This window comes from Streptomyces sp. NPDC031474 (assembly GCF_055581185.1).
Genome location: NZ_JBVIJX010000041.1, coordinates 1 through 43,232 on the forward strand (window position 1 = coordinate 1; position 43,232 = coordinate 43,232).

Here is a 43,232-nt window from a genome sequence, read left to right on the forward strand (position 1 = left end):
AACGGGACTATCCAGGACGGCTCCGACGCCGTGATCACACCAGCCACAGCAAGATCATCTCATCTGTGACCGGCAGTTACGGGACAACCCTTAGGGGGCGCAGAGCCACGCCCGGTTCAGTAGCCGCGGCCGGTCACAGCGATCGTCACCGTCGCATCGTCCGCCGGCGGCACGATCTGATCCGTCTCCAGGCAGACACACACGGTGGAGCAGTCGAGTTCGGGCCACGTCGGCGGAGCACCATCGCGTCCCCACACGCTCGTGCTCGTCTCGCACCCGCCGCCGCACTCGACGGTGGCGCGGCCGGTCTGTCCGTCGAGGACGAGCGTGCCGCCGGCCGGAACGAACGCGACCTCGAAGGCGGCGAGCGGCTCGCATCGGTTCGCGTCGGCGATCTCCTCGCACGTCAGACCCGCATCCTCGTCTGTGCGCTCGAAGAACGAGATCGTGAGCCGCCGCAGATCCTCACTTCCCGCGAACACGGTGATCATCGGCACGTCGGACGACCACGCCGGGCGGTCGGTCAGGTCAAGGTCGTAACACTCCCGGTTCGTCGCCATGGCCTGGCAGAAGCAGCTGTCGGGCGAGGCCGGCTGCGGGGGCATTGGCGGCGAGCACGCCGGATCAGCGCATGCCGCCTGCGGGTCGACGCACTCTGCGAGGCGGCACTCGCCGCCGCACTGCGAAACCGGCGCTCCTGCCGAGTGAAGGCACCACTCGACGCAGTCCGTGCCGTCGTCGGCTGGCGGGCTGACGCTGAGCAGCGGCGTCTCGTCGGTCCACGCCCACGGGGTCGCCGCGGTCAGCACGAACTCCACGGTGATGATGTCGGCGCCGGAGGCGCATTGCCCGGCCGCGCACGAGCCGTCGCCGTTGCGGGCGGTCACGGTCGGCCCCTGCACCAGCGCGACGCGCCGGTAGGTGCGCCGGTGCCGGGCGAGGAACTCCGCGGGCTCCTGGTCCTCGCCGGGGCAGCAGTTGAACATCTCCACGCAGTCACCGCCGCACGCCGACCCCGTGCAGCCCTGCAACGCCTCGGCAAGCCAGTGCAGTCCGTATTCGACGGCGCAGCACGTCGCGCCGAGGAGGATGCCGGTGACGGTGATGGTGCGAGGCAGGACGCGCGCCGGGCCGAGCGCGCCGCCGCCGATCACCGCGTTCGTCACGGTGCGGCGGACGGGATAGTCATCGATGCCTTCGAACGACAGCGGCAGGAACCCGGCGAACTGCGCCGACTCAGGAACGTCCGGGTCGTACCACGGCGCCGGCGAGTCCGGATCGTCGGGCGTGGTGTAACGGGCGTCATCGAACGTCTCGTTCGTGAGGCTGTCGCAGGCGCAGATCGCCGACCCGGAGTCCAGCGGCGACCCCACGGTTTCGAGGTATGCCCGCAGGCGGGCAGTGTTGACGATCTCGATTCCGCCTACCGAGAGGAAGTCGGAGAGCACGCGCGAACCCCCATGACGGAGTGCGCCCGGCCCACAACCAGCGGCGCCGTTCAGCTTACGGTCGCGATCAGCCCATGCTGTACGCCATGGCCATGCGATGCATGATGCGCTTCGCGGTCATCTCCCCGTCGCCGACCTCGGTGACGTGGAAGACGGGTGCGATCGTCACGCCGCCGCCGCTGCTGTCGCTCGTCGTGCCGTCGCCGATGACGCCCATCAGCCCAGACTGCTCGACGAGCTGCCGCGCGCGCCTCGGCCGCGTCAGCGGGATGACGACCTCCGGTCCTGCCTCGCCGATAAGGGCATGGACGGGACCAGTGACGATGCCGCCGTTGGCGAAGGGGAGCAGACTGCGGACGCTGCTTGGCAGCCCGCTCTTGATCGAGGAGACGATCCGGCTGCCGATGTTCCCGAGGGAGCCGACGATCCGGCCCGGCAGGCTGGAGAACAGGCCGGCGATTCCGGAGATCAGGCTGGACACTGCGCCGCGGGCCGCGCCGGCCGCCGAGTTGAACGCGCCGGCGAGCCGGGAGCTGAGACCCCCAAGTGCAGACACGATGCGTCCCGGCAGGCTGGTGAAGAAGCCGACGACTGATGAGCCGAAGGAGCGGGCTGCGCCGAGCGCGCTGGATCCGGCGGACCGGAACGCTGACGACAGCAGTCCGGTCAGGGAGGAGACGGCGGAGGAGATGCGGCCCGGGAGGCTCGCGAAGAACGAGGTGACCGTATTGACCAGCAGGGTGACGGTCGATACGACGGCGTTCTTGAGCTGTATGAAGCCGCTCGTCACATCCTGCACGAATGCTGTCACCCGGACCAGGACCGCGTTGACGGCCGTGATGATCCCCGTGATCACAGAGATCAGCTGCTGAATGATCGGCACCACGATCTGGATCGCCGTCCACTTGATGATCTCTGCTGCGAACTGGATGATCGGCGCGAGCACCTGCACCAGCGTGGTCAGCAGCGGTGCCAGCGCGACCACCAGCGACGCCACGGCCGGGATGATCGGCGTCAGCGCGGTCAGGATCGCGGTGAACGCGTCGACGAGCGGCGGAAGTGCGGGAAGCAGCGCTGCGATGATCGCCTGCACAAGCGGAATCAAAGCTGCCGTTATGGCGGTCAGAGCAGGCGTCAAAGTGGCCAGAATCGGGACCAGCGCCTCACCTATTTGCGCGATGAGCGGTGCAAAGGCTACGGCTGTCTGAGCGACCAGATTGGCCAGGACAGACAACAGCGGCGACACCGCTGTCAGCGCTGCGCCCAAGGTAGTACCCAAGGTGACCGCCAGCGGAGTCAAGGCTGACGACAGTGTGTTTACGGCGGCGACGAGCGGCGGCAGGATCGGAGTCAATGCACCTGCAAACGCTTCGATGACGGGCTGCAAAGCTGTCGCCAGGGTCGACAGGATCGGCGCGAGCGCGCTGCCAAGCGCGCCGACGAGCTGCCCCACCACCGGCAGCAATGGCGTGATGGCGGTCAGGATCTGCCCGAATGCGCTGCCAACGGCCCCGAGAGCGCCGCTGTCGCCGATCGCGCCGATGGCCTCCGCGAGACCGCCCACCACTGCCTGCACCCCTGGGACGATTCCTTGCAGCGCTGGACCGATCGCGTTGACCAAGTTCAGGATGGTCGGGCCGATCGTCTGGAACAGCGGCGACAGGGCCGGTGCGATCGCCCCGAGCTGCTGTACCAGCGCCCCGAGGATCGGTGCGAGGTTCGCCGCGATCACAGAGATCGTCCTGAAGACGTTCCCGATCGCTTCCTGACCCTGCGCCGACTGGACGAACGCCTTGAACCCGCCAGTGATCTGGCCCAGGTTGTTGAGCAGGCCGCCGCCCGCCGCGTTGGCCGCCTTGAACACCCCGCCGATGACCGCGCCCACGTTCGATGCGATCGTCCCGAGCTGCTTGAAGACGGTGAGCGCGCCTTCGACCAGTGAGGTGGCGCGGCCGGACGCGGCCAGCGTTGACAGGAAAGTCCCGAGTTGCGCGCCGGTCTGGCCGATAGCTGTGCTGAGGCGGGCCCCGAACGCCTTGGACACGGCCGCGGCGACGTCGGTGAAACCCTTGAGCACCGGCTGCACGGCGGGGGCCAACCCGTCGACGGCCCGCTTGGTCCCGCCCACGATGGCGTTGAGCCCGTTGATCGCGTCCTTCGACGCGACGAACTTCAGCGCTTCGCTCGTCGCCCGGCCGAAAGACCCGGCGATCCGGGACAGGCCGTTGCCCAAGGGTGCGAGGTTGGTGACCGCGCCCTTGATCTGGTCGCCGAACTGCCTGAAAAAATTCTGCTGTATGCCCTGCTGGACAGCCCTCAGCCGGGGCGCCAGGTCGCCGATCGACTTGACCGCCGCCTGCGCGGCAGGCGACAGGTTTTTCAGCGCCTTCTCAAGCGCCTTCGCGTCGCCTTTCGCCAGGGCCGCGAACGCGTCGCTCACACCGGCCGTGGCGAGCTTCAGCGCACCCATGGCGATCTGCGCGCCCGCAGCCACGGCCGGTATTGCCGCAACGGCACCGGCGGCCGGTGCGAGTGCGGCACTCAGCGCGACCACACCCTTCGCGGCACCGGCCGCGGCCACACCGATCGCACCGAAGCGCAGCGTCGACGACAGGATGCCGCCGGTACGCCCCGCGATACCGGCGAGCCCGGCCAGCGCGCGGCCGAAGCGGTCCCGGTCGACATCCACCTCGGCCCGGACATGGACGGTCGGCGTGTTGTGCGCCCGGATGCGGGCGTCGAGCTCGTCGAGGTCGGGAACGACCCGGATGGAGACTTCTTCGTTGGTGAGCGCGGCGCGCAGCCGCGCCATGAACTGATCCAGATCCGGGGCGACCGGGATGTTCAGCGAGTTGATACCGCGCAGACCGGCGAGGAGCTGCGCGTCGAACCTCCGCAGGTCCGCGTCTACCCGGACAGTGACCGCGGCCGCGTCCAGGCCGCGCCGGATGTTGCGGCGGATCTGGTCGCCGGCGTTGCGCGTCGCGCGATCCAGGGCCCGCTGGATGCGTATGCCGAGGTCGCGGGCGTCCGCGACGATCCCCCGGTCGTCCAGGGTGATCGTGATCCGCGCGGACCCATAGTCCTCGTCCTCGCCGGCCATCGGGCAACCCCGCTTTCGCGTGTGGTTGCCCGGCCCAGAACCAGCGGCTACGGCAGCACCTACGGGCCTGCCGTGATCTCTAGATTATCCGTCTACCTGCGGCCCTGGGCTCGTGCGTCGTCGGCCGCCGCCTGCGACATCAACGCCCGCGCCTGACTCGCGTCCATGCGTGCCGCGGTACGGGGACGCGCCCCTCCGGCCGGCTGCTTGCGCATCCCCTTCGGCGGGGCGTACAGCTGGGCCCTGTCCCGGGCACGCGTGGCGTCGTCCTCCGCCGCCGCGTCCATGGCCACCTCGGCGGCGTTCAGGAGGCGTCTCAGCGGCCACGTGTGGGGGTCGACGCCTTGGAGGGCGAGACTCCCGTCCCACGCCTCCCAGCCTGCTGCGATCGAGTCGCAGAGCCGGAAGACGGCATAGTAGGGCGGTCGCCACCCCCGAACAGCTCGACGACCCACTCCAGGAGTTCGACGACGACGCGGGTGGGAAGGCGCAGCTCGTCGACCACGCGTGCACCTTCATGCTGGGCCGCGAACTCCTCGGCCTGGTCGAAGTCCTGGAAGGACTCCAGCGTCTCGCCGTCCTTGACGACGTTCAGCCGCAGGAAGAGGGCCGCCGACTCTTCGAGCATCTGCCGGGCAAGGAAGACCCTCAGAGCCCGCGTCGTCCTGCGGACGTCTGCCGGGTCGGCTTCGGCGAGGTTGTCGAGGTCGACGCCCTTCGCCTTCTGCGCCTCCAGCAGCTCGGTGTAGCTGTCGAGGAACGCGTCTCCGTAGATCTCAGCCTGGAAACTGAGTGCGGTATCGCCGATCTCGGCGACGTGCGGTTCGGTGTTCAGCGCGAACTTGCGAGTGGCCACGGATCTGCCCTTGTCTCCCGCTCCTCGCCCGGCCCTCAACCAGTCGGCGCCGTTCGAAGAGTAGCCCGCGCACGCGGAACGGCCCCGCTCCCCATGGAACGGGTGAAACGGCGGAGGTTCACCCGACCCGGGGTCAGCGGCCCAGGCGCAGCGCCCGCGCCATGAAGTTGTTGGGCCGTGTGCCGGGGTGTCGTACGAGGCGGGTGAAGACCACCTGGCCGTCGACTTCGAACCGGAGTACGCCGTTCTTGCGCCTCGGGCGAATCAGGTGAGGCCTCGTACCGTCCAAGACCAGCCTGACCTTGGGGTGGTCGCACACGATGACGCCTTCCAGGCCGCGGGGCCCCTCCACGACCTTCCAGCTCACATACCGGCCCATGCTGCCGGGCGCCTCCTGCTCGGCGATCCGGGCGACGCGCTCGGTGCGCTGACTGATCCGCCGGTGAGCGATGCTGCCCCGGGCGCGCAGGAGTCGGGCGATCCGGCCGGGTTCGATCCGCACCTCAACACTCACAGTCGACCTCCGGGCACTTGCAGCCGGGCAGCGCGATCGTGACGCGCTGCTCGACGCCGACGCATCCGCCTTGCGGGCCGAGGGTCTGCTGGCGGCCGACGATGTACGGCCGGCCGCGCCGCCGTCCTGGTCGTCCGGTGGCGGCGAGGCAGCAGGTGAGCGCGTTGAAGACGCCGACGGCATCGATGTGGGTGATGCGGGCCGCCGCTTCGAGGTCCTCGCAGGACGGCGGGCAGCCGTCTTCGGTCGGGCCGGGCGCGCACCGCAGCACCGTGACGACGAGCTCGACGGCCGTGGACAGCGGCGGCGTGCAGCCGCGCACGTTCTGCGCCGTCTGGTCCTCGGCGGGGAAGTTCGTCGACGCGTACATGCGGCTCAGGTTCACCGTGAGCTGGCCGCCGACGTCGCCGGTGCACGGGTTCTCGCATTCGTCCCAGGCGGGCAGGCCGGGGACGAGGCAGCGCCGACAGGTCGGGCAGCCCGGGTAGTCCTCGACCTGCTGAGCGAGTTCGTCGAGGGTGGCGCACACGCAGGCCAGGAGGTCCGAGGCGGCCTCGTGGATGGCGAGCGGCAGGAGCGGCACAGCGGTCCCTTCTACGGCCAGGTCTGCATGCGTGGGCGTTTGAGGTCGGGGCTGTAGACCCGGCTCGGTGACGCCTGCCGGTAGGGGTTGACGGCGTTCAGCCACAGGTCGACGGCCGGGAGGCCGGTCCGCATCTCCGAGTAGATGAGCGTCGGGTCCGCGAACTCGAGGTCGACGCCCTGCCGGGACAGCCGGCTCAGGTTGCGGTTCGTCGACACCTTGCAGCCGCAGCCGTCGGCGCAGTCCTTGACGAGGTGGCAGACGAGCGCGCTGTACGCGTCGATCGCCGCCTCGTCGAGGGGCAGGCCGATCCGGTACGTGACGCAGAAGGTGTCGGGGGTGCCGCATGGTGCGGCCATGTCCTGGCAGTCAGGCCAGCAGCCGCCGTCTGTGCGGACCAGGAGCCCGGCGGCGTCGACGCGGTAGGCGTCCGGCGGGAGGGTCTCGCCGTCGACCTCGACGGCCAGGACGTCGTGCACCGGCCCTTCGAGCCGCACCTCGCACAGCTCGCCGCACGAGCAGTCGGACTGGCAGCCGCACACGCTGGCGTTGCGCCAGGCCCCGTCCCGGCCCAGATAGGGGATCCACGGGCCGGCCGTCTGCCAGCGCACGGTCAGCCCGCCGGAGTCGAGGCAGGACTTCCGGCACGGCCGCACCGTGTACGGGCACGACGGGCCCAGTCGGCGGCCGGACAGCGCCCACAGGATGAACGTCGCCGCCGCACGCTTCCGGTCGATGACCTCCTGGTCGACGCCGTCCGGCAGCTTGCAGCAGCCGGGTTCGAACGGCCACGGCTCACACGGGCCTATCCGCAGTGGCATCAGCGTCTCCTCCGCCCCTCGTACGGGCACGGCTCCGGGAACGCGCCGCGGATGTGCCGGCCGACCGCGCCGTTGTGGAAGGAGTCGGGCATCGTCGAAAGGAACGGCGAGGCGGCGTCGAACTGGGGGCCACGCCGGGCGATCTTGACGTCCCGCATCTGGATGCCGGTGACTCCGTTGACGGCCCCGTACACGGTGCGCTTGTGGACGTCGTGGCCCTCACCGATCTTCAGGGCGTGCAGCATGCCGTCCTTGTGGACGGGCAGTGGCACGTGCAGCTCGAACGACGTCGGGTTCTCATGTCCGAGGCCGACGAGGAAGGCGTGCGTTTCCCGCATCGCCGCCACGTAGGCGCTGGAGCGGGTCGCGTACTGGGCGAACACCTCCCTCACAGGGCCGCGGTGGAACACGGGGAACGGTGTCGGCTGCGGGGCCATGACGAAGAAGTCGTCGTTGGCCCACAGGAACGGGTCGGATACCTCCGGGTGTTCGCACGCGGCGCGCATCGCGGTCGTGGTGTTGACGTATGCCGGAGTGGTGCGTTGGTCGGTGGGGATGTGGCCGACGCCGACCGCCCACCACGGCCGGTAGCCGACCACCCACACCCGCCGGTGCGGGAGGTTGGCCGCCCACGAGCGCAGCGCATACCGCAGCTGCTCGTTGTGGGACCCCTCCCGCACCGGAACCACCAGGTCGGGCAACTCCATTACGAGGCGAGAGACATGGAGTCGCAGGTCACCGGCGTGTAGTCACAGGCCGGCTCCGGCGGGGCGATCGTCGTGAGGAACGTGCGGCGGTGGCACGACGAGCTGAGCGGCGCGAGCATCGGCCCCGGCGTGGCGGCCGCGTCGATCGGCTGCACGTCGTACGGGCCGACACCCCACGATCCGCCGGCGCGGGTGGAGCCGGTGATCTGGAGCGTGACCGCCTCGGATCCGATCTCCAGGTCGCCGATGATGCCGTTGGTGACCCACGGCATCAGCCAGTACAGCCACTGGCCTTGGGCGCCGTCGGCGCATTCCTCGCCGAGGACTTCCGCCCACAGCTCCAGTGCGAAGCCGGTGTTGCACTCGATGGAGCAGGTGTCGAAGCCGATCGGGGTGCCGTCGTAGCCGAGGTACACCGGGTTGCCGGTGAGGATCTCGATCATCTCCGGGGACACGGAGAATACGTTGAGCTCCAGGTCCAGCCCGTTGAACGTCGGGCAGCCGCGCTTGGTCCCGCAGACCTTGCCGTTCGCGGCCTTGTAGGTGATGTCGTCGCCATCGTCCGAGTTGACGTTCATGGCGAGGCTGCTGAAGCACTCGAAAACGAACCCGTTGTCGTCGCCGCAGACAGGGTTGCCGCACTGGTCGACGCGCGTTATGCGCATCACGTCCGCGTTCGCGATGAGGGGACAGGACATGCCCAAGGACTCCTGACATCTCGCAGAAGTCCGGCCCACAACCAGCGACGACCATCAGTCTAGCGATCGGGCTACAAGCAAAGGACGCATCGCCAGGCGGAGAGGCGCATGCACGGTGACCCCGGCCGCCGGGGTGCCGGGGCGCTGGCCGCGCCCATCAGTCACCTGCCAGGGTCTGCACGGCTTCCACCCACTGCTTGAGCTCCGCGTTCATCTGGTCGGCGAGGAACGCACTCCGGGACAGGGCCGCTCGCCTCGCCTCGGCACGGCGGCCGCCGTCGGCGTACAGGGCCATGACGGCTTCCGTCCACGCCCGGTGGTCGTCCCGGTCCACGAACGTCGCGCCGTCCCCCAGGGCCTCACGCAGCCCGGCGGTGGGGTGCGCGATGACCGGGATGCCGCTCGCGAGAGCCTCGACAGCCGCCATGCCGTACGACTCGTACACGCTGGGCACGAGCAGCACCCGCGTTCGCGCCCACACCTCGCGGCGCATGTCCGAGGTCTGCGGCATCACGTGCATGTTCGGCAGGGCCGGTGCCGTGACCTGCTGGCCGTGTGCGCCGCGCACGCCGAGGAACGGCAGCTTCGGCAGCGCATGAGCGACAGCCCGCCACGTGTAGACACCCTTATCGGAGTTGAGGTTGACGAGCGTCACCTGGTCCCCTGCCGCTTCCGCACGGTGCTCCTCGGGAACGACGGGCGGGCGCACGACGAGGGACGGCGTCCAGTCGACCTCCAGGTAGCGGGCTGCGAGCGACGCTCGCACCCACTCCGTGTTGTAGACGATCATGTCGGGCCTGGCCTGCATCGAGCGGGCCGAGAAGTCGTGGTCGGAGTGCATGAGGAGCACCGACCGCGCCCCGATCTCCCGCGCCAGGCCGGTGGCTCGCGCCGCGTAGTTGTGGTGGGTCACCATCACCTGCGGCCGCATCGACCGGAACAGCAGCTCGGCCGCGTGCGGCCCAAGGTGCATGTAGGGGACGCCGTCCACCTCCCACGACGGCGATGCCTCCGGCATCGACGAGCACACGACGAGCACGCCCATGCCCGCATTGCGGAGGGCGCGCATCATCGTCTGGAGCATCGTCTCCGAGCCCGCGCGCCGGTACGGCACCCCGTAGTGGATCCACGCCACCACCTTGGTCCGCTCCCCCGTGAGCGGGTCACCCGGCACCGTGACGCGGGCCTCCGCCCGCCGGTGGACAGGCAGCCGCCGGATGCACGCCTCCTCGAACTCGCCGAAGTCGGCATCGGCGTGGGGCAGCACGAGCCACGGAACGCGCCGCAGGTTGGGCACGAGGCGCTCAGCCTGCCTGTCGCCGGCGACCGTCACGAGGACATCGGGCCGGGACGTCTGCTTGGCCCGCCACCAGTAGCCGAGCGGCCACACCCGCACGCCGTCCACCTCGCGCGGCCCCTCACGGCCGCGCAGGGTGGTGACGACGTGTACCTCATGCCCGGCCGCCGCCATAGCGCGCAGGTATGCGGGGGGCTCGGGCGTCGGCAGGAGGACAAGAACCCGCATTCAGAAGACCTCGTTTCAGAACCGCACTCGGACCCAGGAGGCGCGCGTGTAGCCGTCGCCGTTGGTGGTGACCTGCGCCGATACCCCGGCGACTGTGGTGTTGCCACGCGCGGCAGAAACCATCGACAAGACGTCCCCGGCGGTGAGGAACACCAGGAAGTTGACGCCGCCCGTCTGGTTGCTTCCCTGGGCGGACAGGGGGTCAGCGATGACCTGATTGGCCAGATGCTCGCTGCCTGCAATGGGCGTGCCGTTTCGGGCAACTGCGCCGACGACCCACACGTTGCTGCCTGGCGGGCAGGAGATCGCGGCCCGGGTGTCAGCCGTGACGAGGTACAGGCCGCTCTCTGTGATCGTGTGGTCGGACGCCGCGCTTGACGTGGGGGTGAGCGGCGTCCACGCGCTCGAACTCGGGAGGGTCACTGTGCCCGCGAAGACGTACTGCCCGGCGACGGGCGGCAGGTGGACGCTGGCAGCGGTTCCAGTCACTGCTCACTCTCCTTATCAGGCAACCCGCTGGTACCGCAGCGTCGTACGCCCGTTGCCATCAGAGACCACCGATGCGCCGTCGGTGATGCCGGTCTGAGTTATCCGGGCGGCTTCCAGCCGGATCGTGCGGGCGCCCGGGACCGTGTATCGAACCTGAATCGGGGCTGTCTCGTTCCATGCGAGGAGCGTTGGCGAAGTGCCAGCCCCGACGTTGATCTGAAGCGCGAGCACCTCACTGTTGGGGACGACGGCCCCGGCGGTCACGTCGAACAGGCGGGCAACGATGAACGCGCCCTCGCCGGTCGTCATGGTGCCCAGGAATGTTCGAACGGTGGCGTCGAGGTGGTAGGTGCCGGCGCTCGGCAGAGACAGCGCCAGGGCGGTAGCGACGAACGTCCCCGACGCGACCGTGTTGAGGTCGACGTTCGCGGCAAGGACGGCGGAGCCCTCCGCATCGATTCGGATACTGCTTGAGGTGCCCATCAGTCCGTGTCCGTGTAGATCTGCTCGGTCCAGTGGACGAGGTAATCGGCGCCCGCGGTCGTGCCAACGAAAAGGAGGCTGCCGTCCAGGGCGAGGTCATAGGAGTCGCCGTCCACGGCCCAGGTGAGGGTGACCCCGGCCGGCACGGTGACGTCGTCGGTGAACGTGGTCGGGCCGCTGGTGCTTGTCGCCCCGGAGCCCACCGCGCGCACGCGGACCGCGCCGGCGAGGACAGTGAGGGTGATGGACTGGACGTCGCTGCCGAAGTCCTCCAGGTTCGGCACGCTGGCGGTGCCGGTGTACCGGGCAACCCGGGGTCGTACCCGTTGAGTCGGGGTGACCTGGGCGCCTGGGGTGACCTGGACGGTGCACTCCACGATCTGGGCCGGGTCGGGAGCCGCGACGGTGGCCCCGGCGTCGTTGACCCACCGCGTCGTGGACTGCCCGGCGCAGTCCACTTCCGTGATCCGCCGGTAGAACACATCGGGGACCACTGTGTCGACCGGGGTGAAGGTGATGGTCTCCCCTGTGTCGATGTCCACAGCCGTCAGGACGCCGTACTTCGTACCCGTGGGCGGCAGCGCACGGGAGCGCAGGAAGTAGGCGCACGTGTCGCTTGCCGCGACGGTCCAGCCGCCGGCGAACGGATCCCGGGAGTTGAGGGTCGCCGCGAGATCGGACAGGAAGGGGACGGCACAGGAGTCCCAGCCGTCGGTGAACGGGTCCGCGATGATGTTTCGGCCGTTGATGATCCACGAGGTGACGCGGACGTTCGGCCGGTCACAGATACCGGCCGCCGCGCCGTTGATGGCGGAGACGCCGCACGGCGTGGTCGCCGAGTTGTCGTAGGAGACGTATCGGTAACCCGGCGTTTTCCAGCACTCGTTGGCGAGGGTGGTCGGGCAGTCCAGGGACAGCGCCGCTCCAGTTCCCGACACGCCTACACCTCCTGAATTCCGTACCCGACATCGCGCCGGGCCGCTGCTGCTGTCATGTCGGGGTGTCTCCCATCGGTGCGCCCAAAGGGGCTTTGATCTGCGTGCGCCCGTCGGGGCTGCTGCGGACGGTGACAGCGCCCGCCCCGGCCGGGGGCGCGGCACGGGGTAAGGGGGCCCGACCAGCCGTATGCGCCGGCCATCAGTCGGAGACCTTTTGCCACAAGATCCCCTGCTGCGGGATGCCGCCGGTCAGGTAGTGCTGGATGTTCGCGTTGGCCAGCGTCCCCCCGTCGCCAGTGGCCCGCAGCGCCCGGATCTCGAACGTCGTCGGAGCGGTGACGGTGACGAACCCCTCGCACACCGCGTTCCCCCCAATGCTCTTGAGGCCGGTAGCCGTGTTCACCGTCCCGGGCTCGTCGTGGAGGAGAACCCAGCGCGGGCTACCGGGGACGAACGCATTCGTTGCGGTGTTGGCCCACAGAGCCGAGATGGAGGCGACGTGCCTGCCGTTGAAGTTCCAGGTCGCGAGGCCGAACAGGTGGGCGGTGAGCCGGTATACGCCCGCCTCGGGGAGCAGCACCTGACTGTTCGGCAAGGTGACCTGCACGCCCTGAGCCGACGTACGCAGGTCCGCCATACCGGCGATACGGGAACCGAACACCGGCGTGAGCCGCGCCCCGACCGTCCAGTTCTCCGGGCACGCCCCGGCGGCCGGGGGCGTCACGTCCACGTCTACCGAGCGCTCCGTCGACACCGCGCCGCCGGGGGCGATGCCCGTCACCTCTGTACGCGGCACGAGGAGGCCGCTCGCAGTCTCCGTCAGGGCGTTGCACGGAGCCGAATCCAGCTTGGGGTCGATGCGGTACGTACGACCGCAGGCTCCCGCCATCAGTCGCTCACCTTCTTGAAGCGGAAGTTCAGTGCCCAGACGGCTTGTCCGCTGGTGGTTCCACTGTCGACGTGCTTCAGGCCCTCGACTCGAATCGTTGTCGGCCCCGCCACCTGGTAGAGCGCCGCTGCCGAGGCGTTGCCGTGGAGGGTGTGTATGACGCCGACGGCGGGCGTAGCGGCGAAGAGCGTGATGGTCCGCGTAGTGAGCGGTACCGCAGCGTTGGCGGTGACGTCGAAGAGCCGGGCTTGGAGCCACGCGTTGGAGACACTCCCCGTCATGATCACGCCGCCTTGCACATCGGCGACCACTTCATAGAGACCTGCCTCCGGCAGCGTCAGCTGTGCCCCGGTGACGGTGGTCCAGGTGTCGAAGGGGGCGGCACCGAGGCCGACAGATCCCGACGTCTGCCCGCTGACCGGCGTGAGCCGCGCCCCGATCATCCACGTCTCCGGGCACGCGTCCGCCGGCGGCGCGGTCACGTCCACGTCGACTGAGCGCTCGGTGCTGACCGCGCCGCCTGGAGCGATGCCCTGGAGTGTGGTGCGCGGCACCAGCAGCCCGGACGCCGTCTGTTCGAGGGCGTTGCACGCGGCCGGGTCCAGGCGTGGCAGGACGCGGACGCTACCGCAGCAGTTACCGGCCATCAGTCACCGTCCGGGGCGGCCGGGAGCGGGCTGGCGGTGGGGTCGGGCAGGCTCGCCAGGTAGGCGGCCTCGTCGACCTCCTCGTAGCCCAGCTCGGCATACGGGGAGGCGTCCCGCAGGTTGTAGACGACCTGGACGCCTTCGCCCTGGCGGGTGAAGTAGCGCGGGTTCGGGACCGGGGCCTCGTCGGTGGGTGGAGTGGCCATGGTCAACTCCTCTGCGTGCGGCGGACTATCCGGGAGGTCGTGCGGTGTGGTCGGCACTAGCGCCTCACTTCCAGGTCCAGTTGAGGAGGTAGTTCGTGCCTGCGGTGGCCCCGGCGAAGGAGGCCGCCGCGAGTGCCGTGTCACTGTCCTGGGCGACGGACCACGTCATGGAGACCCCGGCCGGGATGGACACACTCGTGCCGTCCGACATGGTCACGTTGACGCTGCCGCTCAGGACGGTCACGGTGACGCTCTGGAGAGCCGGGAACGCGGCGGCGATGTCCTGGGCCGCGGTGCTGGTGACGTTGCGGACGCCCGTGCTCAGCGGCCCCGGCAGGACGTCAGCGGCGGTGCACTCGACAGGCGCAGTCGGCGCGTACGGCTTCGTCAGGTCGCCGTCGAGGTACGTGCCCAGGAGGGCCGGAGCCTCCCCGTGGCACGGGTCGACGGCCCACAGCTCGGTGTACGTGACGTCACCGAGGCCGTCGCCGTCCGTGTCGTCACACCCACACCGCTCGATGACCTGCTTCGCGCAGCCGTCGGGTACGCACACGCCGACGGTCCCGGCGACGGCGTACGGCTGGCCGCTGAGGGTGGTGTCGACCCTGCCGGTGGCCTGGCCGTTGCAGTCGTACGACACGGTCCGCAGGAACGGTGTGGACGTGCCGTCGGCCGCGACGTCACACAGGACGACCAGCTCACTGTCCGCGCACGTCCCCGGCTGGCAGACGCCGACGGTACCGACCGTCGTGTACGCCGCCCCAGCGAGGGTGTAGTCCGAGTGCCCGGTGATCGTGCCGTTCTCATCGCGCCGGTAGTCGCGGATGAACGTGGTCACGGTGCCGTCCGCCGCGGTGTCGCACAGCTCGACGAGGTCTTGCTCGGGCTGGTCGACGCCGTCCGGGCACACGCTGATCGTGCCCTGCGGGGTGTACGTCTGGCCGGTGGTGGCGTCGACCAGGCGGACGGAGGCGATCGTGCCGTCCGCCGCGTAGCTGTACTCGATGAGGACCAGGCCGAGGACGTTGCCGGCCGTGTCGAGGTCGCAGAAGGTTCCGGACACCTGGATGGAGCGGGAGTCACCGCACGCCACGGTCCCAGCCGGTGGGGCTCCGGCGGAGAACGCGCCCGTCGTGAGGTTGATCCAGCCCTCGGAGGTGACGGTGCCCGCGCAGTCACGGACGACGGTGACGGCGATCGGCGTCCCGTCCGCGAGGCACAGCCCGACCGTGGCCGTCGGAGTGGTCGGGGAGGCACAGTCGTTGACGGGCAGGCACACGCCGACGGTGCCGGTCGGGGTGTAGGCGGTGACGCCGTCGAGGCGGGTGTCCCCGGTGGTGGTCGTCGTGCCGTCGCTGGTGAACGTCCGCAGAAACGGGACGCTGCTGCCGTCCGCGCGGACATCGCACAGGAGTTGCGTCGAGCGGTCCGCCGCGGCGGGGCACGGGACGATCGTGGGCGCGGTGAGCGTCGCGCCGGTCTCCGCGTCGAGGTAGGTGACAGCCGGGTCGCCGCAGGCCGCACACTTCAGGACGGCCGCGGTGCGCGAGCCTGCGGCGCCGGCGTCGTAGCAGACGGTTCCCAGGACGACCGGGGTGTCCGCGGTGGCGTCCGGGCAGTCCGCCGGGGCGGTCGGCGTGTACGGCTGCGCGAAGTCCCCGTCACGGTAGGTGCCGAGGAGCTGCGGGGCGCCGCCGTCGCAGGGGTCGAGCGCCCACACCTCGACATAGGTGACGTCGCCGGTGCCGTCGCCGTTCGTGTCATCGCAGCGGGTACGGGTGCTGATCTGCCGGGCGCACTGGTCGCTCTGGGGGCCGCAGACACCGAGCGTGCCGGTCGGCGTGTAGGTGGCGCCGGTCGTCGGGTCAACGATCCGCGTCCCGACCCGGGCGCCGGTGTTGGTGTCGTAAACCGGCTCGACAAGGGCGAGGCCGGCCACGGTGCCGTCTGCGAGGACGTCACACAGCAGCACCGTTTCCACGTCTACCCGCGCGGCGGCGGGAGTGCTGCTCATGATGATGGGGGTGCCGCAGCCGCAGCCGCTCATAGGTCTACTCCCTCAGTCCAGTTGACGACGACAGCACCCGTCGTCGCGGTGATCGTCAGTGGCCCGATGAGCCGTACGTCCATGTCGCGGGTGATGGACCACTCCGCGGTCTCCCCGTCGAAGAGGGTGCTTGTGCCGTCGGCGGTGGTGATCTGGCCCTCGCCGCCGCGGGCGGTGGCCTGCACGGCGCGCAGCGTGCCGTACTGGGCCGCCTGCCACGTCTGGCCGTTGCCGAGCTGCACGCGGTGCGCCTGCACGCCCACGGGCCGCTCAACAACCGGATCCGGGGCGTCGCAGTCCACCGGTGCCACCGGCGTGTAGGACGCGGACAGGTCGCAGGTGTACGTGCCGAGCGACGTGGGCGTGCCCGTGCAGTCGACGCCGAGGAGCTCGACGTACCAGGTATCGGCGATGCCGTCGCCGTCCGTGTCGTCGCACTTCTCCGCCTGCACGATGTTCTGCGCCGGACACGTCGGTTCGGGGCAGCACTCCCCGCCGCCTGCTTGGCACTGGCCGGGCGCGCCGGTGACCGTGTACGGCTGCCCGTCAAGGGTGGTGTCCGTGACCGCGATGACCTCGCCGGTCTCGCAGTCCGTGACGACGTTGCGCAGGAACTGCGTGTCACACCCGGTCTGGTCGTAGACCACGGTCGCGTGGAACTGGGAGAGCTGCCAGGAGGTGTGACGCACTCCCGTGCAGACGCCTCCGCTGTCGTCGTAGGCGTCGAACGCCACCACGACGGCGATGTTCCCGGCGGCGAGGTCGGCGGCCGGCACGTCGGCCTCAACCGTGAGCGTCCCCGTCCACCCGGCGGGGGTGTTCCTCGGCGCGGTGTCCAGGGCGATCCGGTCCGCTTCGCTGGTGCCGTTGTACAGGCCGAGGAAGCCGGTAGCGGCGCACCCGTCGTCCGGGCCGAGCTGGGCGACATCGACCTGTACGGACACGTGGGCGGTCCCGGTGTCGCAGACCGGGCGCGGCGCCTGGATGTTCGCGGCGGCGGTGCGTACGGTGCCGGTCGTGCCGGGCTGCGGTGCGGAGGCGGCCGGGAGGTTGAGGGTGCCGCCGTCCCACAGGGTTTGGGCTCCCGCCGTGGCCACGCCCGTTGCGTACGGGTAGTACGAGCCGGGTTCGGTGTCGGTGACGGTGGGCGTCGGGGTCCCGTCGGTCGGCAGGTCACACAGCAGGAGCGTGCTCGTGTTGCGGCACGGCTCCGTGGGCTCACCCTCGCAGACGGTGATGGTGCCGGTCGGCTGGTAGTTGGCTCCCGCGAGCGTGTAGTCCGTGTGGCCGACGATCTGGCCGTTCTCATCGCGCCGGTAGTCGCGGATGAACCGGGTCACGGTGCCGTCGGCCGCCATGTCACACAGGACGACGAGGTCTTGCTCCGGCTGGTCGACACCGGCCGGGCAGGTCGTGATCGTGCCTTGCGCGGTGTAGGTCTGGCCGGTGGTGGCGTCCACGAGGCGGACGCTTGCCACGCTGCCGTCTGCCGCGTAGGTGTACTCAATCAGGACCAGGCCGACGACGTTCCCGTTCGCGTCGACGTCGCAGAACGTGCCGGTCGTCGAGATGCTGCGGGACTCGCCGCACGCCATGACCCCGGCCGGGGGCTGCCCGGTCGAGTAGGCGCCGGTCGTGAGGTTAAGCCACCCTTCCTCGCGGGTGACGCCCTGGCAGTCGCGGGTGACGACGACGGCGATCGGCGTTCCGTCGGCGAGGCACAGCCCGACCGTGGCGGCCGGCTCGCGTGGCTGGTCGCAGTCCGAGGTCTGGGCGCAGTCCCGGATGATGCCGGTCACGACGTGCGGTGTCTCGCCGTCGAGCGCAACGTCGACGAAGGCTGCGGTCCCGTCGGAGATGAACGTGTAGCGGCGCAGGAACGGGCCGCCGTCGTCGCACAGCATCTGTGTGTGGCACTGCATCGCGCCGTGCTCGCAGTCGACGGGCGAGACGGGCGTGTACGGCGTCGACGGGTCGTCCTGGTAGGTGAGGACGAGGTCGGTCGTGCCGTCGGCGCGGACGCACCAGAGCTCGGAGTACGTCTGATCCGGGGCGCCGTCGCCGTTGGTGTCGTCGCAGCGCTGCACACAGATCGTGTCGACGCAGTCCCGCGTGCACGCTCCGACCGTGCCGGTCACGATGTGCGGGGTCTGCCCGTCCAGGGCGACATCCTCGAACGACGCCTGCCCGTCGCTCGTGAACGTGTACCGGCGCAGGAACGGCCCGCCGTCGTCGCACAGCATCTGTGTGTGGCACTCGATGCTGCCGTACTCGCAGTCGACCGGCGAGACAGGCGTGTACGGCGTCGACGGGTCGCCCTGATAGGTGAGGACGATCGCCGTCGTGCCGTCCTGCTTGATGCACCACAGCTCGCTGTACGCGGTGTCGGCGACGCCATCCCCGGTGGTGTCGTCGCAGCGCTGGACACAGATGGTGTCGACGCAGCCGGCGTCGCACGGGCCGGCGTCGGCGGGTGCCGGGCCCGGAGTGAAGACGCCGGTGGTCGGGGCGATCCAGCCGACGACTTGCGGGTCTTCGGCGGTCGCGCCGCACTCGACGCAGCCGGCCCGTACGACGAGGAGGAGCATCGTGCCGTCGTCGCGGCACAGGGCCGTCGAGGCGATCGACGGGGCGCAGCACGTCGTGACCTCAACCGGGGTGCCGTCGCCGCCGGGGGCGCACGGAATCGGCTCAACAGCCATCGCTTATGCCTCCGGGTGTGCCTGGCGGCGATGGGTCTCCAGGCCGCGCTGCGTCTTGAAGGGGCGGGCACAGGCGTCGCAGGCGGGCGTCGCGCCCTCCCCCTCCGAGGGCGCGATGCCGGCCGCCTGGTCGCGGTTGGCGGCCGCGGTGTCCACGGCGACGAGGACGGCCATCATCGCGGCCTCGACGGTCGCCGGGCTGGTGGCGGCCAACTGCCGCTCCGGCTCCGGCATCTGGATCGCGTCCGGCGGGTACGTCGAGTCCGATACGGGCGGCAGCGGCTCGCCAGGGATGGCCGCGAGCCAATCCAGCTCCTCGGCGGGCACTTCGTCGTCGAGGGCCGACACATACGGGTGGCCGTCGACGATCGAGCCGATGAGGAGCCTTTCCGGCACGTTGGTGAACAGTGCCGGGGGAACCTCGAACTCGGTCGTCGAGCAGGTGCGGACCTTCGGGGTTTGGGCGACCGCCCAGCGGGCGAAGTCGACGCGGAGTTCCCGCACCGGCTGAACTCTGATCATGTTCACGGGCACAGCACCACCCGGATCGCTGCGGCCTCGCAGCACGCGACCTCGACGACGAACGACCTTTCGGCCAACACGAACCTGTCGTTGGTCGTGATGCGGAAACTCTCAGCGTCGGTGTCCGGGACGATCACCGGGGCTTCACGCCGGACGCGGATGGGGCCCGTGATGTAGAGCCACGCCTCACCGGCCGGGGCCTGGGTGCAGTCGGGCGGGCCGACATTCAGGGCGTAGCCGCTGCCCATGATCACGCAGTTACCCATGAGGGTGCGGGGCACGCCGTCTTCCATGTGGACGACGTTGCAGCAGCCGAGGAGGGCGGCAGCACCGGCCGGGACGTGCAGGATGCCTTGCCCGCCATACGTCTCGGCGAGCCACCCTTCGAGTGCGGCGACGCCCTGGGCGATGGACACGGCGCCCGCGCTGGGGGTGAGGTCGGCGGCCATCGGGCAGAGGACGTCCCGCGCGAACCACTCCTCCAAGGCGCGCTGTTCGCCCATGCGGAGGGTCTCGCGGGCGTGCTGGACCGCTTCCTCGTACGGCCAGCCGATCGTGCCGCAGGTGGCCCCGGCGTAGATCGTGATGGGCGAGGCGGAGCACACGCCGGGCCGTTCGAACGTCTTCTTGGTGGGTCCGGGCGTGGTGCTGTCCTCGGGGCACCAGTCCCAGTCGTGGGCGGCGGCGCACGAGAGCGGCATCCACTCGGTGCCGAGGAGCTCGTGCACGTCGGCGACGTCGATGATGTCGACGCAGCCGCCGAGGATGCCGTGCGGCAGCGGGGTGCCCGGGATGGCATCAACGCGCTTACGGAGTCCGGCTGCTGGCATCTGCCTCACCTCCTCTCATCCAGGCAGCCCCGGCCGGGCAGAGGGCCGGGGCTGCACGTCGGGTGAAGGGGGTCAGCTGCTGCCTGCGGCGCAGACGAGCTCCAGCTGCGCGCCGGTCGCACCGTCCGGGCAGACCGGGACGGTGACGAGGCGGGTGTCCACCGACCGGTCGACGAGGGCCGAGCATTCTTCCGCGAACAATGCCGTGTAGTCGTTGACCTGGAATTTCGTCGAGTCGTGGACGACTCCGAGGTTGACTTCCTCGCCGCGACCGATCTGGAGGCTGCCGCTGGGGTACATCAGGAACCGCACCACGGCCGGCCAGTCCACGGCTGCGGTCGCGCCGCCGATCTCCGCCGGGACAGCCGGGGACAGACCGCGAGCGAACTGCACCCGCACCCCGAGCGTGCTGAACACGTCCTGGATGCAGTTCGGGCTCAGGTCACAGATGTTGACGCCGTTCTGCCGCGACAGATCGCCGAGGAAGAGGTTCCGCGACCACCACGGGAACACGACCTCCAGAGCCGTGGTCTCGCAGAGGCTGTGCCGCTCAATGACGTCGGCGGCCTGGAGCGCGACAGCGTTGTAGATCGCGGACAGGGCGCCGAACGTCGGCGCGAGGGTGACCGGGGTCGCCGTGTTCAGGGCCTGCTGGAACAGGACCTGCTTCACGCGGATCTCGTGGGCGACCATGGCGTTACGCAGGTACCAGGCGACCAGTTCGGGGAAGTGCCTCTGGGTGAGAATGCCGGCTTCCAGACACACACCGACAGCGTCGCAGCGGACCTCGACCGGGTCGGGGCACGGCACCCGGTAGCACGGCTTGGTCGCACCCGAGATGTCGTCGGCCTCGGTGTGTACCCACGTCATCGCGCCGACATCCAGGCTCAGCGGCTTGTAGTAGCGCAGGCCACCACGACTGAGCTGGATTTCCGGGGCGTCCCACAGCATGTCCGGGCAGGCCACGCCGGTGATGTCGTACAGCGTCTCCGACGGGGCGCACCAGCCGCCAGAGGCGACGAGTTCGCCCTGCGGGAGCCGACCCTGGTTCTGCGCGGCGATCGCCACGGTCGTGCCCTCCGGCGCGGAGCTGGAGTCGGTGACGATCAGGTCCTGCGGGTACGGGTGCCGGTAGGAAATCACCTGGCCCATGCCGCCACCGGCCGTCTTGAGGGCGTTGGCGCGGCTGATGATGCCGCTCACAACCTGCCCGAAGTCCAGCGGCGCGCCCGGGGTGTAGCCGGGAACGTCGACGGCGGCGGTGATGTGCGTGCCGGGGGCGGGCGGCTCGGGCAGCACGCGCGGCTGCACGGCCCGCACCGAGGCGAGGTTGAGGACGGGCCGCTTCACCACAGCCGCAGCGGCGGCCATGGCGGACTCCAGCTCGACGACCGGCTCCTGCGTCTCCGGGACGGCCGGTTCGGCAGGCCCGTTCGCCGCCGCGGCGGCGGCCTGCGGGTCGTCGCCGCGAACCTGCGCGGCGAGCTGCTCGATCTCCGCCGCAGCTTCCTTCGCGGCAGACAGACGGTCCTGCTGCTCCGCCCGCATGGCTTCCACACCGGCGGCCAGGGCGCGCAGGTCGGCGATGTCGGTGTTGGTGACGAGGCTGGACTTGGCCTTGGCGTCGAACGCCTTGACTGCACCGTCGAGAGCCGCGACAAGCTGCTCGTCGTCCAGGGTCGTGAGGTCTTCGGGGAGCTCGAACGGCTCAGTCATGCCAGATGTCTCCTGTGTGAGCACCTGACACGGCCCTGAACCAGCTGTCCTCCAGGCATATTAGCTGCACGAATGTACGGGCAGCTGTCAATGCCCGGCCGCCCATACGGACGAACTCGGCGCCAGGGGTGAGGTCGACTGGACCTCGGCGATCATTGATGCGGCCTCTGTCCGGGCGAAAAGGGAGGCACCCTGACCGGGCCGAATCCGGTTGATCGAGGCAAGAAGGGCAGCAAACTGCACGTCCTGTCCGATGCCCAGGGCATCCCGCTGGCCGTTGTGGTGTCCGGGGCGAATCTGCACGACAGCCAGGCGTTCAAGCCGCTGCTCCTGGCGATACCTGCCGCCCGCTCCAGACGCGGACCGCGCCGGCGGCGACCGGTCAAGGTACGCGCTGACAAGGCGTACTTCTCCGCCGACCACGTCGCCTGGCTCCGCAGCAGGAGCTTGATCCCGCGGATCGCCCGCCCGGGAATCGAGTCCGGCGAACGGCTCGGGCGGCACCGCTGAAAGATCGAACGGTCGATCGCCTGGCTGTTCGGCTACCGCCGACTCACCCTGCGATACGAGCGACAGGGCTCCCACTTCCTTGCCTTCCTCGGCCTCGCAGCTGCCTTGACCTGCTACAAGAAGCTCGCAAAACCACGTGAGACAGCCTCTCAGCTTGTTCTTTATCTACCGAGTGGCAGCCGTTTCTGTCGTAGGCGGCTGGCAGGATCATCCACGTGACAGACATAGATGGTCTTGTTCAGCGCGTGACTGCGAAGGCATGCATCGCTGAGGAGGTGTTGCCCTCAAAGGTGATACCAGGAGAGCTGGAGATAGCCGAGAGTTCTTTGGGCTTCACTCTTCCGCCGTTGCTTGCTCGCCTCTACCAGGAGGTTGCCAACGGGTGCTTCGGCCCCGGGTACCGGCTCTTTCCACTGGTCGGGCAGGGCGGCACCGCAGTAGTCACCTACCAGGCCGAGCGGGCGAAAGCCGCAGCCGCAGACAGTTCCCACTGGCCGGAAGGTGTGCTGCCCATCCTGGACTGGGGATGCGGTATGTACGCCGCCGTGGACTGCCTCAGCGAACACGGCACCGTCCTGCTCTTCGAGCCGAACGCGGTCGAAGACAACTGGGAGGACGCCTGGTTCGTTGATGCAGACTCGCTGGCGGCCTGGCTGGAGACGTGGCTGGCCGATCGGGGGTGGTATCAGGAGGACGCATACGACGAAGAGGAGCTTCCGGAGCCATCGCCTTGGGCCTCGGCCCCGGCTCGTCTGGCTGGGAAAGGCTGAACCCGCCTGCCGCCGTCCGGCCTCGAACAGCGTCCCGAACTGGGTCGCTCACCTGGGGGTTCGCAGGACGTGGAGGCGGCCTTCGCCTGATCGTGTGTTCCGACCAAGGAAGGCACGTGACCGAGACGAAGGCGTGAGTGTGCTGGCTGAAAGCGTCCGGCTGGAGGCGTTCGCCGAAGCGTCACGCTTCCGGGGCGAGTTCTACGAGTGTCTGACCGCCCGGCGGGATGAGTTGTTCGAGTTGGTGGACGCGATGCTGTGTGCGGATGGCCCGGTGAAATCACCGGTGGATCTGACGCTGGTGCCCGAGCACCGGCGTGGGCACGGCGCGCTGTACGGAGCTCTCAACCGGGGCCGGATCGACGTCGACAGGTTGCGGGCCCTGCTGGCCGACATGCCTGTGCCGCGCTTCGAACGCGGGCGCCTGGTGCTCGCGGTCGACGTGTCACCGTGGCTGCGGTCGGACGCGCCGTGCTCGAAGGACCGGTTGTTCTGCCATGTCTACGGGCGGGCGAAGTCCGCCTCCCAGTTCATCCCGGGCTGGCCATACTCGTTCGTCGCCGCCCTGGAGCCCGGGGCCACCTCGTGGACCGGGATCCTGGACGTGGTCCGGCTCGGGCCCGAGGACGATGCGACCGCGGTCACCGCCGTCCAACTCCGCGCCGTGGTGGAGCGGCTCATCGCAGCCAGCCAGTGGACGCCTGGGGACCCGGACATCACGATCGTCATGGACGCCGGCTACGACGTCACCCGCCTGGCCTGGGTCCTGCGGAATCTCCCCGTCGAGCTGGTCGGGCGGATCCGCTCAGACCGGGTAATGCGCAGTCCGGCGCCCTCGCGCGAGGAGTTCCATCGCGCGCCCATCCACGCGGCGGCCACCCGCCCAAGCACGGGCCGGAGTTCCGCTTCGCCAAACCGGAGACCTGGCCCGAGGCGGCGATCACCACGGCAACCGACACCGTGAACTACGGCAAGGCCGAAACCCAGGCGTGGGACCGGGTCCATCCGCGGCTGACCCACCGCTCGGCCTGGCTGGAGCACGACGGTGAACTCCCCATCGTCGAGGGCACCTTGGTCCGCCTCAAGGTCGAGCACCTCTCCAAAGACCGGGAAGCCCCGCCGGTCTGGCTATGGTCCTCGAAGACCGGAGCCGCACCGGCGGACGTGGACCGCTGGTGGCAGGGGTTCCTGAGGCGCTTCGACCTGGAGCACACCTTCAGGTTCAAAAAGCAGACGCTCGGCTGGACCACCCCGAAACTACGTACACCCGAGGCCGCGGACCGCTGGACCTGGCTCCTGGTCGTCGCGCACACCCAGCTCAGACTCGCTCGACCGCTGGCCGCCGACCTCCGTCGGCCCTGGGAAAAGCCGGCCAAGCCCGAACGCCTCACCCCGACCCGGGTCCGCCGCGGGTTCAGGAACATCCGAGCACACCTCCTCTGCCCCGCCCGTGTTCCCCAACCTCGTGGCACCGGTCCCGGCCGGCCACCCGGCACCAAGAACCGCCACCCCGCACCCCGATACGACGTGGGCAAGACCGTCAAACGCCCCAAGACCCTCAAGGCCATCGGCAGACCTGGTAGATCGCGGTAGATAAAGAACAAGCTGAGACAGCCTCTCAGCCTGACCGAAGCGTCCGCATCTGAGGGTCAAAGCAGACCAAGCCAAATCGGTTGGCGACCTGCGCCACATGGGCAGATGCCATTTCTGCAGTACTCCATGCGAGCGTGATGTAAACATACGGCCCACTTGCACCCGCAGAAAGAGGCGTCGAAGCCCAAGGTGTTTCATCTCCGGCATTTCTATCGGGCCAGCGCTCAGTAAGTGCGCTCAAGAAGTCAGTGATGGCACTTACCGGCGATGCCAGTTCTTCATTCTCAAGATATTCATCGTATAGGCGAGAATGAATCTTGGCCGCTTCGCGACTACTTGCAGGCAAATCGCCTTGCCAAATTGCTAGATCGTAGCTCATGTCTCGCTCACTTCGTTTCGCTGGCCGTGAAGATTCCCGTTTACCCGTGGCCCTTTTCGGCCCACTTCTACCATGCCTTCGCCCCACCGAGGCCACGGTGACGTGGTCCACGCTGCCACCGACCCCTGCGGCATGGACGACCACTGGCTGTCTGCTTCCAGCCGCCGCTCGGCACCTCGACGGCCAAGGTCCACGGTGCCGCTCCTGCAACACGAGTACGTGCCCGGACGGCAGGGCAGGGCAAATCACCAAAACTCTGGCTCTTGCCATTGCACACACGTTGGACGCTGCCCCCCGGAGGACAAGAACTCTTTAACAGCCTGTCGCACAAGAGCAATTGGAATTTCCGAACACTTCGGAAATTCAGTTGCTTTTCCCATGATGGAGTAAGAGATCTCTCCTCTCCCTTTCGAGGAATCGAGCGAGACAAAATTTCCGTCGTCCATGAAGCTGAGAACTCCGACCTGAAGGTCTCCGTCAGCCCCAACCATCAACTCATGGTCAGCAACCCCTGCCGACATAAGCGGACGTTCCAAGCTGTGCAGCGCGGCCAAGTTCTCAGATGGTCGACTCAACAGGAGCGCGTCGATCAAAGCGTCCACATCGCTTTCGCTTTGCAGCAAAACCGGGTTATCTCCATGCTCGCGCCGATAGTACGCTTGCACCCGACCAACCGTCACTTCGTCGAGCTGCGCCAGGACCAGCCCGGTTGTGTGCTCCACCGCGGCGAGCAGGTGGATCCTCCGCCCCTGGGCCTTCGCCGCACCGCGCAGGGACTTGCCGTCCACGGACAGTCCGCGCAGCCCGGTGCTCTCGGGCCGGCGGTCGGCAAGCCATCCGCCCACCGCCCGGTCCAGGGCATCACCATCGATGCGGGCGAGCAGCCTGCGGACCGTCGCCTCCGAGGGCACCAGCCTCCGGGGCGGTACCGGATCGGGGCGCAGGCCGAGTCGCTCCAACACGTGGGGCGGCGCGTCCGCGATCCACTCGCCGACTGCCAGCAGCGAGGTCGCGCCGGTCAGCACCGCGCACGCGGTCAGCGTGAGCACGACGGCCAGGGCATGGCGCACGCCGCGCGGATCCGGCACCCGAGCCAGCCACTCCAGCAGGCCCGGCACCTCCCCGGGCCCGACGTCGGAGTGCTCGCGGAGCCGGTCAAGGGCAGGCGGAATCAGGGATGCGTCGGCAGGCACGGTCTTCCAGGCATGTCACGGGGCATAGAGCACTCCATGATCACGGGGACCTTCCTCGCATCGTCCCCGGTCACAGCAACGCTGCAGCCTCGCCTGCCACCCAGGTCTGCCAGACACGACGGGTGTTCGGCCACTCAGGGCGGTCAAGGAGCCAGAGCACATACCCGGCATGGCACCGGGCCCAAGGACTGTCCGAATCAGCTGCCCGATCGAGCCTGCCCCGTAGATCAGCGCTGTCGACAGCCCGGGCAACCCGCACGTATTCGCGATCCTTGCAGCGATACGCCCGATGGACGACGATCTCGACCAGCTCCGTGAGCTTCGCCTTGGTCGCCTCCTCGTGGCGAGCGCGGGCCACCTTCCGGATCAGGCTCTGCTTCGTACCCCACGCCTTCGCATGCTGCGTCCACTCCAGCGGGTACCTCGCCTCCCACTCCAGAAGGAGCAGTACATAGGGCAGCCCCGGCCACGCCGCCAGATCCCCGTCCACAGGACCACCCCACACCCCATCAGGCAGCGAACGCCTCTGGGCTTGCTGGTGCCTCCGGCGCGCCTGCAGGAAGGCCGGCTCCCGGTACTGCTCGTCCGCTCCCAGGGGCCGCGTCAGCAGCCACATCTCGTTGGACCGGGCGAGCGCATCAGCGACCTTCCTCTGGGCCTCCCTGAGATGGACGAGCGCTGCACCTCTCGCAGCGGGATCCTCCGCTATGAGCCCGAACGCCCAACCCAGTCGCTCAGCCCATGCACAAGCGTCGTCCTCGTCTGTACCTGCCTCTTCAGCCACGCACAGAATCATCTCCTAGCGCAGTCGGCTCGCTCCACCCGACGGTGCGAGGGAGACGCAAGGGCTCCGGGGCGCAATGGACATGAGCAGGAACCGCCCGCCCTCCCTCTCGTCATCTCAAGTGATCACGAAACGGACGCCCGCCGACTACGCCGCAGCCCTGGGGCGAGCTGCCCGGCACTACGGAATCGAATCCCTCTCCTGGAAGGTTATTCGAGCCGCGCTCCGTGGGTGTCGCTGCGTACCCATTTAACGCATGTTGGCCGATCCCCTGTTCCGACTCTGCAAAACTCCTCGACAGCTTCTCGAACCAGAGAAACCGGGATAGCGCTCCGGGGATCATGGAACCGCGGAAAGCTGGGGTCCCGGACAACGCGAGGGTCAAACTCAGGCGGGTTCGGATTATCCGACACCCAGGTGTGATCTGAGATTCCGTCTTGAACTCTGCCCGCACGCTCAGCACTGACATACCAGATCAGCCCGCCATACCCGTTCGACGGATTCGCCGCCACATGGAGGTAATTATCCGGCCACCAGTCGAACGTATCGTTAGTGTGACGCGCATTAGCCCAACTGAAGACGGCGTCATCACCAGCACTAATCCAGTCCAGGTCGGTTCTCTCGCCGCGAAGATTCCCCATAACGTGGGCGATAAGCGCCGACACCTCCGCCTTGCTTTCGGCGTAAAGATAGTCCCCGCGAAATACGATATTAAGGATCAACCCGAGCAACTCCCTTGAAAACGCGCGGTTCACTCATCCCAGGATAGTGCACCGTCAGGGTTGACCCTCGCGGAAGGATGGCGCGGACTGCCAACTGGCAACCGTGCGGACCACCGCATATGTAGTCTTGATTGATGTAGACATGCGCGTCGGTGACGCCACCATCACGCATCCAGGCTGCATACTGCGTCTCTACGTGCTCCTCTGACCAAAACTTGTCGCCTGCATTCATCAAGGGGCGAATGTTCGGAGAACTTTCGAGGATTTCATGGACTCTCTCTTGCAAGGCTCCAGAACCGCTTGTGATGTCACTGCGAAGCACCGTGCCGTCAGAGCCGAAGATCCTTCCTGTGGTGCGCCTCTTACTGGCCAGATCAGAGGCGGCTTGAGACAATCCGGATCCCAGCCCCCGGCCTTCACCCCAACCCAACGGCCCTTCGGCACCAGCGAAGACTCCACATGAAACGTCAGGGTCGCACGGAGAAAGAAGTTGATTGATAGCCTCGCGCCAGTCCCCGCTGAACAGCGCACCGAGGAAGGTTTTCTTTTTCGGAGCGCCCCAGCCTTTCGCCAGGGGCACGCCTTCCGGTACCCGGTTCGACGCATATACAGGTTCGGTAGATTGGTCGGTGTAGTAGGTATATCCGTTCGTTCCGTTGATCGACTTTCCGGTAATTTCATCGACGCTGTCGTACTTCTTCGGATAACGCTTCTTGTGCTTCGTGACCGCTTCCTCGACGGATTTGACGCCACCGCAGCCAACTTCGGGCATGCACACCGCGAGTCCGGAGGGGTCGCTGTTGGTGATGGGGTTGCCGGCGGCGTAGGCGTAGCCGGCGAGTTGTTGGTCGTCGGTGGCTTCGAAGAGGGGGTCGAGGCTGGCGAAGCGGCCGAGGGTGGGGTCGTATTGGCGGGCGCCGAGTTGGGTGAGGCCGGTGTTGGCGTTGTCGGGGGCGTTGAGGAAGCCTCGGTTGTCGAGCCAACTGACCGGGTGCCGCGGGTGGCGCCGTAGGGGGTGAACTGGCGCCTGCACATGCTCTACTTCATTCGGTGCCGCAGCACCAGCGCCAAGACCGCCGCATCCCATGAGTGCCATCAGCGGCCGACACAGTCCATCATTGTTGTCGGTCTGTGCGACGCGTCAGGCGGTGTTGCCGCCGTCGGTGAAAGCCTGGCAGGACTATATCGCGGCGACATCGGTGGCGTGGGCTGTCAGAACCGGCAGGCCCGAGCGGGCCCGGTTGGCCGTGGCGGCGGAGATGCGGTACGAAGTCACGGTGACGTGGTCCACGCTGCCACTGACCCCGGCGGCATGGACGACGACTGGCTGTCTGCTTCCAGCCGCCGCTCGGCAACTCGACGGCCAAGGCCCACGTCGTCTCTCCTGCAACACGAGTACGTGCCCGGACGGCGGGGGCAGGGCAACTCACCAAAACTCTGGCTCTTGCCATTGCACACACGTTGGACGCTGTCCCCCGGAGGACAAGAACTCCTTAACAGCCTGCCGCACAAGAGAAATTGGAATTTCCGAATAATTCGGAAATTCAGTTGCGTTTCCCATGATGGAGTAAGAGATCTCCCCTCTCCCTTCCGAGGAATCGAGCGAGACAAAATTTCCGTCGTCCATGAAGCTGAGGACTCCGACCTGAAGGTCTCCGTCCGCCCCAACCATCAACTCATGGTCAGGAACCCCTGCCGGCATGAGCGGACGTTCCAAGCTGTGCAGCGCGGCCAAGTTCTCAGATGGTCGACTCAAAAGGAGAGCGTCGATCAAAGCGTCCACATCGCTTTCGCTTTGCAGCAAAACCGGGTTATCTCCATGCTCGCGCCGATAGTACGCTTGCACCCGACCATCCGTCACTTCGCACCCCCATAGGTCTGCTGCTCAAAACCACCCGTTCCATCCGGCCAGTGTACAGTGAGCTGCCTTTTACCGAGAATGGTGTCCAGCACACGCGCGCATCCCAACGGCTGCGTGCATGGTCCCGCAGGGTTATTGATGACGATCTCCGCTTTGTCGATGTTATCCCTCTGCATAAGTGCGGCCATTTTCTGCTCGACATCGCTTGCGCGACTCGATCTTGAAGCCCCCTTCAGGAACCCGCCTTCCCGAAGGCTGTCGTTAACTATGTCTATCAACTCGGCATCAACTTTCTTATTCCCGCTAATGAGGCGGTAAACATGCCCGGATGAAGTGGCCCCAACCCCGACAGTCGGACCATTCTCGGCGAATTTTGGAAGAACTTGAGATGCGAATGCCCTAAACCCTGCAGCCCCTTCTCCGATTCCTAGCGCACGCGCCCAACCTGGACCTGGAACCCACGGGACGATATTTTCCTGCACTTGCTTGTACTCGCACAACCCGTCAGCATTGCAGAGCAGTTGAGGGTCAGGCTCACCAAAAACTTGGTTGAAAGCGAATGCGAGCGCGCGCAGAGCACCATCGACGTTATCGCCCTTGTAGGGGCCGGGCGATGGTGCCGCCCCAGGGCTGGGGCTGGGCAGAGGGCCCGTGGCTGACGTATCACGGCTGCCGCCACTGGCGTAGGTTCCGGGCTTCTTTTTCTTGTTGCTGGGGGTACTGCCCGAGCCGGCGTAGTCATGTATCGCCGCGTCGATGCTGGCCTTGTTGCCCGGTGCGGCGTTGAGGCAGGAGGGGCAGTTGCGGGTCGGGCAGTCGGCGTCCGCGCACAGTCCGCTGGGGTCGCTGTTGGTGATGGGGTTGCCGGCGGCGTAGGCGTAGCCGGCGAGTTGTTGGTCGTCGGTGGCTTCGAAGAGGGGGTCGAGGCTGGCGAAGCGGCCGAGGGTGGGGTCGTACTGGCGGGCGCCGAGTTGGCTGAGGCCGGTGTTGGCGTTCTCAGGGGCGTTGAGGAAGCCTCGGTTGTCGAGCCAACTGACCGTGGTGCCGCGGGTGGCGCCGTAGGGGGTGAACTGACGCCAGGTGGGGGTCTGGGCGGTGGAGTCCAGGTACAGGCCGCTGGTGCCGTGGGGGTCACTGATCTGGAACTTGTAGTTGGTGCCTGTGCCGGTGCGCACCACGGTGCCGCCGCCCGGCAGGGGCAGATAGCGCACGCCCGTGGTGGTGGTGCCGGTCAGGGTGAGCTGTTCGCCGGGCAGGTAGAGGGTGGTGCTGGTGGGGTCGGTCTGGAGCAGGACGTTGCCGTCGGCGTCGTAGATGTAGCCGGTGGTGCCGGTCTTGCCGCCGCTGATCTGGGTGAGTTGTCCGGCGTCGTTCCAGGTCAGGGTCTGGTTGCCGGACGCGATGGTGTTGCGGGTGGTGGTGTTGCCGGCCTTGTCGTAGGTGTAGCTGGTGGTCGCGGTGCTGGCGCCACTGGCCTGGGTGGAGGCCAGGGCGTGGGGCTGGAGGGTGCTGTTGCCGCTGTAGTCGTAGGTGTAGCTAGTGGTGGTGTCGCTGCCGCCGGTGGTGGAGTGCTCGACCTGGTGCTGGCGTTGGCCGAGGGCGTCGAAGTCCCAGCTGGTCCAGTAGGCGGTGCCGCCTGCGAGCAGGTCGCCGACCTGGGCGTGGGAACTCGCAGTGGGGACGGCTCCGCAGTCGTCGGTGGCGGTCCATGCCTGGGTGAGCCGGTCGAGTTCGTCGTACTGATAGCACTGCGTCTCGGGGGCCGCGGTGGCGCCCAAGCGGGTGGTGACCTGCTTGGTGGTGTTGCCTGCGAGGTCGTGGGTGTAGTTCTGGTCGTCGATCTTCGTCGGTGTGGTGGAGCGCGTCACCAACTGATCGGTGAGTGCTCCGGTGTGCGGGTCGAAGGTGTTGGTGAGGTAGGCCAGGTTCGTGCTCATGCCCAGGGTTTCCTGGAGCACCTGGCCGAAGGCGTTGTAGGTGGTGTCCTGGGCGTAGCTGTAGGAGGGGGTGGACAGACCGGCGGGCACGTCCAGGGCAGTGGAGTAGGTGTGAGTGGTGATCTCGTTGGGCAGGCCGCCGCCGAGGGGGTAGTTGTCCGTGAAAAGGAGGCCCGTGTTGGCGCTGTAGGTATGGCGGAAGGTGTAGGTCTTGCCCAGCGTGCCGTGGACGGCCGGGATGGTGATGGACTGGCCGAGCGATTCACCGAAGGCGTTGAAGCCGAGTTGCTGAGTGGTGTACGTGTTCCCGGCGTTGTACGAGGTAGCGGTGGTGGTCTGGCCGATCGGGTTGGTGACGCCCGAGACCGCGTTGTCGTTGTCGAAGGTCCAGGCGGCCATCTGGTTGCCGCTGGCACCCGGGGCTTGCGCAGCAAGCGTGGAGGCGTACTTGCCAGTCTGGCGGTTGAGTACGTCATAGGTGGCGGAGACGCTCTTGCCGCGGGAGTCGGTGGTCTGGGTGAGGTTGCCGACCGCGTCGTAGACCATGCTGGTGGTGCCGGCGTCCGGGTCGGACTTGGACGTCGCGCGGCCGAGCAGGTCGTAGACGGTGGTCCAGGTGCTGCCCTTGGACGTGACCGTGTTCTGCTTGCCGTGCCCGTCGTAGCCGTAGGTGATCGCGTTGAACGTGCCGCCGTTGATGGAGAACAGGCCGGTGAAGGTGTTGAGCGGGATGGTCAGCGTCGGGCGGGCGCTGTAGGAATCGACCTCGCTTGTACGGCCCAGGGGGTCGGTTCGGGTGGTCTTGACCGTGCCGCCGGTCGGCGGGATGACGGTGGTGGCGTCCCCGCTGTAGACGGTGATGGTCTCCTGCTTGAGCACCGAGTACTGCTCGGAGTCGTCTATGACCACGCGGCCCAGGCCGTCGAGGGTGTAGAGGTCCTGGTTGGGGATCTTGGAGTCCTGCACCGAGGCTGGCACCAGGCTGGGGAGACTGTCGGGGTCCCAGTAGGGGTTGTTCTTCTTCGACACCCAGCCGTGCGAGTCATAGAACGACTCGGTGATCAACCGGCCGCCCTGAGGCGTGAGTGTCTGGCTCTGCCTCGGCCGGCCCAGCGAGTCGATGAGGGAGTAGGAGGGGACGTAGCCCTGGGCGTTGTTCAACGTCTGGGTGGTAGTGCCGGACTGGCTGGTCTGGGAGACCGTGTAGGCGTAGCTGGCGTCGGCGGCGGCGGTGGTGGGCCGGCTGTGCTGCCACACCTCGGTGGTGCGCCCCAGCGCGTCGTAGTGGACGGTGTCGACCAGCCCGTTGGCGTCGGTCGTGGTCAGGGTGAGCCCGCGGGTCGGGTCCATGATGGTGCTGGCGGTCTGGTTCTTGGCGTTGGTGACGGTCGTGCCGGTGGTCAAACCGATGCTGTCCACGGTGTAACCCATGGTGGTCTTGTTGCCGTTGGCGTCGTAACCGTCCTTGGGACGCCCGTAGCCGTCGTATGTGGCGCGGGTCTGGGTCTGCCAGGCGAACGCGCCGCCGCTGTAACCCGAGGCCTGCCGGGTCATGGTGACCTCGCCCTTGGTGGGCGCGGCGGCCTGCGGGAAGGCGGTGGCGAAAGTCGTGTCGTCGTAGAACGTCCGGGTCGCGGAGACCACCTGGTCCGGGCGAGAGACGCTGGTGGGCGCGGTGAGGGTGTTGAAGGTTTTCGGCACGGTGGCCGGGGTGTTCTGGCTGAACCCGGCGCAGGCGACCGAGTCGGTCTCCTGTGAAGCCGCCAGGCCGACCAGGTTGGCGGTCGTGTTGGCCTTGGCGTAGGTGATGGCGGTGCACTGGTCGTACGCGGCAGCGGTCGGCACCGTGTGGGTGTAGCTGTAGGTCAGCAGCCCGAAGTTGTCGTCCGCGGGGGTGGCATCGTAGGTGTTGTCGGTCTGCGTGACGCGCCACGTGGTGTTGCCGTCGTCGGTGAGGGCCTGGCGGGACCAGGTCTCGGCGACATTGGTGGTGCGGGCGGTCAGGGCCGGCAGGCCGGTGCGGGCGCGGGTTGCTGTGGGGGCGGAGATCCAGTACGAGGTCACGGTGGAGTGGTCCACGCTGCCGCCGACCCCGGTGTAGGCGGTGGTCTCCAGTGCATTGCCCGCCAGCTGGTCGCTGTCGGCGTGCACGCCGCCCTGGGAGTCGGTCACGTTCACCGAGCGGCGGCTGGACGAGGACAGCCAGTCGTCGTCCATGCCTCGGTAGTAGGAAGTGACCGTCTTGGTTTGGGGGCCCGTGGAGGGATCGCCGGTGCGGGCTTCCACGCTGGCGTAGCCACGGAACTGGCCCCAGGTGCGGTACTTGGCCTTGACGACCTCGTTGTCGTCGTGGTGCCAGGCGGCACCGCCGGTGTAGAGGTAGTTCGTCCGTTTGTCCACCGCGCCGCCGGTGCTGTCGATCTCGACGACCTGGGTGACGGCGTACTTCTGGAACCAGTCGGTGACCGGGTTCAGGTAGTCCTTGGGTGTCCAGGACACCGGGTAGCAGGACTTGGTGTTGGTCTTGGGGTCCGCCGAGGACACGTAGCTTGTGGTGCAGGCGTCCGGCGTGTCATAGCTGATGGAGGTCAGCCCGCCGAGTTCGTTGGTGATGCCGGAGATGCGGTAGCGGTACAGGCCCGGGAAGTTGGATGTGTCGACCCGGTTCTTCAGGTCCACGCCTGTGAACTTCACATCCGGCAGCGTGATCGGGGAGGCGGAACCGCCGGCGGTGGTGTCGTCTCCTTCGCGGGTGATGGACGAAAGCCACAGGGTGGGAGAGGTGCCGTCCCCGGTGGCCGGCTCGCTCTGGTGCAGGGTGTAGGTGTCGATGGCCTGGTATTTGGCGGCCGCCACGCTGTACTGCTGCACCTTGATCGAGGACAGACGGACGGTGGAGAAGAACGACGGCGACTGCGCGTTGCAGGTCGCCCCCGAGGCGCACATCAGGTCGTAGGGCACGTCCGGGTACTGGCTGGCGGCGGTGCTCGCCGACAGCGGGTCGCACGAGGCCAGGGTGCAGCGCGAGGCTGTGGTGTAGACGACCTGGTCGGGGACGGTGCCGTACGCGCCGCCGTCGCGGAAGCCATAGTCGATCCGGGTCGGGTGCGAATCGCGGACGTAGGAGACGTTGCGGGCGCCGTTTTCCTCGCCGTAGTAGTTGGTGTCCTGCGCGTAGTAGTGCGCCATGGCGTTGGCGTGCGTGTCCACGACGTAGTCCAGGTGCCACTTGTACGCCATGGTGCACACCGAGGCGCTGAATCCGGACGAGTCGTAGCAGGGGTCGCCGGAGTGCGCGGAGTACACCGGGACGCTGTCCACTGACTTGGTCGTGGCCTTGCCGGAGGCCCAGCCGGGCAGCTGATTGCGGCCGAACTGGTACTGGGTGCCGTCCCGTGTGGTGACGATCCAGTAGTCGGTGTTGTAGGTGCCCGACCCGTTGTTCGAGTTGGTGACGTGTTTGACGGTCGCGCCGTTGTCGTCGGCCGGCTTCCACGTCCCGTCGCTGTCGTTCTTCACCAGCGAGGTGGACGAGCCGTCAAGCGACAGGGTCAGGATCGGACCGTCGTAGCACTTGTCCCCGCTGGATACCGGGGAGGCGCTGCCTTCCGGATCGTCAGAACAGGACGTGAAGCTCTGCTCGATGTAGGAATCGGGTGTGGCCCAGCCGTCGCCCGCCCAGGAAGCCTGTGCCTGGGTGGAGGAGGTCTGCCCGTCCACCGAGCCCGAGTCGTAAGACAGGCCCACCGATGGCTTCAGCGACCCCGACGAGGCGGCCGGTGCGATGGGGTAGCTGTAGGTGAAGGAGCCGGACGAGCTGCCGCCCGTCCACGAACCGGACGGCGCCAAGGCGGTCGCATCGTAGCTGCCGGCCGCTCCGCCCTCCGTGGTGCTGGATGTGGTCGCGGCCAGCACCATCGTCTCGGTACTGCTGGTGGTCGCGGCCGCTGTCGAGGTGGAGTACGAGGCCGGCACGGCAGTGGCGTGGCTGGAGGCTGATGTCCAGGACGGGGATGTCTGCGGCTGGGAGCCCTGCAAGGTCAGGGTGGTCGCCAGCTCGTGGGTCTCGGGGCTCCGCTCGGTGGCGAGCGGGGTTTGGGTACGGCAGGCGGCTCGCTGCGGGGTGGTCAGCGCGCAGGCGGGGAGCCTGACCAGGTGCAGACGGTCGGCGTAGTTGCCGCCGTAAGCTTGCGCGAACGCGCTGTAGTCCAAGCCAAGTTGGACGCTACCCCGGCCGCCGGCCGCAGGCTGGGCGGTGAGGAGGACACCGGTCACACCGAGCTCGGCGGCGTCCTGGCGGGGCAGCACGCGCACCGAGACACTCTCCGGCCCCTGGTAGGGGCCCTTGCCCGGGGCCACTGCGCGAGCCCACACCGGTGTGCCGGCGACCGATGACTTGGCTCCTTGCTTCACGCCGCTCTGAGGCGCGGCCAGCGTGGCGGTGCCGGTCGCGGCAGCCGGCCAGTGGGCCTTCGCCGGACGGTAGGCCCGCTTGGTCTGGTCCTTGACTGTCAGTTTGCGCGGGGTGAGTGTCGTGACGCCCTTCACCGAGGCGGTCTGCTGAACCGCTGGAGCCCCGGCGCGGTCCTTGGTCTCCGCAGCCGCGGGAACCACGGTGGGTGCGGCCAGGGCAAGCGCCACCATGACGCCGACGAACCGGCGCCGAGCGCCGACGCGACGCACGTTCTGTCTCAGCCAAGCTGTCCTGGCCATGATCAATCCCCCCACTCGCCCTGCATGTAGCCACCACGCACCGCGACTTGATCAAGCCGCTGCCGCGCGGGCGACTATCGCAGAGCAGGCGAGCGACCGGACAGTGATCAAATCCGGCAACTCTCCACAATCAGAAGCCAAGAATTCGCAAAACTTCCTTCTCGACTCGGATATGTCAGGTCATCTCCACATCAATCAGCTCTGCCGCAGACAACGAAAAGCCTGTCCACTGGAGCGCCGATCGGCATGTCGGATCATGTCCGACCAGACCTGGGGGTACCTGACGGTGAGATCCACCCTGCGCAGAAGGTTGCTGAGCGCGGCGCTGGCTGCCGCGCTCAGCGCGTTGTCGCTGTCCAGCGGTGCGGTGGCGGCTGCCCGCGCCGATGCGGCACCTGAGGCTTCGTCATCACCGCTGCCTCTGGACGAGGCGCGGGCCTCGGCCAAGGCGCAGGCCACTGGCAAGGCGGTGGCCGTCCAGGCGGCGACCACGCCGACGGAATCGGAAACGGCCAATCCGGACGGCACGTTCACCTTGACCCAGTCGATCGCACCCGTGCGCAAGTACGCTTCCGGCGCCTGGAAGCCGCTGAATGCCACGCTGGTCCGGCGCTCCGACGGCACCGTCGTCCCGTCTCTTGCCACGGCGGATCTGACCTTGTCGGGTGGCGGGGACGGGCCGCTGGCGGTGATGAAGGACCACGGCCGGTCTCTGTCCCTGACGGCGCCGGCCTCGATCGGCTCGCTGCCCGTCCCGAGCCTGGACGGTTCCAGCGCCACCTACTCCGACGTCCTGGCCGGAGTCGATCTGAAGGTCACCGCGGATGCCCAGGGCGGTTTCTCCGAGGTCCTCGTCGTCAAGAACGCCGCCGCGGCCGCCAACCCGGCCCTGGACACGCTGGTCTTCCCCGCCAAGACCAAGAACGTGACACTCGCCGTCGACAAAGCGGGCAACATCGCCGCACAGGACGCCACACACCGCACGGTGTTCTCCGCCCCCGCCCCGCAGATGTGGGATTCCGCCACCGCCAAGGCGGCCGGTCCGAGCGCACTGTCCGCCGGCAAGACCGCAGCCTCGGACACCGACAAACCCGGCGCGGGCGCGCACATCGCGCCAGTCGCCGCCGCATACGCCTCGGGCGGCATCCGTCTGACCCCCAACGCGGGCCTGTTGTCGTCCTCCTCGACGGTGTACCCGGTCTACATCGATCCCACCTACAGTGCCGCGGGCGGCACGGTGAGCAGCTGGACCTGGGTCAACTCCGCCTTCCCTGACACCAGTTTCTGGAAGGACACCAGCTCCACCGGGATGCATGTGGGCTACGAGGGCTGGGAGACCCCGTATCACAAGTCCCAGGCGTACGCGAAGTTCTCCGTGGACAGCCGGCTCTTCGGGGCGACGGTCATCGACTCGCACTTCTACGCCACCGAGACATACGCCCCCTCCTGCACCGCGACCCCGGTGGAGCTGTGGCAGACCGGCCCGATCGACTCCGGCACCACTTGGAACGACCAGCCGGCCTGGACGGCCCAGTGGGGCACGAAGACGGTGGCGTACGGCTACTCCTCCTCCTGCCCGGCGCAGTCGCTCGGCTTCGACGTCACCTCGCACATGCAGAACGTCGCCGACGACGCGAACCTGAGCAGCCTCACCCTGGGTCTGAAAGCCAGTGACGAGCTGGACAAGTACGGGTGGAAGAAGTTCGACCACGCCACCCTCTCCATGTCCACCACCTACGACCACCGCCCGAACAAGCCCTCTGCGCTGGTCACTTCGCCTGCCACCACCTGCACCAGCACCGTCAAGACCGTCGGCGACGGCGACGTGGTCCTCTATGCGAAGGTCTCCGACCCCGACGGCGGCACCCTGTCCACCACCTTCAACGTCACCAAGACGAGCGGCGGCGCGCAGATCGCCAAGCCCACCGTGTCCGCGGTGTCGGGGAAGAACGCCGCCTACGTGTTGAAGAAGTCCGTGCTGGAGGCCGCGGCCGGCGGCTCGCCACTGGGGGTGACATGGAACGTCACCGCCTCCGACGGCACCTACACCTCGCCCGTCTCCGCCACATGCAAGTTCCAGTTCGATGCCAGCCGGCCCGGAGCCCCGGACATCACCGACGCCTCCGCGTACGACTGCGGTGACGACGCAAGCCCGGCTTCTTACCAGGTCGGTACCGCGGCCAGCTTCACCCTGGCGCCCAACGCCTCCGGCGGCACGACCTCCAGCTACCTCTACCAGCTCAACGGCACGACTCCTGTCTCCCTGGCCAGCACCGGGTCCAGCACAACCATCAGCGTCACCCCCACCCGGGGCACGAACGTGCTGACCGTCACCGCGATCTCGGCCGGCGGCAACATCGGCGACACCGCGAACTGCATCCTCATCGCCGCCCCTGCGGCCACCGCCGACGACGGCGACCTGACCGGCGACGGGGTCCCCGACCTGACCTCGGTGGGTGCCCAGGCAGGCTTGTCGAGTGGGCTGTGGCTGGCCCACGGCACCAGCGACGGGCAGCTGACCACCAGCGCCACCGACCTGGGCGTGCAGGGCACCGGCGCCAACGGCGCGGGCTCGCCGACGGACTGGAACGGCACCCAGGCTGTCATCGGACACTTCCACACCGGTGCCGGCTTCAACGACGTCCTGGACTACAACCCCACCACCGGCAGCGGCGCGGTGCTGTACGGCAGCGGCGACGGCTCGGCACTACGCCCCTTCAGCGGCGACCAGATCAACGTCAATGACACCACCTTCATCGATTACGCCGGCAACAAGGCCACCAGCATCGCCAGCGGCGGCAACCTCTACCACACCCTCAACGGCGAACCCGCCACCGGCTACCCCGACCTGCTCCTGATCGCGGGCGGAAAGCTGTGGGACGAGCCCGGCAACCCCGCCCCCGGCGCCTTCGGCGGCATCGACAACGCCTGGCCGCTGGGCGGCACCAACCCCACCGGCACCGGCAACTGGACCGGCTGGACCATCACCTCCAGTCTCATCGACGGGCTGCCCGCACTGTTCGCCCGCAACACCAGCACCGGCGCGCTGTACTACTACACCCCGCAACAGCTACAAGACCTCGCCCTCGAAATCCCGGTCACCCCGCTGCAGATCGCGAGCAGCGGCTACACCTCCGCGTCCCTGCCGGTCCTGCAGGCCGCCTACCTGAACGATGACGGCACCCCGGACCTGCGGACCGTCTCCTCCAACGGCGCCAGCACCGCACGCATCTTCAACGCAACCGCCGGAACTCTCACCGGACAGACGGCGCAGACCCTGATCGCCCCCGGCCACGCCTGGCGGCTCGGCGACAACACCGAGGGCGCCGCTGCCAGCGCCGCCGACACCTCAGCCGGGCTGAACCTCACCGGCAGCGGCACCGGCGCCACCTGGGACACCGACGACGACGTCTTCTCCCCCAACCTGGCCTTGGACGGCGCCACCGGTGCCATGACCTCGAACGCGGCGCTGTCGCTGTCGGCGTCCTTCACCGTGTCGGCGTGGGTCAAGCCCGCCACCGTGGGCGGGGTCGTCGCCTCCCAGGACGGCGTGCACAACTCCGGCTTCCTGCTCTATCCCCAGTCCAACAAGCAGTGGGGGTTCTGCCTGGCCACTTCGGACGCCACCCGCGGCTATGACTGCATCGCCGGCGGAAGCGCCATCATCGGCCAGTGGACCCACATCACCGCCACCTACGACCCCACGTCCAAGGCCATGACGCTGTACATGGACGACCGTCCGGTCGCCCGCGGCTCCCACACCGCGATCTCCGGCTTCACGGGCAATTTCACCCTGGGCAACAGCCTGAACAACGACGCGCGCACCTCGTACTTCAAGGGCAACCTCTCCGACGTACAGGTCTGGAACGGGGCCCCGCTGAGCGCCACCCAGGTCGGCACCATGGGCAACGTCAACCTGGCCACCGCGCCGTACACCTTCGCCGGCGTCGGCGACTACACCAGCGACGGCAAGGTCGACCTGATCGCCGCGGATGCCGGCGGCAGCCTGTGGCTCTACCCGGGCAACGGGGGCGGCGGCTGGTCCACCTCCTCGCTCTACATCGGCTCCGGTCTCTCCGGCTACGCCTTCGCCGGGATGGGCGACTTCGACAAGGCCGGCTACGCCGACCTCGTCGGCCGCGCGCCCTCGGGCACCCTGCGCCTGTTCCCCGGCGACCCCGGGCACGATCTGCTCACCCCGGTCAGCAACTTCGCCAGCGGGTGGAACGGCTACACCTTCGCCGGCACCCCCGACTTCAACCGCGACAGCAAGCCTGACGTGGTCGCCCGCCACCCCGACGGCACCCTGAAGCTGTTCCCCGGCACCGGAACCGGCGCCAGCCTGGGGACGGCCGTACAGCTCGGCGCCGACTGGACCGGCTTCGCCTTCGCCGGTGTCGTCGACCTCAACGCCGACACCTACCCCGACGTCGTCGCCCGCGACACAGGCGGCGTCCTGTGGCTCTACCCGGGCAACGGCAGCAACGGCCTCGGCGCCCGCTCCCAGCTGGGCACCGGCTGGAACGGCTACACCTTCGCCGGCATCGGCGACTTCAACGGCGACGGCAACCCCGACGTCATCGTCCGAGACGACACCACCCGGATCCTCTGGCTCTACCCCCGCACCGCCACCGCCTTCAGCGCCCGCCAGCAGATCGGCAGCGGCTGGTAGGCAGGACCGCGATCTCTCCGGGGCCGCCCGGTGCTGCGCATCAGCGTCTCGACGGCCCCGGAGTTCCCCCATGCCATCGGTAATCCCCCGTTATTTGCATAGGAGTTGTACGTGACAGGTCAACGGCGCACCGACGTCGACCGCCGCCAGTTCATACGCCTCACCGGCGGTACCGCGCTCGGCGCCCTGGCCATGGGAGCCGGCGCCCCGGCCGCCTCAGCCGACGTCTTGGCCGGCCCCACCCCGAGTCCGCGCACAGGGATCCCCCTGTCCCAGGTACTCAGCCTGCCGCGCACCCCTGCACCGACCACCACGCTGGGCCCGCCGCCGGAGCAGTTCACCAGCGGCACGATCACACCCCCGAGCAGACGCATCCCCTACACCGGCGGCACCGTCGACCCGCAGACAGCCGCGGACGACGTCCCCACCACCCTGCCGTTCGAGTTCAACGCCACCGGCTACACCATCGTCGACGTGCCAGAGGAACTGCGTCCCTGGCGCAACCGGCCCGTCGCCAAGGGCGACGAGGGCGCCTACGTCGACGCCCAGGGCGTCCGCATGTTCTACAACGACCCCGACGTGTTCATCAACGGCGACGGCAAGCTCTACGACCACCCCGTCACGCAGATCCAGTACGGCCTGGGCTGCCTCGCCTCGTACCGCACCACTGGTGACACGTGGTTCCTCACCCGCGCCAAGGCCCACGCCCAGCGGCAGATCGACCGACGGGTCGAGACCCGCGGCGCCTGGTACTTCCCCTACCCGTTCAACTACACCCACAGCGAGCACGGCGGGCTGGTCTTCACCGCCCCCTGGTACTCCGGCATGGCCCAGGGCGAAGCGATCTCCCTGTTCATCCAGCTCGCCCAGCTCGCCGACATCACTGACGAAGAACGCACCCGATACCTGGCAGCGGCCGACGGCGCGTTCGCCTCACTGCTGCGCGCCGACGACGCCAAACCGTGGGTGATCAACAAGGACAGTGCGGGCTTCTTCTGGATCCAGGAGTACCCCATCGATGCGCCGGGCACCTCGGACTACACCTTCAACGGGATGATCTTCGCGTTGTTCGGGCTGTGGGACTACTACCAGCACACCCGCAACGAGCTGGCCCTGAAGCTGTGGGACGGCGGCCTGACCACAATCAGCAACTACTACCCCCGGCTGCGCAACACCCGCTGGCTCTCCTACTACTGCAACACCCACCGCATCGCGCCGCTGTCCTACCACCACCATCACATCGACCTGTTCATGCAGCTGCAGTGGTTCTCCGGCCACTACACCTTCGCCCGCGACATGGACCAGCTGCTGGACGACTACCCCTACCCGGACCTGGTCTCCACCGACCTGCCCAGCGGCGGCACCGTCGCCTTCGCCGCCGGCACGTACACCCTCTACCAGTACGCCACCACCGCCACCGGCGCCTACGACCCCGCCAAGGACGACGCCCAGACCGCCACCAAGCAGGTCACCTTCTCCCAGGCCACCGCCGCGCCCGCCACCATGCGCCGCCGCATCCACGGCCGCGGCGTCTACTACCGCATCAGCGCCGGGGCCTACACCGGCTGGTGGGTCGGCGAGAACTACACCACCGCCTTCCTGCGCGGCCAGTGGTGGACCAAGACCTACCTGCCCGCCCGCACCCTCACCTTCCCCGCCAACACCCCCGTCGACGTCTTCAAATACGGCACCGACGGCGCGGTCGGCGCCACCAAGACAGTCCAGTGGGACCACGCCTCCAACGCGCCCTTCGACCAGCGCGCGACCATCAACGGCCGCAACATGCTGCGGATCAGCGCCGGCACGCTCACCGGCTACTGGGTCTGGCAGAACGACGTCACCACCGACGGTCTCTGACATACCTCGTGCGGGGCGGGGTGCCTCACCTCCTGTGGGGCACCCGCACCCCCGATCTGCCGGGGGTCAGCCGCGACTTGGCCGCACAGACCCACACGGCCGCCAGCACCGTTTCCTCACACCGGACACCCAAAGCACCCCCGGCGAACAGTCAGCTAAACGGCTTCGATCCTTTACCGGCTTTTGATTTCGCACCATGCGCATATATCCGGCACCGACGCATTCGACAGATCACATTTCCATCACAGAACACCCTCACCTCTCGCCGAACATCCCGCAACGCACCGTTATGCCCCAACGCCCCCTCCCACACCTTCGGTTGAACTTCTCTTGACCCGCACGGAAACCCACAGGTTTCACATACGATCCACAACACCGCCAAACAAGATCATCTGAATGATCACTGCTGCTCAACACCCTTGGGGGGGGACCAGAGTTATGGCTGGAAAGAGGCGTGCCGAATACGGCCGGAGACGGTTCATTCGGCTGGCCGGCGGCACCGCCGCGGGGGCGGCGG

Annotated in this window: 32 protein-coding genes and 1 pseudogene; 4 read left to right on the forward strand and 29 right to left on the reverse strand. The window is 68.1% G+C overall.

Going from position 1 to position 43,232, the window contains the following annotated elements:
- Positions 1 to 116: 116 nt before the first annotated feature.
- From ACZ5SK_RS45810 to ACZ5SK_RS45915, 22 genes are all read right to left on the reverse strand, one after another.
- A complete protein-coding gene (locus ACZ5SK_RS45810; protein ID WP_361703548.1) occupies positions 117 to 1,448 on the reverse strand; it encodes a hypothetical protein in 1,332 nt (443 codons plus the stop codon).
- A gap of 67 nt (positions 1,449 to 1,515) precedes the next feature.
- Positions 1,516 to 4,551 (reverse strand): hypothetical protein, encoded by a 3,036-nt coding sequence (locus ACZ5SK_RS45815; protein WP_334580222.1) that lies wholly within the window; start codon positions 4,549 to 4,551, stop codon positions 1,516 to 1,518.
- A gap of 92 nt (positions 4,552 to 4,643) precedes the next feature.
- Entirely contained in the window at positions 4,644 to 4,838 is a 195-nt protein-coding gene (locus tag ACZ5SK_RS45820; protein WP_334580221.1) for a hypothetical protein, read from the reverse strand.
- 29 nt (positions 4,839 to 4,867) lie between these two features.
- Entirely contained in the window at positions 4,868 to 5,407 is a 540-nt protein-coding gene (locus ACZ5SK_RS45825; RefSeq protein ID WP_334580220.1) for a hypothetical protein, read from the reverse strand.
- Between the two features lie 133 nt (positions 5,408 to 5,540).
- Complete coding sequence (locus ACZ5SK_RS45830; RefSeq protein ID WP_334580218.1) at positions 5,541 to 5,921, reverse strand: hypothetical protein; 381 nt, start codon at positions 5,919 to 5,921, stop codon at positions 5,541 to 5,543.
- Positions 5,911 to 6,504 (reverse strand): hypothetical protein, encoded by a 594-nt coding sequence (locus ACZ5SK_RS45835; protein ID WP_334580217.1) that lies wholly within the window; start codon positions 6,502 to 6,504, stop codon positions 5,911 to 5,913. Before ACZ5SK_RS45835 ends, ACZ5SK_RS45830 begins: the two co-directional genes overlap by 11 nt.
- Positions 6,505 to 6,515: 11 nt before the next feature.
- Positions 6,516 to 7,325 (reverse strand): hypothetical protein, encoded by an 810-nt coding sequence (locus tag ACZ5SK_RS45840; protein WP_334580216.1) that lies wholly within the window; start codon positions 7,323 to 7,325, stop codon positions 6,516 to 6,518.
- Entirely contained in the window at positions 7,325 to 8,032 is a 708-nt protein-coding gene (locus ACZ5SK_RS45845) for a hypothetical protein (RefSeq protein WP_334580215.1), read from the reverse strand. The genes ACZ5SK_RS45840 and ACZ5SK_RS45845 overlap by 1 nt, the downstream gene beginning before the upstream one ends.
- Positions 8,032 to 8,730 carry a hypothetical protein gene (locus tag ACZ5SK_RS45850; RefSeq protein WP_334580214.1) on the reverse strand — a complete coding sequence of 233 codons (699 nt, stop codon included), beginning with the start codon at positions 8,728 to 8,730 and terminating at the stop codon, positions 8,032 to 8,034. Before ACZ5SK_RS45850 ends, ACZ5SK_RS45845 begins: the two co-directional genes overlap by 1 nt.
- Positions 8,731 to 8,887: 157 nt before the next feature.
- Positions 8,888 to 10,255 (reverse strand): glycosyltransferase family 4 protein, encoded by a 1,368-nt coding sequence (locus ACZ5SK_RS45855; protein WP_334580213.1) that lies wholly within the window; start codon positions 10,253 to 10,255, stop codon positions 8,888 to 8,890.
- A 15-nt stretch (positions 10,256 to 10,270) separates the two neighbouring features.
- Entirely contained in the window at positions 10,271 to 10,744 is a 474-nt protein-coding gene (locus ACZ5SK_RS45860) for a hypothetical protein (RefSeq protein WP_361703557.1), read from the reverse strand.
- A 15-nt stretch (positions 10,745 to 10,759) separates the two neighbouring features.
- Entirely contained in the window at positions 10,760 to 11,227 is a 468-nt protein-coding gene (locus tag ACZ5SK_RS45865; RefSeq protein ID WP_334580211.1) for a hypothetical protein, read from the reverse strand.
- Positions 11,227 to 12,165, reverse strand: a complete 939-nt coding sequence (locus ACZ5SK_RS45870) for a hypothetical protein (protein ID WP_334580210.1) — start codon at positions 12,163 to 12,165, stop codon at positions 11,227 to 11,229. Before ACZ5SK_RS45870 ends, ACZ5SK_RS45865 begins: the two co-directional genes overlap by 1 nt.
- Positions 12,166 to 12,364: 199 nt before the next feature.
- On the reverse strand, positions 12,365 to 13,054 hold the full coding sequence (locus ACZ5SK_RS45875; RefSeq protein WP_334580209.1) for a hypothetical protein: 690 nt from the start codon (positions 13,052 to 13,054) through the stop codon (positions 12,365 to 12,367).
- Complete coding sequence (locus ACZ5SK_RS45880; protein ID WP_334580208.1) at positions 13,054 to 13,701, reverse strand: hypothetical protein; 648 nt, start codon at positions 13,699 to 13,701, stop codon at positions 13,054 to 13,056. Before ACZ5SK_RS45880 ends, ACZ5SK_RS45875 begins: the two co-directional genes overlap by 1 nt.
- On the reverse strand, positions 13,701 to 13,907 hold the full coding sequence (locus ACZ5SK_RS45885) for a hypothetical protein (RefSeq protein WP_334580207.1): 207 nt from the start codon (positions 13,905 to 13,907) through the stop codon (positions 13,701 to 13,703). Before ACZ5SK_RS45885 ends, ACZ5SK_RS45880 begins: the two co-directional genes overlap by 1 nt.
- A gap of 64 nt (positions 13,908 to 13,971) precedes the next feature.
- Positions 13,972 to 15,921 carry a hypothetical protein gene (locus ACZ5SK_RS45890; protein WP_361703561.1) on the reverse strand — a complete coding sequence of 650 codons (1,950 nt, stop codon included), beginning with the start codon at positions 15,919 to 15,921 and terminating at the stop codon, positions 13,972 to 13,974.
- Positions 15,922 to 15,950: 29 nt separating this feature from the next.
- On the reverse strand, positions 15,951 to 18,656 hold the full coding sequence (locus ACZ5SK_RS45895; RefSeq protein WP_334580205.1) for a hypothetical protein: 2,706 nt from the start codon (positions 18,654 to 18,656) through the stop codon (positions 15,951 to 15,953).
- 3 nt (positions 18,657 to 18,659) lie between these two features.
- On the reverse strand, positions 18,660 to 19,178 hold the full coding sequence (locus ACZ5SK_RS45900; protein ID WP_334581361.1) for a hypothetical protein: 519 nt from the start codon (positions 19,176 to 19,178) through the stop codon (positions 18,660 to 18,662).
- A 2-nt stretch (positions 19,179 to 19,180) separates the two neighbouring features.
- On the reverse strand, positions 19,181 to 20,008 hold the full coding sequence (locus ACZ5SK_RS45905) for a cupin (protein ID WP_334580204.1): 828 nt from the start codon (positions 20,006 to 20,008) through the stop codon (positions 19,181 to 19,183).
- Positions 20,009 to 20,080: 72 nt separating this feature from the next.
- Positions 20,081 to 21,724 (reverse strand): major capsid protein, encoded by a 1,644-nt coding sequence (locus tag ACZ5SK_RS45910; protein WP_334580203.1) that lies wholly within the window; start codon positions 21,722 to 21,724, stop codon positions 20,081 to 20,083.
- 87 nt (positions 21,725 to 21,811) lie between these two features.
- Complete coding sequence (locus tag ACZ5SK_RS45915) at positions 21,812 to 22,309, reverse strand: hypothetical protein (RefSeq protein WP_334580202.1); 498 nt, start codon at positions 22,307 to 22,309, stop codon at positions 21,812 to 21,814.
- Positions 22,310 to 22,449: 140 nt separating this feature from the next.
- Here ACZ5SK_RS45915 and ACZ5SK_RS45920 point away from each other — a divergent pair, with 140 nt between their 5' ends.
- The gene (locus tag ACZ5SK_RS45920) at positions 22,450 to 23,004 is read left to right on the forward strand and encodes an SMI1/KNR4 family protein (RefSeq protein WP_334580201.1); all 555 of its coding nucleotides are present in this window, start codon (positions 22,450 to 22,452) and stop codon (positions 23,002 to 23,004) included.
- A 133-nt stretch (positions 23,005 to 23,137) separates the two neighbouring features.
- Positions 23,138 to 24,597, forward strand: a pseudogene (locus tag ACZ5SK_RS45925) (NF041680 family putative transposase).
- Positions 24,598 to 24,622: 25 nt separating this feature from the next.
- Here the strand turns inward: ACZ5SK_RS45925 and ACZ5SK_RS45930 are convergent.
- The 7 genes from ACZ5SK_RS45930 to ACZ5SK_RS45960 all read right to left on the reverse strand — a co-directional run bounded on the left by ACZ5SK_RS45930 (position 24,623) and on the right by ACZ5SK_RS45960 (position 36,186).
- Entirely contained in the window at positions 24,623 to 24,976 is a 354-nt protein-coding gene (locus tag ACZ5SK_RS45930) for a hypothetical protein (protein ID WP_334580200.1), read from the reverse strand.
- A 245-nt stretch (positions 24,977 to 25,221) separates the two neighbouring features.
- The gene (locus ACZ5SK_RS45935; RefSeq protein ID WP_334580199.1) at positions 25,222 to 26,169 is read right to left on the reverse strand and encodes an Imm1 family immunity protein; all 948 of its coding nucleotides are present in this window, start codon (positions 26,167 to 26,169) and stop codon (positions 25,222 to 25,224) included.
- A gap of 70 nt (positions 26,170 to 26,239) precedes the next feature.
- Positions 26,240 to 26,953, reverse strand: coding sequence for a hypothetical protein (locus tag ACZ5SK_RS45940; protein WP_334580198.1), 714 nt, complete (start codon positions 26,951 to 26,953; stop codon positions 26,240 to 26,242).
- A 209-nt stretch (positions 26,954 to 27,162) separates the two neighbouring features.
- Positions 27,163 to 27,708, reverse strand: coding sequence for an Imm1 family immunity protein (locus ACZ5SK_RS45945; protein WP_334580197.1), 546 nt, complete (start codon positions 27,706 to 27,708; stop codon positions 27,163 to 27,165).
- A complete protein-coding gene (locus ACZ5SK_RS45950; protein WP_334580196.1) occupies positions 27,665 to 28,771 on the reverse strand; it encodes a DddA-like double-stranded DNA deaminase toxin in 1,107 nt (368 codons plus the stop codon). The genes ACZ5SK_RS45945 and ACZ5SK_RS45950 overlap by 44 nt, the downstream gene beginning before the upstream one ends.
- Before the next feature lie 330 nt (positions 28,772 to 29,101).
- On the reverse strand, positions 29,102 to 29,521 hold the full coding sequence (locus ACZ5SK_RS45955) for an Imm1 family immunity protein (protein ID WP_334580195.1): 420 nt from the start codon (positions 29,519 to 29,521) through the stop codon (positions 29,102 to 29,104).
- 11 nt (positions 29,522 to 29,532) lie between these two features.
- Entirely contained in the window at positions 29,533 to 36,186 is a 6,654-nt protein-coding gene (locus ACZ5SK_RS45960; RefSeq protein ID WP_361703570.1) for an RHS repeat-associated core domain-containing protein, read from the reverse strand.
- Between the two features lie 256 nt (positions 36,187 to 36,442).
- Here ACZ5SK_RS45960 and ACZ5SK_RS45965 point away from each other — a divergent pair, with 256 nt between their 5' ends.
- Together ACZ5SK_RS45965 and ACZ5SK_RS45970 are read left to right on the forward strand one after the other, a co-directional pair.
- Positions 36,443 to 40,858: a LamG-like jellyroll fold domain-containing protein gene (locus ACZ5SK_RS45965; RefSeq protein WP_334580193.1), complete on the forward strand. Its 4,416-nt coding sequence runs from the start codon at positions 36,443 to 36,445 to the stop codon at positions 40,856 to 40,858.
- A gap of 111 nt (positions 40,859 to 40,969) precedes the next feature.
- Positions 40,970 to 42,715, forward strand: a complete 1,746-nt coding sequence (locus tag ACZ5SK_RS45970; protein WP_334580192.1) for a D-glucuronyl C5-epimerase family protein — start codon at positions 40,970 to 40,972, stop codon at positions 42,713 to 42,715.
- Positions 42,716 to 43,232: the final 517 nt, after the last annotated feature.

Bases quoted from the DNA above. Each gene is read 5' to 3' on its own strand.
- ACZ5SK_RS45890 (WP_361703561.1), bottom strand. From the start codon at position 15,921: ATGAGCAGCACTCCCGCCGCCGCGCGGGTAGACGTGGAAACGGTGCTG.
- ACZ5SK_RS45850 (WP_334580214.1), bottom strand. From the start codon at position 8,730: ATGTCCTGTCCCCTCATCGCGAACGCGGACGTGATGCGCATAACGCGC.
- ACZ5SK_RS45840 (WP_334580216.1), bottom strand. From the start codon at position 7,325: ATGCCACTGCGGATAGGCCCGTGTGAGCCGTGGCCGTTCGAACCCGGC.
- ACZ5SK_RS45905 (WP_334580204.1), bottom strand. From the start codon at position 20,008: ATGCCAGCAGCCGGACTCCGTAAGCGCGTTGATGCCATCCCGGGCACC.
- ACZ5SK_RS45865 (WP_334580211.1), bottom strand. From the start codon at position 11,227: ATGGGCACCTCAAGCAGTATCCGAATCGATGCGGAGGGCTCCGCCGTC.
- ACZ5SK_RS45910 (WP_334580203.1), bottom strand. From the start codon at position 21,724: ATGACTGAGCCGTTCGAGCTCCCCGAAGACCTCACGACCCTGGACGAC.
- ACZ5SK_RS45900 (WP_334581361.1), bottom strand. From the start codon at position 19,178: ATGATCAGAGTTCAGCCGGTGCGGGAACTCCGCGTCGACTTCGCCCGC.
- ACZ5SK_RS45965 (WP_334580193.1), top strand. From the start codon at position 36,443: ATGTCCGACCAGACCTGGGGGTACCTGACGGTGAGATCCACCCTGCGC.
- ACZ5SK_RS45885 (WP_334580207.1), bottom strand. From the start codon at position 13,907: ATGGCCACTCCACCCACCGACGAGGCCCCGGTCCCGAACCCGCGCTAC.
- ACZ5SK_RS45815 (WP_334580222.1), bottom strand. From the start codon at position 4,551: ATGGCCGGCGAGGACGAGGACTATGGGTCCGCGCGGATCACGATCACC.
- ACZ5SK_RS45950 (WP_334580196.1), bottom strand. From the start codon at position 28,771: ATGGCACTCATGGGATGCGGCGGTCTTGGCGCTGGTGCTGCGGCACCG.
- ACZ5SK_RS45895 (WP_334580205.1), bottom strand. From the start codon at position 18,656: ATGGCTGTTGAGCCGATTCCGTGCGCCCCCGGCGGCGACGGCACCCCG.
- ACZ5SK_RS45820 (WP_334580221.1), bottom strand. From the start codon at position 4,838: ATGGACGCGGCGGCGGAGGACGACGCCACGCGTGCCCGGGACAGGGCC.
- ACZ5SK_RS45930 (WP_334580200.1), bottom strand. From the start codon at position 24,976: ATGAGCTACGATCTAGCAATTTGGCAAGGCGATTTGCCTGCAAGTAGT.
- ACZ5SK_RS45875 (WP_334580209.1), bottom strand. From the start codon at position 13,054: ATGGCGGGAGCCTGCGGTCGTACGTACCGCATCGACCCCAAGCTGGAT.
- ACZ5SK_RS45880 (WP_334580208.1), bottom strand. From the start codon at position 13,701: ATGGCCGGTAACTGCTGCGGTAGCGTCCGCGTCCTGCCACGCCTGGAC.
- ACZ5SK_RS45960 (WP_361703570.1), bottom strand. From the start codon at position 36,186: ATGGCCAGGACAGCTTGGCTGAGACAGAACGTGCGTCGCGTCGGCGCT.
- ACZ5SK_RS45845 (WP_334580215.1), bottom strand. From the start codon at position 8,032: ATGGAGTTGCCCGACCTGGTGGTTCCGGTGCGGGAGGGGTCCCACAAC.
- ACZ5SK_RS45855 (WP_334580213.1), bottom strand. From the start codon at position 10,255: ATGCGGGTTCTTGTCCTCCTGCCGACGCCCGAGCCCCCCGCATACCTG.